This window comes from Lentzea flava (genome assembly GCF_014648475.1).
Classification (GTDB): Bacteria; Actinomycetota; Actinomycetes; order Mycobacteriales; family Pseudonocardiaceae; genus Lentzea; species Lentzea flava.
The window spans coordinates 455436-503784 of record NZ_BMRE01000002.1 but is presented as its reverse complement, the minus strand read 5'-3'; the positions used below and the strand labels follow the sequence as shown (position 1 = coordinate 503784).

General features: G+C 68.6%; 48 protein-coding genes, 4 tRNA genes and 1 pseudogene (1 of these 53 running past the window's edge). 20 read left to right on the top strand and 33 right to left on the bottom strand.

From position 1 onward, the window contains the following. The 3 genes from IEZ09_RS06660 to IEZ09_RS06650 all read right to left on the bottom strand — a co-directional run bounded on the left by IEZ09_RS06660 (window position 1) and on the right by IEZ09_RS06650 (window position 1049). A tRNA-Ser gene (locus IEZ09_RS06660) sits at window positions 1-85 on the bottom strand. Between the two features lie 32 nt (window positions 86-117). After that, a complete protein-coding gene (locus tag IEZ09_RS06655; RefSeq protein WP_189252644.1) occupies window positions 118-564 on the bottom strand; it encodes a nucleoside deaminase in 447 nt (148 codons plus the stop codon). Next, on the bottom strand, window positions 561-1049 hold the full coding sequence (locus IEZ09_RS06650) for a tRNA adenosine deaminase-associated protein (protein ID WP_189252643.1): 489 nt from the start codon (window positions 1047-1049) through the stop codon (window positions 561-563). The genes IEZ09_RS06655 and IEZ09_RS06650 overlap by 4 nt, the downstream gene beginning before the upstream one ends. Window positions 1050-1109: 60 nt before the next feature. On the opposite strand from IEZ09_RS06650, the gene IEZ09_RS06645 reads away from it, so the two are divergent. The 5 genes from IEZ09_RS06645 to IEZ09_RS06625 are packed head-to-tail and all read left to right on the top strand — an operon-like array spanning window position 1110 to window position 7791. Continuing rightward, window positions 1110-2315 carry a M20 metallopeptidase family protein gene (locus tag IEZ09_RS06645; RefSeq protein ID WP_189252642.1) on the top strand — a complete coding sequence of 402 codons (1206 nt, stop codon included), beginning with the start codon at window positions 1110-1112 and terminating at the stop codon, window positions 2313-2315. A gap of 25 nt (window positions 2316-2340) precedes the next feature. Next, entirely contained in the window at window positions 2341-3288 is a 948-nt protein-coding gene (locus IEZ09_RS06640; RefSeq protein ID WP_189252702.1) for a prephenate dehydrogenase, read from the top strand. A 9-nt stretch (window positions 3289-3297) separates the two neighbouring features. Beyond that, the gene (locus IEZ09_RS06635; RefSeq protein ID WP_189252641.1) at window positions 3298-4857 is read left to right on the top strand and encodes a fibronectin type III domain-containing protein; all 1560 of its coding nucleotides are present in this window, start codon (window positions 3298-3300) and stop codon (window positions 4855-4857) included. Between the two features lie 9 nt (window positions 4858-4866). Continuing rightward, a complete protein-coding gene (locus tag IEZ09_RS06630; protein WP_189252640.1) occupies window positions 4867-6588 on the top strand; it encodes a hypothetical protein in 1722 nt (573 codons plus the stop codon). 18 nt (window positions 6589-6606) lie between these two features. After that, window positions 6607-7791 carry a thiolase family protein gene (locus IEZ09_RS06625; RefSeq protein ID WP_189252639.1) on the top strand — a complete coding sequence of 395 codons (1185 nt, stop codon included), beginning with the start codon at window positions 6607-6609 and terminating at the stop codon, window positions 7789-7791. 61 nt (window positions 7792-7852) lie between these two features. Here the strand turns inward: IEZ09_RS06625 and IEZ09_RS06620 are convergent, their stop codons facing one another. Beyond that, a complete protein-coding gene (locus IEZ09_RS06620) occupies window positions 7853-8389 on the bottom strand; it encodes a DUF3558 family protein (protein WP_189252638.1) in 537 nt (178 codons plus the stop codon). Between the two features lie 153 nt (window positions 8390-8542). Further along, window positions 8543-9253 (bottom strand): GbsR/MarR family transcriptional regulator, encoded by a 711-nt coding sequence (locus tag IEZ09_RS06615; protein WP_189252637.1) that lies wholly within the window; start codon window positions 9251-9253, stop codon window positions 8543-8545. A 197-nt stretch (window positions 9254-9450) separates the two neighbouring features. Here IEZ09_RS06615 and IEZ09_RS06610 point away from each other — a divergent pair, with 197 nt between their 5' ends. Further along, window positions 9451-10056 carry a DUF4097 family beta strand repeat-containing protein gene (locus IEZ09_RS06610; protein WP_189252636.1) on the top strand — a complete coding sequence of 202 codons (606 nt, stop codon included), beginning with the start codon at window positions 9451-9453 and terminating at the stop codon, window positions 10054-10056. A gap of 26 nt (window positions 10057-10082) precedes the next feature. Next, window positions 10083-12197 (top strand): S9 family peptidase, encoded by a 2115-nt coding sequence (locus tag IEZ09_RS06605; protein WP_189252635.1) that lies wholly within the window; start codon window positions 10083-10085, stop codon window positions 12195-12197. A 71-nt stretch (window positions 12198-12268) separates the two neighbouring features. Here the strand turns inward: IEZ09_RS06605 and IEZ09_RS06600 are convergent, their stop codons facing one another. Next, window positions 12269-12829, bottom strand: a complete 561-nt coding sequence (locus IEZ09_RS06600; RefSeq protein ID WP_229812286.1) for a putative glycolipid-binding domain-containing protein — start codon at window positions 12827-12829, stop codon at window positions 12269-12271. Window positions 12830-12906: 77 nt separating this feature from the next. Further along, window positions 12907-13080 (bottom strand): antitoxin, encoded by a 174-nt coding sequence (locus IEZ09_RS06595; protein ID WP_189252633.1) that lies wholly within the window; start codon window positions 13078-13080, stop codon window positions 12907-12909. Window positions 13081-13269: 189 nt separating this feature from the next. Between IEZ09_RS06595 and IEZ09_RS06590 the strand changes: the two genes are divergently transcribed. Further along, a complete protein-coding gene (locus IEZ09_RS06590; protein ID WP_229812285.1) occupies window positions 13270-14583 on the top strand; it encodes a BNR-4 repeat-containing protein in 1314 nt (437 codons plus the stop codon). 67 nt (window positions 14584-14650) lie between these two features. Here the strand turns inward: IEZ09_RS06590 and IEZ09_RS06585 are convergent, their stop codons facing one another. Both IEZ09_RS06585 and IEZ09_RS06580 read right to left on the bottom strand, forming a co-directional pair. Further along, a complete protein-coding gene (locus tag IEZ09_RS06585; RefSeq protein ID WP_189252632.1) occupies window positions 14651-15859 on the bottom strand; it encodes a thioester domain-containing protein in 1209 nt (402 codons plus the stop codon). 310 nt (window positions 15860-16169) lie between these two features. Continuing rightward, a complete protein-coding gene (locus IEZ09_RS06580; RefSeq protein ID WP_229812284.1) occupies window positions 16170-17375 on the bottom strand; it encodes a DNA cytosine methyltransferase in 1206 nt (401 codons plus the stop codon). A 62-nt stretch (window positions 17376-17437) separates the two neighbouring features. Here IEZ09_RS06580 and IEZ09_RS06575 point away from each other — a divergent pair, with 62 nt between their 5' ends. Continuing rightward, on the top strand, window positions 17438-18202 hold the full coding sequence (locus IEZ09_RS06575) for a hypothetical protein (protein ID WP_189252631.1): 765 nt from the start codon (window positions 17438-17440) through the stop codon (window positions 18200-18202). A gap of 7 nt (window positions 18203-18209) precedes the next feature. Here IEZ09_RS06575 and IEZ09_RS06570 read toward each other — a convergent pair whose 3' ends face one another. Then, window positions 18210-19505, bottom strand: a complete 1296-nt coding sequence (locus tag IEZ09_RS06570) for an ATP-grasp domain-containing protein (protein WP_229812283.1) — start codon at window positions 19503-19505, stop codon at window positions 18210-18212. A 318-nt stretch (window positions 19506-19823) separates the two neighbouring features. After that, window positions 19824-20030: a hypothetical protein gene (locus tag IEZ09_RS06565; RefSeq protein ID WP_189252629.1), complete on the bottom strand. Its 207-nt coding sequence runs from the start codon at window positions 20028-20030 to the stop codon at window positions 19824-19826. 66 nt (window positions 20031-20096) lie between these two features. Here IEZ09_RS06565 and IEZ09_RS06560 point away from each other — a divergent pair, with 66 nt between their 5' ends. Then, entirely contained in the window at window positions 20097-20954 is an 858-nt protein-coding gene (locus tag IEZ09_RS06560) for an NAD-dependent epimerase/dehydratase family protein (RefSeq protein WP_189252628.1), read from the top strand. On the opposite strand, the gene IEZ09_RS06555 is transcribed toward IEZ09_RS06560, so the two are convergent. After that, window positions 20899-21810 (bottom strand): ribonuclease Z, encoded by a 912-nt coding sequence (locus tag IEZ09_RS06555; RefSeq protein ID WP_189252627.1) that lies wholly within the window; start codon window positions 21808-21810, stop codon window positions 20899-20901. The two genes, IEZ09_RS06560 and IEZ09_RS06555, sit on opposite strands and share 56 nt — an antisense overlap. Before the next feature lie 23 nt (window positions 21811-21833). On the opposite strand from IEZ09_RS06555, the gene IEZ09_RS06550 reads away from it, so the two are divergent. Next, a complete protein-coding gene (locus tag IEZ09_RS06550; protein WP_189252626.1) occupies window positions 21834-22655 on the top strand; it encodes a serine hydrolase domain-containing protein in 822 nt (273 codons plus the stop codon). Here IEZ09_RS06550 and IEZ09_RS06545 read toward each other — a convergent pair. From IEZ09_RS06545 to IEZ09_RS06485, 13 genes are all read right to left on the bottom strand, one after another. Continuing rightward, window positions 22639-22965, bottom strand: coding sequence for a hypothetical protein (locus IEZ09_RS06545; protein ID WP_189252625.1), 327 nt, complete (start codon window positions 22963-22965; stop codon window positions 22639-22641). The two genes, IEZ09_RS06550 and IEZ09_RS06545, sit on opposite strands and share 17 nt — an antisense overlap. A 22-nt stretch (window positions 22966-22987) precedes the next feature. Next, on the bottom strand, window positions 22988-23815 hold the full coding sequence (locus tag IEZ09_RS06540) for an SDR family NAD(P)-dependent oxidoreductase (protein WP_189252624.1): 828 nt from the start codon (window positions 23813-23815) through the stop codon (window positions 22988-22990). A 432-nt stretch (window positions 23816-24247) separates the two neighbouring features. After that, window positions 24248-25453, bottom strand: a complete 1206-nt coding sequence (locus IEZ09_RS06535; protein WP_189252623.1) for a hypothetical protein — start codon at window positions 25451-25453, stop codon at window positions 24248-24250. Next, a complete protein-coding gene (locus IEZ09_RS06530) occupies window positions 25450-26730 on the bottom strand; it encodes a hypothetical protein (RefSeq protein ID WP_189252622.1) in 1281 nt (426 codons plus the stop codon). Before IEZ09_RS06530 ends, IEZ09_RS06535 begins: the two co-directional genes overlap by 4 nt. Further along, the gene (locus IEZ09_RS06525) at window positions 26727-27056 is read right to left on the bottom strand and encodes a hypothetical protein (protein WP_189252621.1); all 330 of its coding nucleotides are present in this window, start codon (window positions 27054-27056) and stop codon (window positions 26727-26729) included. Before IEZ09_RS06525 ends, IEZ09_RS06530 begins: the two co-directional genes overlap by 4 nt. Further along, complete coding sequence (locus IEZ09_RS06520; RefSeq protein WP_189252620.1) at window positions 27056-27580, bottom strand: YbaB/EbfC family nucleoid-associated protein; 525 nt, start codon at window positions 27578-27580, stop codon at window positions 27056-27058. Before IEZ09_RS06520 ends, IEZ09_RS06525 begins: the two co-directional genes overlap by 1 nt. Before the next feature lie 558 nt (window positions 27581-28138). Further along, window positions 28139-28214 (bottom strand) — tRNA-Arg (locus tag IEZ09_RS06515). A gap of 41 nt (window positions 28215-28255) precedes the next feature. Next, a tRNA-Ser gene (locus IEZ09_RS06510) sits at window positions 28256-28345 on the bottom strand. A 155-nt stretch (window positions 28346-28500) separates the two neighbouring features. After that, the gene (locus IEZ09_RS06505; protein WP_189252619.1) at window positions 28501-30447 is read right to left on the bottom strand and encodes an acetoacetate--CoA ligase; all 1947 of its coding nucleotides are present in this window, start codon (window positions 30445-30447) and stop codon (window positions 28501-28503) included. Window positions 30448-30522: 75 nt separating this feature from the next. Then, window positions 30523-31278 (bottom strand): ESX secretion-associated protein EspG, encoded by a 756-nt coding sequence (locus tag IEZ09_RS06500; protein WP_189252618.1) that lies wholly within the window; start codon window positions 31276-31278, stop codon window positions 30523-30525. Next, entirely contained in the window at window positions 31275-32552 is a 1278-nt protein-coding gene (locus IEZ09_RS47395; RefSeq protein WP_189252617.1) for a PPE domain-containing protein, read from the bottom strand. The genes IEZ09_RS06500 and IEZ09_RS47395 overlap by 4 nt, the downstream gene beginning before the upstream one ends. After that, the gene (locus tag IEZ09_RS06490; protein WP_189252616.1) at window positions 32549-33049 is read right to left on the bottom strand and encodes a hypothetical protein; all 501 of its coding nucleotides are present in this window, start codon (window positions 33047-33049) and stop codon (window positions 32549-32551) included. The genes IEZ09_RS47395 and IEZ09_RS06490 overlap by 4 nt, the downstream gene beginning before the upstream one ends. Window positions 33050-33183: 134 nt before the next feature. Next, window positions 33184-33825, bottom strand: coding sequence for a dienelactone hydrolase family protein (locus IEZ09_RS06485; protein ID WP_189252615.1), 642 nt, complete (start codon window positions 33823-33825; stop codon window positions 33184-33186). Window positions 33826-33901: 76 nt separating this feature from the next. Between IEZ09_RS06485 and hisC the strand changes: the two genes are divergently transcribed. After that, window positions 33902-34969, top strand: a complete 1068-nt coding sequence (gene hisC, locus IEZ09_RS06480; RefSeq protein ID WP_189252614.1) for a histidinol-phosphate transaminase — start codon at window positions 33902-33904, stop codon at window positions 34967-34969. Here hisC and IEZ09_RS06475 read toward each other — a convergent pair. The 4 genes from IEZ09_RS06475 to IEZ09_RS06460 all read right to left on the bottom strand — a co-directional run bounded on the left by IEZ09_RS06475 (window position 34959) and on the right by IEZ09_RS06460 (window position 39087). Then, the gene (locus IEZ09_RS06475; RefSeq protein WP_189252613.1) at window positions 34959-35708 is read right to left on the bottom strand and encodes a sulfite exporter TauE/SafE family protein; all 750 of its coding nucleotides are present in this window, start codon (window positions 35706-35708) and stop codon (window positions 34959-34961) included. The two genes, hisC and IEZ09_RS06475, sit on opposite strands and share 11 nt — an antisense overlap. A gap of 120 nt (window positions 35709-35828) precedes the next feature. Then, the gene (locus tag IEZ09_RS06470; protein WP_189252612.1) at window positions 35829-37964 is read right to left on the bottom strand and encodes an SdrD B-like domain-containing protein; all 2136 of its coding nucleotides are present in this window, start codon (window positions 37962-37964) and stop codon (window positions 35829-35831) included. Window positions 37965-38215: 251 nt separating this feature from the next. Next, entirely contained in the window at window positions 38216-38590 is a 375-nt protein-coding gene (locus tag IEZ09_RS06465) for a hypothetical protein (protein WP_189252611.1), read from the bottom strand. Further along, window positions 38584-39087: a hypothetical protein gene (locus tag IEZ09_RS06460; protein WP_189252610.1), complete on the bottom strand. Its 504-nt coding sequence runs from the start codon at window positions 39085-39087 to the stop codon at window positions 38584-38586. Before IEZ09_RS06460 ends, IEZ09_RS06465 begins: the two co-directional genes overlap by 7 nt. A 254-nt stretch (window positions 39088-39341) precedes the next feature. Between IEZ09_RS06460 and IEZ09_RS06455 the strand changes: the two genes are divergently transcribed. The 3 genes and pseudogenes from IEZ09_RS06455 (at window position 39342) to IEZ09_RS06445 (ending at window position 40606) form a co-directional block, all read left to right on the top strand. Then, complete coding sequence (locus tag IEZ09_RS06455) at window positions 39342-39554, top strand: hypothetical protein (protein WP_189252609.1); 213 nt, start codon at window positions 39342-39344, stop codon at window positions 39552-39554. A 206-nt stretch (window positions 39555-39760) separates the two neighbouring features. Continuing rightward, window positions 39761-40181, top strand: a pseudogene (locus IEZ09_RS06450) (helix-turn-helix domain-containing protein). Next, the gene (locus tag IEZ09_RS06445) at window positions 40115-40606 is read left to right on the top strand and encodes a VOC family protein (RefSeq protein ID WP_308202371.1); all 492 of its coding nucleotides are present in this window, start codon (window positions 40115-40117) and stop codon (window positions 40604-40606) included. The pseudogene IEZ09_RS06450 and the gene IEZ09_RS06445 overlap by 67 nt, the downstream one beginning before the upstream one ends. A 444-nt stretch (window positions 40607-41050) precedes the next feature. Here IEZ09_RS06445 and IEZ09_RS06440 read toward each other — a convergent pair. Continuing rightward, window positions 41051-41135 (bottom strand) — tRNA-Ser (locus IEZ09_RS06440). 28 nt (window positions 41136-41163) lie between these two features. Beyond that, window positions 41164-41595, bottom strand: a complete 432-nt coding sequence (locus tag IEZ09_RS06435; protein ID WP_239566770.1) for a MarR family winged helix-turn-helix transcriptional regulator — start codon at window positions 41593-41595, stop codon at window positions 41164-41166. A 169-nt stretch (window positions 41596-41764) separates the two neighbouring features. On the opposite strand from IEZ09_RS06435, the gene IEZ09_RS06430 reads away from it, so the two are divergent. The 5 genes from IEZ09_RS06430 to IEZ09_RS06410 all read left to right on the top strand — a co-directional run bounded on the left by IEZ09_RS06430 (window position 41765) and on the right by IEZ09_RS06410 (window position 47172). Continuing rightward, the gene (locus IEZ09_RS06430; RefSeq protein WP_189252607.1) at window positions 41765-43486 is read left to right on the top strand and encodes a bifunctional metallophosphatase/5'-nucleotidase; all 1722 of its coding nucleotides are present in this window, start codon (window positions 41765-41767) and stop codon (window positions 43484-43486) included. 96 nt (window positions 43487-43582) lie between these two features. Next, complete coding sequence (locus IEZ09_RS06425; protein WP_189252606.1) at window positions 43583-44149, top strand: hypothetical protein; 567 nt, start codon at window positions 43583-43585, stop codon at window positions 44147-44149. A gap of 63 nt (window positions 44150-44212) precedes the next feature. Beyond that, window positions 44213-44995 (top strand): hypothetical protein, encoded by a 783-nt coding sequence (locus IEZ09_RS06420; protein ID WP_189252605.1) that lies wholly within the window; start codon window positions 44213-44215, stop codon window positions 44993-44995. Window positions 44996-45559: 564 nt separating this feature from the next. Then, window positions 45560-46456 (top strand): KPN_02809 family neutral zinc metallopeptidase, encoded by an 897-nt coding sequence (ypfJ, locus tag IEZ09_RS06415; RefSeq protein WP_189252604.1) that lies wholly within the window; start codon window positions 45560-45562, stop codon window positions 46454-46456. 80 nt (window positions 46457-46536) lie between these two features. Continuing rightward, window positions 46537-47172, top strand: coding sequence for a hypothetical protein (locus IEZ09_RS06410; protein ID WP_189252603.1), 636 nt, complete (start codon window positions 46537-46539; stop codon window positions 47170-47172). Window positions 47173-47174: 2 nt separating this feature from the next. Here the strand turns inward: IEZ09_RS06410 and IEZ09_RS06405 are convergent, their stop codons facing one another. Continuing rightward, on the bottom strand, window positions 47175-47978 hold the full coding sequence (locus IEZ09_RS06405; protein WP_189252602.1) for a hypothetical protein: 804 nt from the start codon (window positions 47976-47978) through the stop codon (window positions 47175-47177). Next, window positions 47975-48349, bottom strand: partial view of an ATP-binding cassette domain-containing protein gene (locus IEZ09_RS06400; RefSeq protein WP_189252601.1) — the final stretch only. 507 nt of this gene lie beyond the right edge of the window; 375 of the gene's 882 nt are visible here — the last part of the coding sequence; its start codon lies off the right edge, out of view; the stop codon is at window positions 47975-47977. The genes IEZ09_RS06405 and IEZ09_RS06400 overlap by 4 nt, the downstream gene beginning before the upstream one ends.

The following is a 48349-nucleotide window of genomic DNA, read 5'->3' as shown; positions in this document are numbered from 1 at the left end:
CGGTGGCGGTGGGATTTGAACCCACGGAGGCTTTCACCTCACACGCTTTCGAGGCGTGCTCCTTCGGCCGCTCGGACACGCCACCGGTAAGAACAATACACAGTCGGATCCAGCGGGTTAACGCTGGGTCCGGAAGAAGCGTTCCAGCAGGTCAGCGCACTCTTCCTCGAGCACACCGCCGTGCACCTCCGGCCGGTGGTTGAGCCGGCGGTCCCGAACGACGTCCCACAACGACCCCACAGCGCCCGTTTTGGGCTCCCAGGCGCCGAAGACGAGACGAGAAACACGTGCGAGCACCAGGGCTCCGGCGCACATCGTGCAGGGTTCGAGGGTGACCGCGAGGGTGCAGCCGTCGAGCCGCCAGCCGTCGCCGTACTTGGTCGCCGCCTCGCGCAGGGCCAGGATCTCGGCGTGCGCGGTCGGGTCGCCGAGTGCCTCGCGGGCGTTGCAGGCCGACGCGAGCACCTCACCGGAGGGCGCGAACACGACCGCGCCGATCGGGACGTCGGGGCCCGAGCCGGCGGCGGCGTTCAGGGCCGCGCGGACGAGGTCGGAGTCGTTCACGCCTGGATCGTGTCGAGCAGCTTCGTGAACTCGTCGATGAAGCCGATGCGCTGGGCGATCATCTGGAGCTGCTCGTCCGGGTAGAGGTCGACCTGGTCGACGATGATCTGGAGCTCGTGCGAGGGCATGCCGAGATCGGCCAGCACACCCAGGTCACCCTCCGGCCAGAGCTCGGTGTCCTCCTCGTCCGGCGGTTCGACGCGCAGGAGGTCGAGGACGTCGGCCGCGATGTCGTAGTCGAGGGCGGCGGCCGCGTCGGAGAGCAGCAGCGACACGCCGCCGGGCACCGGTCGCAGGATGATGAAGAACTCGTCGTCGACGGCCAGCAGGCCGAACACGGCGCCGGTCGACCTGAGCTGACGCAGCTGTGTGATCGCCGCGTCCAGCTCCGACAGCGCGGAGCTGTCCATCCTGCTGCACCGCCAGCGGCCGTCCTCCCGGACGACCGCGACCGCGAAGCCGTTGACCGGCTCCTGCTGTGTCATGTGCACACCGTAGGGCCCAGACGACCTTCCCGGTAGCCGAGGTGGTGGCACCATCGGTAGATGAGCACAAACACGCCGGACCCCCGTCTCGCCGGACTGCTCGAAGGGGCGCGCTCGCTGCAGCCCCGCACGGTGGCGTTGCGCAGGCAGATCCACCGCCACCCCGAACAGGGGCTTCAGCTCCCCAAGACCCAGGCGGCGATCCTGCACGCGCTGGACGGGCTGCCGCTCAAGGTCACGAAGGGCGTGTCGACCACCTCGGTGGTGGCGGTGCTCGAGGGTGATCGGCCGGGGCCCACGGTGCTGCTGCGCGGCGACATGGACGGCCTGCCGCTGCAGGAGGACACCGGGCTGCCCTTCGCGTCCGAAGTGGACGGCAACATGCACGCGTGCGGGCACGACACGCACGTGGCGATGCTGGCGTCGTCCGCCCGGCTGCTCGCCGACCGGCGGGACGCGTTGCGGGGCAAGGTGCTGTTCATGTTCCAGCCCGGTGAGGAGGGCTACCACGGCGCCCGGTACATGATCGAGGAAGGCCTGCTCGACGACGGTGTGGAGAAGGCGTTCGCCCTGCACATCACGTCCAAGATGAAGTCGGGCGTGGTGACGTGCCGGCCCGGCCCGATCATGGCGTCCGCGGACACGTTCCACATCCACGTGAAGGGCCGCGGCGGGCACGGCGCGATGCCGCACAACGCCCTCGACCCGGTGCCGGCCGCCGCGGCGATGGTCGGCGCGATCCAGACCATGCTCGGGCGCCGGATCAGCGTGCACGAGCCGGCCGTGGTGACGGTCGCGCAGATCAAGGCCGGCACGACGACGAACATCATCCCCGAGGTCGCGACCCTCGACGGGACGATCAGGACGTTGTCCGAGGCCACGCGCAAGCAGGTGCACAAGGAGCTCAAGCAGCTCGTGAAGCACACGGCCGCCGCGTACGGCTGCCACGCCGAGGTCAGCATCGTGCCGGGGTATCCGGTGACGGTGAACGACGACCAGGTCGGTCAGCACGTGGTGGACCTCGTCGCGCAGACGATGGGGCCGACGTGGAGCGAGCCGATGCAGGACCCGCTGATGGGTGCGGAGGACTTCTCCTACGTGCTGCAGCGGGTGCCGGGCGCGCTGGCGTTCCTCGGGGCCTGCCCGCGCGGGATCGACGTCGACGAGGCGCCGCCCAACCACTCGAACCGGGTGCTGTTCGACGAGGCCGCGATGGAGCACGGGGTGGCTGCCTACGCGGCGTTCGCGCTGGACGCCCTCCGGTAGTTCCGCGCACGTGTCGCACGGAATGATGGGCGCCGTGCGAGACGTGTGCGTGATCGGACTGGGACTGATCGGCGGCTCCGTGCTGCGGGCCGCCAAGGCTGCCGGGCGCACGGTGTGGGGTGCGACCGCGAGCAAGGACGACGCGGACAAGGCACGCGCTGAGGGCTTCGACATCACGAGCGTGGACGAGGCCCTCAGCCGCGACCCGGAGGCACTGGTCGTGCTCGCCGTGCCGTTGCCCGCCCTCCCGGATCTCCTCCGCAAGATCCCCGCCGGCACCCGCCTCACGGACGTCACCAGCGTCAAAGGCCCCGTTCACGACGCCGTGCACCGGTACGCACCCCAGGTCCGCTTCGTCGGCGGCCACCCGATGGCCGGTACCAGCAGGAGCGGCTGGGACGCGGGCAGCGCGACGCTCTTCCAGGGCGCGGCCTGGGTCGTCACGCCGGAGGAGGCGGACGACCACCTCAACGACGTCATGCAGTTCGCGCTCGACCTCGGCGCCCACGTCGTGCCGACCACGCCCGAGGAGCACGACGAGGCCGTCGCGCGGATCAGCCACCTCCCCCACGTCATGGCGGCGATCCTGGCCGCGGTGGGCGCGGACGGCGGACCGCTCGCGATGGCGCTCGCGGCGGGCAGCTTCGGCGACGGCACGCGGGTCGCGGGCAGCAGGCCGGAGCTGGTGCGCGCGATGTGCGAGGGAAACCGGGACGCGCTGCTGATGGCCGTCGACGACGCGCTCGGCAGGCTCGGGGCGGCGCGCGGGTCGCTGGCGTCGACCGGTGGGCTCGCCAAGACCATCGAGGCGGGGCACGAGGGCCGGAAAGCGCTGGTCAACCAGCCGCAGCGGACCGCGATCACCATCGACCTGACGAAGCCGGGAGCGCTGGCCGCGCTCCGAAATCTCGGGTCGCGGGGCGGACGGGTGGTTGGGCTGAACGGCAGCACCGCCACAGCGGAAACGTCGTAGGGTCGCCGGGTGGATCGACGGACGCTCGCCGGTGGGCTCGGTGGCCTCGCGCTCGTCGTCGCTGCCGTCGTGGCGCTCCGCGCGGGCGACGGACCGGACACGTTGAAGCGTGAGATCGACGACGGCGTCGAGGTCGTGCAGCAGCAGGAGCCAGCGAAACCCGCCAACCCGAGAGCTCAGGCGCTGGACGCCGACGCGCTGCAGATCGCGTGGAACGGCTCGGCGTCGGCCTACGAGGTCCGCTGGAACGGCACCGAGCAGCTCGTTCCGGGGCCAGAGGTCGAGATCGGCGGGCTGAGTCCCGAGGAGCGGGTCGAGGTCGAGATCCGGGCGGTGAGCGCGACCGGCAAGCGGTCGGAGCCGCTCAGGATCTCCGCGACGCCCAAGGACCTCTACAACGACAGGTGGGACGACCAGCTCGTCGGCCAGGTGGACAGGTTCGACGGGCCGGAGGCGCTGGATCCGCGGAAGTGGCGGGTCGAGGCAGAGCCGGAGTGTCTGGGGCTCAGGCCGTTCGGGCCCGGCAAGCGCATCGACGTCGACTGCCCGATGGCCGCGTTCCAGTCGAACACGCCCATCAGGTTCGGAGTGCCGGCGAGCGACGGCGCGATCGGCAGGGCGATCATCAGCGTCGGCGGAGCCGTCGAGTCGAGTCACGTGCGGCTCACGCTGCTGCCCGACCCGTGGCAGTACCTCCGGGAGACCGACAGCCAGCCGCGCGGGGCGGTCAGCCTCGACGTCACGACGCAGGGCACGCGGATCATCGCGGACCCGGACCTGCCTCGCACCGGCAAGGAGGTCCAGCTCGGCGACGCGCCGCTGACCGGGCTCGTGGCGGGCGTGCGGCACCGGTGGGAGATGCGGGTGCTGCCCGACGCCGTCGTCGCGCTGCGCGACGGGGTTGTGGTCGCCTACGAGCCGGTGGCCATCAAGGAACCGCTGGTCCACCCGCGGATCCGCATCGACGGCGGCGGGTTCCTCGACACGTTCGGCGTCGGCGGCGTGCCGGAACGCGTCCTGCCCACCGAGGTCCTCTCGCTCGTGCAGGACGCCGAGGTCCCGCAGGACGCGGCCGCGGCCAAGATCGTCGCGCTCGAACCGGGCAACCAGGTCAGGATCACCGACGTTCCCGCAGGCGTCAGGAAGATCGCCGCCGCCGACCCCGCGCAGCTCGTGATCATCCGCAAGCCCGAGAGCCGCCCCGGCACCCTGCCGAAGCTCGCGGACCGGCCGGGCGGCATCAGGACCGGCGCGCCGCGGCTGCACGTCATGCACGAGGACGGCACCAAGCACCCGCAGCCGATCCCGCGACGCGGCCGCATCCTCGTCACTGCCGAGATCAACGCCATCGGGCACCGCGGCATCGAGCTCGAACTCGACGGCAGGCGGATCGTCGCCCTGCCCACCGACGAGCAGGGGCCCGGCGTCCCCGGCAGGCATGAGTTCTGGCTCGACGCGACGAAGCCGGCGCCGGGGTCGCACGCTCGGCTCAAGCTGAGCGTCCTTCCGGCGGACCATGCCGAACCCGTTACCACCGAAACCGTGTTCGAGCTGGGCACAACGCCTTAGCGTGACCGCATGAAGCGGGTCGCCTTCGCTGTCGCAGGGCTCGCGTTGGTGGTGGGCGTGATCTTGTTGCGCGACACCGACGGGGGCAACTCGACCTTGCCCACGGCTCCCCCGCCGCCGACGAAGCTCAAGCCGTACGAGGCGGAGCAGGTGCTCGTGCCGGCCCCACAAGGACGTCCCGGCACACCCACGAACGTCGTCGCGCGCGGCGGCCACCACAAGATCCAGCTGACCTGGTCCGGTGACGCTCCCGGCTACGAGGTGCGGTGGGGCGATCGGACCAAGCTCGTCACGAGGCCCGGCACCCAGCTGGACGGCCTGGAGAACGAGCGCGAGCAGCAGATCGAGATCCGCGCGGTCGACTCGTTCGGCCAGCGCTCCCAGCCGGCGACCACGAAGGCGACACCCCGCGCGGACAACGCCCCGTACACGTTCGTCGATCGCTTCGACCAGGCGGACGAGCCCGACCTGCAGCGCTGGCGCCTCACCAAGCGCACCGACTGCGCCCGCGCGACGTCAGGAGACGGAGAGGACCACGACCGGCTGATCATCAGCAGCAGCTGCGGCACCCGCGCGGTCACGCTGAGGTCCCGCACGCCGTTCGTCCGCACCGACGACGACAGCCGCCTGGTGGTCGAGACCGACGCCCCCGGCACCGGCGGCAAGCTGCTGCTGGACCTCGTGCCGGGCCCGGTCAGCGTCCAGGGCGACCCGGTCCTGCCGAACGCCATCCGCGCGACCGTCTCCACCGACGTCTCCGGCAACTCCGTCGTCGAGCTCGTCCCGAACGGCACGACGGCCAAGGCCATCCCGCCCGCGCTGCCGGGTGTGACCGTGCGCTGGGAGATCGTGCTGACCAGGAACGGCACGCACGTCACCCGTGACGGTGAAGTCGTCGCCACCAGCCCGTTCGTGCCGGAGTGGCGCGAGGCGACGGCATTGGTCGGCGTCGCTGCACTCGCGGGCGACCGGATCCGCGCCGGCGTCGACCTCATCGGCTACCGGACCGCCAAGGCCGACGCGCCGCCCGCCGTCCCCACGCCCCAGGTGCGCGTGGACGGTCCGGCGAGCAGCGCGTTGCCGATCCCTGACGTCACCTCGGGGCAGCTGCGCATCGCGTTGATCCCGTCGCGCGAAAGCGAGCCGGTGACGGCCGTGAAGATCAACGGCGTCGAGGTGCCGCTGAGGCCGGCCATCCCGGGAACGCCGTGGAAACCGGGCGCGGAGTACCCGGCCGTCGCCGACCTGCCCAAGGAAGCCTTCACCGACAACCTCAACGTCGCGCTCGTGACGCAGGAACGCGTCCAGGTCACGCACACCGACGTCGAGCTCACCGGCCCCAGGAGCGCTCCCCAGCGCCAGCCGGGAACACCGCTCGTCGACGCGAAACCGGTGCTCGCCGACCCCGTTCCCGAGGTCCTCGACGCGAGCGGCCAGCCCATCGAGAACGGCGCGGCGTTCACCAGGGGACGCGTGGTCATCGAGGTCCGCATCAACGCCCTCGACACGGCCGTCGCGGGCCTGGCCGGGTTCGAGGTGCGGCTCGACGGCAACCACGTCGCGACCGTCCCCACCACGACCGACGGACCGGGCGCCGCGGGCCGGTGGCGGATTTCACTGAACACGGCCTCGCTGGCGGAGGGCCCGCACGCGATCGAGGTCAAAGCCTTCAGCACCGATCCAGAAGTGCACCCCGAAACGGGTTACGTTCCCTTCTTGTTGAAGCCCTGATTGCCGCAAGATGGACGTATGGCCCGCGCACTGATCCTCGACGCAGCCCGCACGCCGTTCGGCAGGTACCGGGGAGGTCTCTCCGGCATCAGGGTGGACGACCTCGCGGCGCTGCCCATCGTCGACCTGCTGCGCCGCTATCCCGGCCTCGACCTCGCGCGCATCGACGACGTGCTGCTGGGCGACGCGAACGGCGCGGGCGAGGACAACCGCAACGTCGCCCGCATGGCCGCCCTGCTGGCGGGCCTGCCGGTGTCCGTGCCGGGCGTGACGCTGAACCGCCTCTGCGCGTCCGGTGGCGAGTCGATCATCCAGGGCGCGCGGGCGCTGGCAGCCGGTGACGCCGACCTGATCGTCGCGGGCGGCGTGGAGGGCATGTCGCGCGCTCCGTTCGTGACGGCACGCCCGGACAAGGCCTTCCCTGACCGCATGGAGACCGTGTCGACGGCCCTCGGCTGGCGGTTGGTCAACCCGCGGATGCCCAAGCACTACACGGTGCCGTTGGGGCTGGCTGCCGAGAACGTCGCCCACGAACTGGGCATCACGCGTTCCGAGATGGACAACTTCGCTCTGAGGTCACACCGCCGCGCCGCTGCTGCGTGGGACGCCGGTGTGCACGAGGGCTTCGCTTTCGCCGTGCAGCTGCCGGACGGCACCGCGGTGCGTCGCGACGAGAACGTCCGCGCGGACACGAGCATCGAGAAGCTCGCGAAGCTGAAGCCGGCGTTCTCGGAGAACGGCTCGGTGACCGCGGGCAACGCTTCTCCGTTGAACGACGGCGCTTTGGCCGCGTTGATGGGCACCGAGGCGATGGCGGCGGAGCTGGGTGTCGAGCCGCTAGCGGAGGTGCTGGGCAGCGCGACGACCGGCGAGGAGCCGCACCGCTTCACGATCGCGCCGGTGTCGGCGATCCGGAAGTTGTTGAAGCGGCTGCATCTCGACGCGCACCAGGTCGATCTGTGGGAGATCAACGAGGCCTTTGCGGCGATGGCGTTGTCGGTGCTGCATCACCTGCCGGAAATCGACCGGGAGAAGGTCAACGTTCACGGTGGGGCGATCGCGTACGGGCATCCGCTCGGGGCCTCGATGCCGCGCGTGATCATCGACGTGGCGCGGCATCTGCGTGCGCGTGGTGGTGGCGTTGGGATCGCGGCCGCGTGTGTGGGCGTCGGGCAGGGCGTGGCGGTCGCGGTTCGCGTCTAGCTGTACCTGGTCACGACGCGTTGCTGGCTGGACGGCGCGGTGCGATCTGCATTCGGAGTTGTTAAGGCAGCTTCTGTGCGATCAGGTCGGCAGCCTTCGTTGCACGCTCGCAGGCGCCGGCCCTGTCTCCGGATCCAGCCCTCATGTTGGCGGTGACCGCTACAGAAGACGTCTCACTGACGGCGATCAAGATGGAGCAGTTGTCCTTGGAGCCGTCCTGGCCCTCCACCTTCACCCCGGTGAACTTGCCGACCTTGACGTCGGATTCCTTGTCTCCGTTGATGTTGAGGTCCTTCACGCCCGTGTCGATGTTGATGCCTGCGTTGAGGCCTCCGTTGCCGGGGATGATCCAGTCGCAGGTGTTGAAACCGACGATCATTGACGCCTCGCCCGGCAGCTTGAGTCCGAAGCTGAAAGCCTCCGACTCAGTGAGCAGGTCGCACGGCCTGAGCGACTTCAACTCGGAGGCATCGTCCGAGTTGCTCGTTGGTGTGCTGCTGCCGGTGGTCGGCGTCGGGTTTGCATTGCCAGGCGTGCCTGTGCAACCCGCGGTCAACGCAGAGAGTCCGATCAAGGTGGAGATGACGATGCGCTTCATGACTTCCCGTCGTACTTCTTGAGCGGATCGGCGCCGACCCTTGCCGCCGTCACTGCTTCTTCGGACGCAGAAGCCCCCGATTGCGCTCTGCGGTCGCTCGTGAGCTTACAGTCGTGCACCCATTTGGAGGTGTGTTGAGAGCTGTGAGCGCGTCTAGTCCTTCGGGTGCAGAATGTCGCGGGCCTGCTCGGCGGCCCGCACGATGCTCTCCGACACGAAGTCGAGGAACCGCGCGATGTTCTCCAGTCGCGTGGCGGCCGGGGTGCCGGACCCGAGCACGCTGACGCCCCCGCGCGCGGCCTCGGCGAGCTTGCTGGTGCCGGCCGCGCTGGCGATCATCGACTGGTACCAGATGTCGCCCTCGTCGACGACGTAGCGCTCGCGGCGGCCCTCCTGCACCCTGCCGATCAGGCCCTGACTCTCCAGGTAGGCCATCGCCTTCGAGACGGACGCCGGGCTGACCTGCAGGTGGCCCACCAGTTCTGACGCGGTGAGGCTGCCGGAGTCGGTGGCGTAGAGGCTGGCGAGCGCCCTCGCCGTCATCTTCGGCAGGCCCTGTGCCATGAAGATGCCGGCGAACGTCTCCTCGAACTCGCGCACCGCCTCGGGATCGCGGCCGTCGGCGCGTTCGGGTACCCGGCGCCCTCTCGGTGCGGCCTGCTTGCGGCGCTGAGCCCTGCGTTCGGTGGCGAGGTGGGCGAGGTCGGCCTTGTAGCCGGCGGGGCCGCCGTTGCGCATCACCTCGCGCGTGATCGTCGAGGTGGGCCGGTTCAGGCCTCGCGCTATCTCTGCGTAGGCCAGGCCGTCGGCGAGGCCGATCGCGATCTGGCGGCGTTCCTGCTGGGTGAGTCGACCTCCTGGCATGCCGCGACCATAGCGTTCAGCCTCATTCCATTGCAACGCTCTTGGCTGACCGTTGCGTTAGATCCACACCCGATTGCAACACTTTTGACACTCTGAACTGCGGATATATTGATCGAACGCAACAAGGTTGTTGGTGACTTCCGTGAACGCAACGTAGCTTTTCGCTCATCAGAAACAACGAGCCACAGGAGCCAGAGATGCAGAAGTTCGCCACCCCCGCCCCGATCACCGCCGTTCTCGACATCCCCGCGGGCCTCGTCCAGTTCATCGCCGCCGACCGCTCCGACACCACCGTCGAGGTCCGTCCCTCGAACACCTCGAAAAGCCGCGACGTGAAGGCCGCCGAGCAGACCGAGGTCGAGTTCGCCGACGGTGTCCTGCGGATCAGGAGCAAGGCCGGGAACCAGATCCTCGGCCCGTCCGGCTCCGTCGAGGTCACCGTGCAGCTGCCCACCGGTTCCGGTGTCGAGGCCAAGGCGGCCGCCGCGGAGTTCCGCGGTGTCGGCAGGCTCGGTGACATCGCCTTCGAGGCGGCGCAGAGCGACATCAAGATCGACGAGGCCGAGGGCCTGCGGGTGAGCACGCAGGCCGGTGACGTGACCGTCGGCAGCCTCAGCGGTTCCGCGGAGATCAGCACGCAGAAGGGCGACATCACCATCGGCGTCGCCGCCGGTCTCTCCGCCTCGCTGGATGCGGGCACCTCCTACGGGCGCATCCAGAACTCGCTGAAGAACGACGGCACCACCGACCTGACGATCCGCGCCACCACCTCGTACGGCGACATCACCGCTCGCAGCCTCTGACCTTTCCGAACACTGGGGAGAAAACGTTGAGCACCACCGAGAACTACCAGGCAGCAGAGAAGCTCCTCCGCCGCTCGGCCACCCCGGGCGAGCTGGTCGTCGGCGACAAGGTCCGTCCACAGTGGATCGAGGGCGGCGCCCGCTTCTGGTACCAGGTCCGCGACGGCGCCGATCGCCGGTTCGTCCTGGTCGACCCGGCGGCGGGCACCCGTCAGCCGGGCTTCGACCCCACCCCGTTCCTGCCGGCGCCTGGCAACCCGCTGGAGGTGTCCTCCCCCGACGGCAAGGTCGCGGTGTCCCGGCGCGGGGAGGACCTGTGGGCGCGTTCCGGTGAGCGCGAGTGGGCGCTGACCACCGACGGCGCGGAGAACCACGGCTACGGCTACGGCCCGGACTCCGGCAGCTACGGCACGCTGATGCGCAAGTTCGGCCTGCCGCACATGCCGCCGGCGGTCGCCTGGTCGCCCGACTCCACGAAGGTGATGGCCCACCGGACCGACCAGCGCGACACCCGCGAGACCCACCTGATCGAGTCCCGACCGGCCGACGGCAGCGCACCGCGGGTGCACACGCAGCGGTACGCCTACCCCGGCGACGAGCACATGCCGTTGGCCGAGCTGGTCGTCTTCGACGTCGCGGAAGGCACGATGGTCCGCGCCCGGACGTCACCGCTGCTCATGCCGGAGTTTTCCCCGATCATGCTCGGCTGGGCGTGGTGGGCGCAGGACAGCTCGGCCGTGTACTTCATCAGCAGGCCGCGCGACCAGCACTCCCTGACCCTGCACCGGATGGACGCCCGCACCGGCGAGGTCAGGGTGGTGCTGAGCGAGACCGGGTCCAACCGCATGAGCCCCAACCAGTGGATGTACGGCGCCCCGATCGTGCGCGTGCTGGCCGGCGAGGTGCTGTGGTTCTCGCAGCGCGACGGCTGGGGCCACCTCTACCGCTACGACCTGCAGACCGGTGAACTGCTCAACCAGGTCACGTCCGGTCAGTGGCTGGTGCGCGAGATCCTGCACGTCGACGAGGCTTCCCGGGTCGTGTACTTCACCGCGTCGGGTCTGGTCCAGGAGGACCCGTACCGCCGCACGGTGTGCCGCGTTTCGTTGGACGGCAGCGGTTTCGCCCTGGTCACCGACGACAAGCTGGACCACGTCGTCACCGTGTCGGAGAACAAGGCGTACTTCGTCGACTCGGCGTCCACTGTGGACACACCGCCGGTGACGACGGTCCGCGACTGGACCGGCCGCGTGCTGGTCTCGTTGGAACGCGCCGACATCACCCGCCTCGTCGAGACCGGCTGGACCGCACCGGAACGCTTCTGCGTCAAGGCGGCGGACGGCGAGACCGACATCTACGGCGTGCTGTACAAGCCGCGCGGGTTCGACCCGTCCGGCAGCTATGCCGTGGTGGACAACGTTTATCCCGGTCCGCAGGTCACGCGCGTCGACCCGTGCTTCGACCCCGGCGGCATGGGGCTGGACGCGGAACCGTTGGCAGCACTGGGTTTCGTGGTGGTCGCCCTGGACGGCCGCGGCACTCCTGGCCGCAGCAAGGCTTTCCTCGACCACTCGTACGGCCGCCTTGCCGACGCGGGCAGCCTGGAGGACCACGTCGCGGCCCTGCACCAGCTGGCGGAGACGCGTCCGTGGATGGATCTCGACCGCGTGGGCGTGATGGGCCATTCGGGCGGTGGCTTCGCGGCGGGACGGGCGATGCTGGCCTTCCCCGAGACCTTCAAGGCCGGTGTGGCGCTGTCCGGTTCGCACGACGCCCGGTGCATCGGGCTGGGCTGGGCGGAGTCGTGCGACGGCGCGGGCAACCGCGAGGCGTGGGTGCGCGCGTCCAACACCGAGATCGCGGACCGGTTGGAGGGCAAGCTGCTGCTGGTGCACGGCGAGCTGGACGACACGGCGCACCCGGACCACACGCTGCGGCTGGCCGACGCGTTGATCGCCGCGGGCAAGGACTTCGAGCTGCTCATCGTGCCGGGGGCCGAGCACCTGTTCATCGACAGGCTGGCCTACGTGCGGACGCGCTGCTGGGACTTCCTGGTGCGCACGCTGATGGGCGTGGAGCCGCCGGCCTACCGGCCCGCGCCGATCGTGATCGACCCGGAGGTGCTGGGAGAGATGGTCTAGCGACCGGCCCTCACGTCAGGACCGCCGACCACGCCTTGGCCGAGATGGGCAGGTGCGTGGTCGGCGCCGTGCTAGATCCGCTTCGAGATCAACGGGTAGTCGACGACGAGGCCGTTCTGGTCGACCTTGATGTCCTGCTCGAACCCACCGCTGCGGAACCGCACGACCGACTCCTCGGCGCCCACCGAGATCGTCTTGTAGGTCTGCGTCACGACCTTCACCGACAGGTCGGGCAGCGAGACCCACACGACCGGGAGGTCGTACTCGCCTTCCTCGCGGTGCAGGTTGAGGCGCCTGATCGGGATGGTGTTGAACAGGACCGCGAACTGGACGTCGACGTCGAGGGCGTCGTTGAACGTCTCGCGCTTGGCGCCCTGGCCGTGGTCGACGAGCCAGGCGCCGTCCTCGGTCCTCGACAGGGAGCACTGGCGCTCCTCGAGCACCGTCGCCGTGCGCAGCAGCAGGCGGGTGACCTGGCCGCTCTCGCCGACGGAGACCTCGAAGGAGGCGTTGAACTGCTCGTCGGGGCCCGCGGCCACCATGCGGCCGGAGGCGCGCAGGCGCTGGTCGCTCGACAGCAGCAGCCGCACCTGCTCCAGGCGTGGCTCGTGCAGGCCCTGCCAGGTGATCATCTCCGGCCTGCGGGAAGAAGGAGAGCGGGTCTCCCCGTTCGGGGTCGCCCGCCCTGCGTCAGTGGCGTTGAAGGAGTTCACTCTCCACCCGGAAGGATGTCTTTGATCTTCTCGGCGACCGAGTCGACCTGCTCTTCGTGACCGAACTTGCCTGCGACGAAATCAGCCGCAGCGTCCACGCCCTTGTCGACCTGCTCGTGGTGCTGCTCGGCGAGGTCCATGGCCTTGTTCTTGATCTCGTCGAAGTTCATGTGGTGCTCCTCCGCTCCTGACGCAGGGTACCCGAGACGACCCCGCGTGGTGATAGCCGCGATCACGCTAACTCCGCCTGGACAAGTCGGCTCGGCGACAACGATGATGGCCCCGCCGCCGCCTGGTCGGCCGCCGTCGCGGCCAGAACCAGGAGGACAAGCCACATGACACGGCTCCTGCGTGGAGTTATGTCCGCTGTACTGCTGTTGCCGCTCGTCGCAGTCCCTTCGGCCCACGCCACGGCCGACGTGCAGGGGAAGGCGAAGTTCACGGTGACGACCACGGCCACGAACGTCGCGGCCCGCAGCGACCGGCGCCCGGTCGCGGGTGGGGTGTACGACCGCAAGGTAGGGAAGACCTTCATCTCGTGGGCCGGCCAGTACGAGGACAGCTACGTCCAGACGTACGACCACCGCAAGGCCACCTGGTCCGCGCCCAACCGGGTCGCGGACGGGGACAAGGACTCGCACAACTACCCGACCATGGTGCAGGCGAAGGACGGGCACCTGCTGATCTTCCGCGGCATGCACAACGTCGAGCTGCGCATGTCCCGTTCGCCCCAGCCCAACTCGGCGGACGGCGTCTGGGAAGAGACGCTGATCTCGAAGAACGCGGCCACGTACCCGATGCCGTTCGTGACACGTGACGGCACGATCTACGTCTTCTACCGCGAGACGACCCGCGACCTCGACCACACGACGCCCACGGACACGCGTCCGATGCTCTACGTGGTGTCCAAGGACAACGGCAGGACGTGGAAGACCTCCACGGAACTGACCGGTGACCGGTTCGCGATCGGCTCGACCTCCCGCGCCGACAACATGAACGAGATCTACATCGGTCAGCTGCGGCAGGAGGACAACGGCCGCGTGCGGATCGTCTACACGCTCGCGGGTGGTGGCCCGGAAGGACACCTGCACGACCGGTACCACCGCAACATCTACTACACGTGGTTCGACCCGCGGAACCTGCACTTCTACTCCGCCTCGGGCCGCGATCTGGGCACCCAGATCGACGACGCCGACCAGGAGCAGCACCTGAAGGTCGCGGAGACCCCGCTGACGCTGCCGAACAACGTGAAGTCGCCGGACTACATCCAGCTCGTCGGCACGACGCTGGGCAAGCCGTTCCTGCTGTGGTTCATGGGCGACCCCGCCAACGGGCCGCTGCGCAACTACCTGTCCACCTGGAACGGTCGCGCGTGGGAGACCAAGGAGGTCGCACGGGGCCTGCGCACCCGTGAGATGGAACCGGTCGACCCGTTCACCTGGCGGGTGTACGCCACCGAGGACGGAAAGCCGAACGTGAACACCTACCTGGTGCGGTTCGGCTGCACGTGGACGCCGGAGACCGTGATCCCGACGGCGAAGCCGGTGCAGCGCGTCGAGGTCGTGGAGAACTTCCGCGATCCCGCACGGGCGATCTTCTCCGGCGCGTCTTCACAACGAGACGTCGCGATCGCCGACGGCGACATCAGCGTGGCCGGCATCAGCCGCCGATGAGGCGCTGAACGGCAAACGCCCCCAGGGCCGGCGCGGACCCTGGGGGCGTTCGTCTTGGGGGTGCTGATTACTCAGCAGCACCGGCCTTCTTGCGGCGCACCACGAACAGCGCACCGACACCGGCGCCGACGAGCACGAGACCACCGACGAGCGGCCACAGGATCGACGCACCGGTCGAAGCCAGGTCGTCAGTGCTGCCACCCGGAGCCGGAGCGGCCGGGGTGGTCGTGGTGGTCGGAGTCGTGGTCTCCGTCGTGGTCGTGGTGGTCGTCGTCGTGGTCGTCGTGGTCGGCACGGCGCCGGCCTTCCAGCTGGCCTTGGCTTCCTTCTCTACCTCGGCCTTCTGCGGCTGCGCGACGACGAGCGACTGCGCGACGTCGTCCGACTTCTCGTTGTGCGCGACGAAGAGCCTGCCCACCGCGATGTCGGCATTGGCCGAGAGCTTGAAGGCGGCCTGGCCGTCCGGCGTGCCCTCCGGCACGTTCACGTAGAACTTGGAGATGTTCTCGACACCCTTGACCGAGAGCACGTCGGACTTCTGCTGCACCTCGAGCGGCTTGCCGTCCTCGCCGACGACGGTCACACCCTTGGGCAGGTTCCCGGTCAGCTTGACCTCGGTGGCAGTGGTCTTGACCTCGAACGGGCCGAGCTTCTGGCCCGGCTTGCCCTCGACTGACTCCGGACTGATCGTCAGCGTCGGCTTCGGCGCGGCCTCCGGCGTGGCCTTCTCGACGAACTTCTTGTAGAGCTCGATGACCTGGGGGTCGTTCTTCTCGTTGCCGACGTCGAGGCCGAAGTTGTCCGAGAAGTGCCAGAGCGCGGCCTGCGTGGCGGCGATGACGTCTTCCTTGTCCAGGTCGTTGATCTTGAACTCTTCCTTGACGTCCTTCACCGACTTGTTCGGGTAGGACCGGTTCAGGATCCAGAGCACCTTGCCAGGGTTGTCACCCTTGAACTTGGTGTCCTTGCCGGGGTGCTTGTCCCAGTCCACTTCCTTGAGAACATCTTTGTCCTCAAGCGGGGTCGGCAGCTCAACGCAGTAGGCGAGGACGTTGGAGCGGTCCTTGTCGTCCTCGATGCGGAGCTTGATCACCGAGGTGGTCTCCTGCTTGAACTTCGGCTTTGGGTCGGCAGACTTCAGCCACACGTCGTGGCCACGCTCCTGACCACCGCGGTCCGGCGTGATCTTGACGTCGGCGTAGGCCGGGAGGGCCGAGAACGACAGGGCGGCAGAGGCGCCGAGCAGCGCCGCGCCGATCCTCAACCGGGAAGCCATGGGTCTCCTTGCTCGCTGAAGTTAGCCCGAACGCGGTGGGAAGACAGTTCGCCCGTCGGGACGGTCGGCACGTCGAGATCGACACTGAACCGACAGGAAGCGAGCGGACACTATCCGATCGAGTTACACCCGATGGAGTGAGGTATGGGGGCTACTACAAACCTTGTGTGACCAGCGAAAATCTACTCAGGGTGTCCACAGTGGATAGGTCCACGATGGATTCGATTTGTCAGGTGACGATAGATTCGTTGCCGAACAGTTATCAATTGCCGCGTCCCGCTACGGATGGCGGGCACGCGCGGTTCATCGATCACGCCACCATTTCGGTAACTTCCACCGGTCGAATGTCGCCGGGACGCAGAGAAGTGCCGCGCAGGCACATCTCGAGGGCTTCGGGGCGCCGACCTGTGAGGATCCACCGCGTCAGCCCTGCCAGCTGGTACGCGATCAGCGGCGGCACGGCGTCGCCGACGTGCCGGTAGGCGTTGCCCAGAATGGACACGTCGAACCTGAACTGCCGCGGAAAGCCCTGCAGCAGCGCCATCTCGCGGACCGTGCAGAGGCGGTGCTGCTCGGGGTGGGCATAACGGCCGTTGCCGACGTGGCCGCATTCGCGTTTGATCGTCCGCGCGGGTTCGTCCCACCACATCCGGCCGTACACGTCCGGGTGAGAACCCCAGTTCTGTTGTTCGACGATCTTGCGTTGTGCCGGATTCAACAACTCCGCGGTCTCCGGAGACCGCAGCAGATCCGCCCAGGAACCGCCGTTCGCAGGAATTGCCCGCATTCTTTCCAGGCTGCGGTCCTGAGAAAACGTCGGCGAGACGTGAATGGGGTCCTCCGGGTGCGCCTGGCCGGCCTCGACCGGGGGCAGCTTGCCGATCGCGCGGCGGACCGTGATGGCGGACGGGCGGACGACCCTGCCCTCCCAGAGGTCGTCCATCGTGAGCAACGGCAGGCCCGCGTCGACGGCCACCATCAGCGTTCGTTCCCGCAGCTGCGGCAGGCCGAACTTGGACAGCATGTGCGTGCCGCCCGCGACCGAGTAACCGATTCGGGTGAGTTCCTGCGCCAGGCTGTCGAAGTGGTGACGCTGCTTGCCCTTGACGAGCTCGCGGGCGTTCTCGACGAGCACGACCTTCGGCCGCAGCTCCTCCGCGTAGACCGCGATCCGGCCGACCAGCGAGTTCCGCGGGTCGTCGCGCACGTGGTTCTGCGCGGTGATGCGGCTGAAGCCCGAGCACGGCGGGCACGCCAGCAGCACGTCGAGCTGACCTCTGCGGAGCCCCCACACCTCCCGCAACGCCGCCGGGGACACCTTCGAGAGGTCGACCTCCAGCGGGTCGACGCCGATGTTCGCGCGGTACGTGTCGTTGCAGCGCAACGAACCCAGGCGCGAGGACGGCTTGCCGATCTGCGCGTCGGCGGCACCCACGACCCGGAAGTCGCGGTGGGCGTGGAAGCCGTAGCTCATGCCACCCGCACCCGAGAAGATGTCGGCCACCGAGAAGGACACCACGAGATCGTACGGGCGAGGCTCCGAGGAGCCTTCCCTGACATCCCGTACCTTTCCGCCCTATGGAGCTGCCGCGTGCCTGGCAACGGCCTGACCCGTTGCGCGGACTCGACAGGATTTCCTGGACCGAGGTCTACGACGGCCGGGGTGGCGCCGGTCGCGTGCCCCGTCTCCTGCGCTCCCTGATGGACCCCAGCGCGGACGTCCGCCTCGACGCTCTCTCCTCTTTGGCCGATCGACTGCTGACCGACGACACGGTCTCCGAGGCCTCGTTCTGCGCCGTGCCGTACCTGGTGGAGCTGGGGGCCTCGTACAAGGTCGCCGCCGATGTACGCGATCGGGTGATCTTCCTGCTCGCCGCCATGGCGTTGGCGGGCAAGGGCTTCACCGAGGACGGCCGGCGCACGCACCGCCGGTGGAACGCTCTCGGCCGGGAACTCCCCCGCACCGCGCCGGACTGGCTGACCCAGACCCGGCACGCCGTCTCCCAGGGCGCGCCGAAGATCTTCGAGGCGCTCGCGTCCGAACGGGTGGCGTGCCTCGTGGCCCTGGCGTGCGCGGTGCCGGAGAAGCTGCCCGCGTTCGTCGTGGGCCTGATGCAGGACATGATCGAGCTGCCGGGCGAGGAGATGCTCGCCGACGCCGCCGAGATCGCCGTGGCGCTGCTGAAGCGGTCGCCCGAGTTGATCGGGATGGACCTGCCCCGGCCGAAGGTGCTCGGCGAGGGGCTGGTGCGTCCTGCGCACCAGCCACGTGAGGTCGCCGCCGCCCTGATGGGCTACCGGTTCGCCCTCATCTCCGCGTACGGCGACGAGGGCGCCTGGTAATGCACCTCTAGGCGATCACGGCCTCTTCGATGAACTCCTGCTCGACCTGGGTCTCGTCCTCGACGGCGATCGCGGGCTCCAGGGCACCGAGGCCCGTCCCCCACTCCTGGTCCGCCAGCGCGAACGCCGCGACCGTCAGCGCTGCCACGGGCGCACCGACGGGCATGTTCTCGCGGTGCAGGTCGAGGTCCAGGCGGCCGCCGATCGGCGACGGGCTCAGGCGCAGCGTCGCGTGCGCGGGCTCGTCCGGGTGCGCCAGGCGGCACGCCCAGCCGGTGAAGATCACGCGACGCTCGTCGACCTGGGTCGGCTGCACGGCGCGCACGTTGGCGCCCACCGCGCCGGAGCGGATGTTGTCCGCTGCCTGCAGGACGAGCTCCTCGAACTGCATCGAGGAGATGCCGAGGTCCCAGCCGGCGACCAGGGCGACCTGGACGAGAGCGAGCGGCAGGGTCGGGACGGCGTCCTCGAAGCACACCATCGCACCGCCGTAGCGGGTGTTGATCTCGGTCGGCAGGAAGCCGTCCTCGGTCGCGATGCCGTCCAGCGTGAACGTGCCGCGGTAGCCGACGGTCTCGCGCAGGTGCTCGCCGACGCGGCGGGCCAGGTTGCGCATCTCGTCGCGGATCCACACGGGCGGGTCGTAGTAGGACGCGCAGCCCGCGTAGAGGAACTTGGCCTGGCCCTGGCGGCGCGGCACGACCATCTCGATCGGGCGCAGCACCGCGGTGCCGTCGGGGAACACGATGCCGTGCACGCTCACCGGAATGCCTTCCAGGAACGGCATCACGCGCACCTGCTCGCACTTGGGCGCGAGCACCTCGAAGGCCTCCTTTGCCTCCTCGTACGACCGCACGCGGCGCACGAAGTTGGCACCACCGTTGATCGCGGGGCCGTCACCCGACCAGACGACGCCGGCGCCGCGGTCCAGGATCTCCGAGGCGCCCCAGAGACGTTCGAAGTCGAGGTCGAACACCATCGCGGGCGCGCGGCGAGCGGACAGCTCGTCCCAGAGCGCGTCGATGGTGGTCTTGTTCTCGAGCTCGACCCACTTGCGCTGGCGCGCGTTGAGCACGGGACGGCCCTGGAACGTGTCGATCTCGTTGTACGGGGTGCTGATCACGAGGGCTTCGGCCTTCGGGTCGAAGTCCTTGAGGATCGCGCGCACCTCGGCGCTCGGCTTGGTCAGCAGCTTGCCGAGGCGGCGCTGCTCGACCGCGACGAACCCGCCCTTGATGCCCAGAGACACCCAGCGGGCGATCTCCGAATCATGCAGCGGGGCATGGTCGTCGGTATCGAGCACGAGCGTATGGCGAGCACCGAGCGCATGAAGCTCATGCGCACGCTTCGCCAAACGCGTGCCACCGGCCAGCACGACCAACCGGTCACCGAACAACCCGCCCAAGCGCTCGTTGAGCGCTGCGAAGACATGATCCATCGCCGAGAACCCGCTTTGAGAAGAAGCAGAAGGATGCGACCGGCGATCGCCGGGTGACGCGTAGCGTAGAGCCACCCGGTATGTGTGTCGAAGCACGGTCCGGCAACAGCCGGATGAATCTTGCGACGGGCCCGCTTTCGCGGGCCTCACGGCAAGTGGATCAGTCGTTGATCTGCGTGCGCCCTAGGCGCGCGCCGCGTCCCGGAGGACCTGGTCAACGCGGTTGAGGAAGCTGCGCTTGGGGTTGATCGCGGGAAGCGGAGCGGTGAGCTCGGCTGACTGAGGCGCGGGTGCGACTCCCACGATCTCAGCCACGTTGCGCAGGAACTCCTGCCGCTTGAACTCGTGCACGGCGACGTCGTGCAGGAGTCCGGCGATGCTTGTGTGCACAGCGCGATGGGGGTAACTCACTCGTGTGTTATCGGCGCAACCCCGGTCGACCTTTAGGGTCAACTTGTGCGAGTTCTGGTGACCGGTGCGACGGGGTACGTGGGCCGTGCCGTGGTGCGTGAGCTGCAGGTTCACGGGCATGAACCCGTTTCGTCGCGTCAACGGCTCTCCGAGCCGTTCGGGTCGATCGACGCCGACGCCGTCATCCACCTGGCCGGTCTCGGCCGCGTGCGGGAGTCTTTCGAAGATCCGCTCTCGTACTACGCGGTGAACGTCGGCGGCACGCTCAACCTGCTGCAGGCGTTGGAGGGTCAGCGATTCCTGCTCGCGTCGACTGCGGGCGTGTACCGGCCCTCGGATCTTCCGCTGACCGAGGAATCTCCTCGGGAACCGTCGTCCCCCTACGCCGCTTCCAAGGCCGCCGCCGAGGACCTGGTGGCGTGGGCGGCGCGGTCAGGACGGATCGGGGCGACCACTCTGCGTCTGTTCAACGTCGCTGGAGGTGGTGACACCGACACCACTCGGGTGATCACGCGTGCCGTGGCCGCGGCCGCCGGTGCCGTGCCGGGGATGGAGGTCTACGGCGACGGGACGGCCGTGCGCGACTTCGTGAACGTGCGGGACGTCGCGTCCGCGTTCGTCGTGGCGCTGGAGGCCTGCGCGGTCGGCGAGTCGGCGGTCTACAACGTCGGGGCCACGCCGGCGTCCGTCCGGGACGTCCTCGGTGCCGTGGAGGAGGTCTCCGGGCGGTCCGTGGACGTGACGTGGCGACCGGCGCATCCCGGTGAGGTGCGGTTCCAGCGGGCCGACGTGTCACGGCTGCAGGCGCTGGGGTGGAAGCCCTGCCACTCGTCGCTGCACGAGATCGTCAGCGACCAGTGGCTCGCTTCGGCACCGGCACCCGATCGAGGTCCCTCGCGATGACGATCTCGCCGTCGAACTCCACCGCCGCCTCGGCGTGGAACTCGGCCGGGTTCTCGTAGCGCTGGGAGAAGTGGGTGAGGACGAGCTTGCGGACCCTGCAGTCCCGCGCGACGCGGGCGGCCTGCTGCGCGGTGAGGTGGCCGTGGTCGCCCGCGAGCTTCGTGTCGCGGGCCAGGTAGGTCGACTCGATGACGAGCAGGTCGGCCTGGTCCGCGAGCTCGTAGACGTTGTCGCAGAGCCTGGTGTCCATGACGAAGGCGAACCTCTGGCCCTTGCGCGGCTCGCTGACGTCTTCGAGCCTGACGCCGTTGAACACGCCGTCCTGCTGGAGCGCGCGGACCTGCGGGCCGTGGATGCCGTGCTCCTTGAGCTTGTCGGGGAGCATGCGGTGGCCGTCGGGTTCGACCAGGCGGTAGCCGAAGCTGTCGATGCCGTGGTCGAGCCGGTACGCCTCCAGCCTGCCGAACTTGCCCTCGGCGACGAGGCCGTCCTCCGCCACGGGCTCTTCCTTGACGTCCGCGGCGTCGTAGAAGGCGCTGGCGTAGCGGAGGCGTTCGAAGAAGTGGGCGCCGGACCGCGGGAAGTGGGCGTGGACGGTGTGCGGCACCCGGTCGAGGCTGAGCCGCTGCACGATGCCCGGCACGCCCAGGCAGTGGTCGCCGTGGAAGTGGGTGATGCAGATCCGCGTGATGTCGCTCGCAGCCGCGCCCGACCGCAGCAGCTGCCGCTGCGACCCGTCGCCGGGGTCGAAGAGGAAGCCCTCGCCGTCCCACCTCAGCAGATAGCCGTTGTGGTTGCGCTGGCGCGTGGGAACCTGGCTGGCCGTTCCCAGGACGATCAGTTCCCGGACTGTCACCCCCTGACGTTAACGTCTGTCCCATGCAGAGCGTGGAAGTGGCGGCGTCGTGGCCCGCCTCGAACGTCGCGGTGGCCGTGGTCTCGTCGGGCGCTGTGGTGGGCTCGTTGGGCGATCAGCAGCGCGTGTTCCCGCTCGCGTCGGTGACGAAGCTGCTGACGTCCTACGCGGTCCTGGTGGCCGTCGAGGAGGGCGCGGTCGAGTGGGACCAGCCGGCCGGGCCTCCCGGTGCCACCGTGCGGCACCTGATCGCGCACACCGCCGGGTACGCGTTCGACAAGCCGGAGGTGCAGGCCGCGCCGGGGACTCGCCGGATCTACTCGAACGCGGGCTTCGACGTGCTGGCCTCGTTCGTGGGCGACGCCTGCGAGATGCCGTTCGCCACGTATTTGCACGAGGCCGTTTTCGCGCCGCTGGGAATGAATTCCTCGGCATTGGTCGGCTCGGCGGGCGCCGGTGCCGAATCCTGCGCCGCCGACCTGGCGTTGTTCGCCGCCGAGTTGTTGTCGCCGAAACTGGTTTCCGCGGAGCTGGTGCGCGAGGCGACTTCGGTGGTGTTTCCCGGCCTGAACGGCGTTCTGCCCGGTTACGGCATGCAGAAGCCGAACGACTGGGGTCTCGGTTTCGAAATCCGTGATGGCAAGTCACCGCACTGGACTGGACTTTCCTTCTCGCCCAGGACGTTCGGCCACTTCGGGCAGTCCGGCACGTTCCTGTGGGTCGACCCGGACATTTCCGCGGCCTGCGTCGCGTTGACGGATCTGCGTTTCGGACCGTGGGCGGTCGAGGCGTGGACGCCGTTCTCCGACGGCGTCCGCGCCGAACTGGTCAGTCGGCGAGCCTGAGGGCCAGCTGCCGGAGGATCTCCTTCACGTCGGCGTCCTCGCAGTCGTTCTCGTACGCCTGCGCGACACCGCGGAAGGCGTAGAGCAGCCCCGCGGTGAACCACCCGAACTGCGACAACACCTGGTCCATCGCCTGCTTGAGCGCCTGCGCGCCGGCCTCGTTCAGGTCGCCGTCGACCTTGACCTCGTAGCTGAACACGCCCTCCTGCAACGTCTTGAGGGCAGTGCGCAGGTAGTCGTTGGACTCGTCGGCGTCGTAGGTGAGCGTCAGGACGCCGAGCGCCCGCTGCATGATCTCCCGCTGCTCCACGCGGCCACTCTGCCCGGTCGCGTCACCGCGCGACACCCCAACGCACCCACGCGGGGTCCTCGGGCTCCAGCTGCCGTTCGAAAGCCTCGGCGATGCTGTCGACGTCCCACTCGTCGTTTTCCAGGACAGGTCCCTTCGGGCTCGTCTGCCCCATGACGTGCAACGCCCCGTTGGCAAACCGGATGAGCTGCCCGGTGATCTTCGCCGCGTGGTCGCTGAGCAGGTACGTGACGAGCGGCGCGATCGTCTCCGGCGGCCCACTCGGTACGGCCTTGGTGTCGGCGACCGACATCCGCGTCGACGCGATCGGGCACACGGCGTTGACCCGGATCCCCTTCTCCTGCAGCTCGGCGGCCGCACCAGCCGTGATGCTCGCGATCGCCCCCTTGGACGCGCTGTAGGCCACGGCCGCCGGCTGCCCGACCATCGCGACCGACCCGAGGTTGACGATCGACCCGCGCCGCATGCTCTGCACGGCCGCGTTGGTGCAGTAGAGCGTGCCGAGGACGTTGATCTCGATGAGCTCGCGCATCCTCGCGGGGTCGTCCTGCCCGAGCTCGGCCTGGTAGCGGATGCCGGCGTTGTTGACGAGCCCGTCGATCCGCCCGAACGCCGCCGTGCAGGTGTCGACCGCGGCCTGCGCCTGCTCGGGATCCTGCACCGGCCCAGGGCTGACGACGGCCTTGCCACCCTGGAGGGTGATGAGATCGGCAACCTGCTTGGCGAGCCGCTCGTCGACGTCGTTGATCACCACTGCAGCCCCGTTGTGGGCTGCGTGGGTGGCGAACGCCCGACCCAAACCCTGCCCGGCACCGGTGACCACCACGGCCTTACCCGCCAGAATCGCCATCCTTCGAGTGTGGCGATTCAGACCGTGTGAGCGGTCCGTCGCGTCGGCGAATGGCCTCTGTCCGCGCCGAACGGCGTACGTGGTGCGACGACCGGTCATGCAGATTTCTTCATATGTTTCCGCAGATCAACCACTGTGGAATCGTTTGCCGCCCGCCTCCGTCAGCAGTAGAAAACGGTGGCTTGCTCACATTGCCCCTCTAACAACCGGCCACCCGCGTCACCCGACCGAGTGGTCTCGATCAGCCTGCCTCAGTGACCAGGCGGCCAGAGCATGGCGTCCGCATCATCAAGTGCTACTCGGACGAGTACGTCGAAGGTTTTGATCCGGTCTCTGCCGCAGACCTGACCGAAATCAACCACTGGCTGGCTGAGCGCCAAGCTCACTAGCGCCGCGTACCTCGTTCCTCGAAGTAGTCACGACGGCCATGGCTCATCGTCGTCGCTTCTTCTTGCGGCTGCCGGAGCCGGGCACAGTCTCAGTCTTCGACCTAGCGGGAGGTTCGGGGTATGCCTCGATGTAGTACTGCCCTTCCATGAACCTCAAGAAGCTCTTGACCACCGAGCGATACAGGAAATACAGGAACCCGATGGAGGCCACAGCGAGAATCACGACGTTCCAGGGGTTCACGACGCCGTCCACGACGTAGAACTGTTTCTGCAGCTTCTTCGATCCGCTGATCAGGGACATCACCATCCCGGTCAGCATGAAGGACGGCATGAGCAGGAAGGCCGCCACCGGGATCATGCCGTAGGGCCGGTAGTCGGTGCGGTAGTGGACGCCGGTGCGGCGTTGAGTGCGGGAGAGTGCGTTGGTCCTCCGGGCACTGCTTTTCCTGCGCCACTCGTCCTCGGCGAGTTCGTTCTCGTCGACTTGTGCGCCAGCTGATCGAACTTCGACCGCACGGAGCACGGTGCGTGCGACCCGATCGGTGACCGGCACGAGCAGTTCGCGCGCGGTGCCGACGATGTGCAACGCGGGCCCGGGAGTCACGTCGAACTCGCGTGCGTTCGCCTGCGGCGTGCCGGAGTACACCAGCACCTGGCAGACCGTCTCCCGTTCGACGTTGACCAGCTCGATCGACCGAAGCGCCTGCCACGGCACCGCGATCACGTCACGTGACCGCTTCCGGCGGGACGTCAGGCTGTCCAGTACCAGCCGATCTTCCCGGACACACAGACGTGCCTTGAGACCTCGGGTTGGGAACGGGATTTCCAGCCGCGACGCGAGCAAGCCAGCGGTGACGGGCCTGGTGGTGACGAGCACGACCGCTTCGCCCAGCGTCCAGCACACCACGCCCAGCCCGGCCGCGACGACCAACGCGATCGGCCTGCCTCGATCAACCGTGATCTGCAGGCCCTCGAACACGGCGCTGAACAGACCTGGGAACGTGGCCCAGCGACTCCAGATCCGCCACATCGGCATGCGACGGCGATGCCACCACAGCCCGGTGACCGTGACCGCCCAGAACGCGATGCCCCCGGTTGCCATGTCGCGAACTCCGAGCGGCTGCACCGAACTCCGAGCGGCGAGGACGTTCTCCCATTCCGCGAGTCGTGCTGCCACCACCAGCGTGAGAACGGCGCCGAACACGATCAGCAGCAGCCCGGCCGTCCTGCGAACGAACGGTTCGATCACAGGTCGCCTTCCAGGCGTTTGAACGGGCCCGTTTTGCCGACGTTGCCGCGTTGCTCCTCCCAGTAGCGGCGCCAGGCTTCGTCTTTCTCCTCCTGCTTGACCTGACCGTCCGCCTCGCGATGCGTCTGGTCGCTCCACTCCTGAACCACCGCGTTACCGAGAATCTTGGGATACTTCGGAACACCCGTGGGCCCAACTTCGCGTTCGAGCATGTCGTTTGCGTTGTCCAGGCGAGGATCGTCTGTGCCCATGCGTTCGCGCAGGTTGCCAGTGCGGGTGCCGACCAGCGAGTCGATCGCTTCCTTCCTGTCACCTTTGAGCTTCTCGCCCTGCTCGCCGAGTTCTCTCAACAGCCTGGCGTCGTCGGCGTCGAGCTTGCCGGCCTGCGCCTTCTTCGCTGCGTTCAACGCCTTGTTCGCGTGTTTCACCGCGTCTCGGTTGTAGTTGGTGACGGTCTTCTCGAGGTTCTTCGTCGTGCCCTTGAGCAAGTTGCGCGAGTTCTTGGCCTCGTCGGCAACCTTGTCAAGCTGCTTGACGACCTTGCTGATCTTCTTCGCGTTCTTGCCCGCGGTGATCGCGCCCTGGGCGACCGTGTCAGCGATGAACGCCGCCTCCGAAGCACCGAACGTGACGGGTGCGAGCGCGGTGGCGGCAGCGAACTTGATGATCGTGTTGGAGATGAAGGTCGCGATGGCGTCCCGGATCGCGCCACGAACCACACCCACTGCGGACGCGGCCACAGTCATCGCCTGTGCGGCGGAAGTGGCATGGCTGGCGCCCCCTGCCACGACGTTCGAGAAGTCCTGCACAGCCTTGCGATAGCCGTCGATCGCCGTGCCCTGTGCGCCGGACAGCGCACCGAGCGTGTTCATGTACTTGTCCGCGGTCTCCTGCATGCGCTTGGCGATGTTGTTCCACGTCGTGGCGATCGCGTTGACGGCGTCCGGGTCACCCGCCACGAAGTCGAGCGCCTCCTTGATGAACGCGATGTGCTCGATGAGCCAGCCGATGCCCGCGGACAAAAGGCTGCCGAGCGGATTGGTCACGAACCCGAGCAGATCCATACCGAAGCCGGCAAGGTCGCCAAGGGCGGCGGTCCAGTCGCCCTTGGCCGTGTCGTAGATCAGGTTCGCGGAGCTGCTGAAGATGCCGGCCGCATCCCAGGCCTGGGTGGGACTGTCGAAGTTGGAGAACCCGGCCAGGTCTTCTGCTTTGAACTCCTCGGTCGCCTTGAGCGGGTTCAGCTCGCCGATGTTCTGGGGCTTGTCGTCACTCACGGCTTCGCTCCGTCAAGGTCCTCCCGCAGTTTCTGAAACATCTGCGCCATGGCTTCTTCCTGATCGGCGTAGGTCTTGCGCATGTCGCCGAACCGCTCGATCAGTGCGTCGCCCGCCTTCTTGACCGCGTCGACGTATTCGCTCGCTTCCTCGGTCCAGTTGTTCATCAGAAGGGCGAAGAGCTGACCCGCCAGACCCCAGGCTTCGAGGTTCCCCACAGTGTTCGCCCCTGCCGCCTTGGCGTCCGGAAGTCCCGCGATGAGCGCCTTGAGCTCACGTTCGTGAACCACGAGGGCTTGAAGATCCACCTGGTAGCCGTCGGACATCACCAACCACTGTCCTTCTTGAGGATGCCGCGCTGGTCGAAGTCGGTGTCGTCGTCCTCAACCGGCCGACGCGCGGGCCGGGGCGGAGGAGCGGGCTGCGTTGCCGCCGCGTCCTGCTGTTCGTCGTTGAGGACGAACTGACGCTGCGGCGCAGGCTCGATGGCCTCGTCCTCGGGCACGTCGATCGTTGGGATCTGTTCCTGGACGAAACGCATCGCGTCGCTGTTGTCGCCGATGACCGGTGCCATGATCGTGGCAATCTGTCCGACGGCCTGCGCCTGGGCGCGCTTCGCCGTGGACATCACCACAGCGGCCAAACGATCCTTCGGCAGATCGTCGGCCTTCGCACCGAACGACAGGCTCAACAACGCGCCGCCCGCACTGACGCTCACGGTCACCGCACCGTCGGAGCTGGTCGCGGTGCCGGTCAGGCTCGCGATCTGCGCCTTGGCTTCCTCTGCGCGTTCCAGTAGCGCGGCCGTGCGCTGCTCGTAGTCGTCGAGTAGCTGGTGTGGATCGGTCATCGAGCCCCTCACAACGAGATCAATGTGTCAGCGGCGTGCCGCAGCCAACCGGTGACCCACCGGTGCTCGCCGCACAGCGAACTGCGTCTGCGTCATTGGTTCCAGAGTGTGCCCGCGACATCAGCGGCCGTCTTGCTGATCGTCTCGGCAACGAAGCTGATGCTCTTGCCAACGCCCGTGGACGTACCCTCGCCCGCGTCTTCAGCCATGACTTTCCGCGCTCCTTCGTCCCTCACCCCGTAGGCGATGATGCAGAGCAGCGGTTCCACTGTCAGGCGAAGTCGTCACTCTGAGAGGCGGGCGGTTTCACTCAGTAGTCGAGGGCCGGTATGGAGCGGCCAAGCTCGCGCTGTTGGGCCACAGCTCGATCACCGTGATGAGCGACACATACTCGACGGAGCTGCCGAAAGTCGCGAGAAGCGCGACCGAGGCGATTGCGGGACCTCGTCAGCAGGAGGACCGGGGGCCGATGGGCACACAACGGCTCGTGCTCACGTCGGCAACGACCGAATAAACCCGAGAAACAAAACAAACCCGCTGCTAGCAACGGGTTTGATCTGGCGCGCTCGACAGGATTCGAACCTGTAACCTTCTGATCCGTAGTCAGATGCTCTATCCGTTGAGCTACGAGCGCAGGTCTTCAATTATAACCGATCCCCTAGAGGCTCGGCCTTGCGGAGGCTCCGGGATTTGAACCCGGGATGGGGGGTTACCCCAAACCGCATTAGCAGTGCGGCGCCATAGACCAGACTAGGCGAAGCCTCCCGGGACCATCCTTGGCCACGACGCATAGGTTACACAGGTCCCCAACCGAGTTGCAAAACGCCCCCCTCTAAGCACCGAACGCGCTGGTCAGGGCACGTGCGGAGGCCTTGAGAGGGGCGTTAAACGCCTGTTCACCGCGGCGGGAGTGACCTAGATCATCCCGAGGCGAGTTCCAGGAACGGTTGGAGGGACTCGGGATTGCGGAGGGCGCCTCGGCTGACGGCCTTCTCCGGGTCGACGCCGGCGAGGATCTTCTTCACCGGGACCTCGCACTTCTTGCCGTTCAGGGTCCTCGGGATCTCGGCCACCGCCACGAAGCGGTTCGGGACGTGGCGCGGGGACAACGACGAGCGCAATTCCTGGCGCAGCAACGGTTCCACGTCGGACAGCGAAACGCCGTCGAGGACGACGAAGCAGAGCAGTTCGCCCTCGGTGACGCCGGACGTGTCGATCACCAGGGAGTCGACGACGCCCGGGATCGACTCGACGACGCGGTAGAACTCCGAGGTGCCCATGCGGACGCCGCCTCGGTTCAGGGTCGAGTCGGAGCGGCCGTAGATCACCGCCGAGCCGCGCGGGGTGATGCGGATCCAGTCGCCGTGGCGCCAGATTCCCGGGTACGTGTCGAAGTACGCGTCGCGCAGGCGGGAGCCGTCCTCGTCGCCCCAGAAGAAGACCGGCATGGACGGCATGGGCTTGGTGATCACCAGTTCGCCCACCTCGTCCTCCAGCGGGGTGCCGGCCTCGTCGAACGCGTAGACGGCGGCGCCGAGGGCTCGGCAGGAGAGTTCGCCCAGCCACACCGGGCGGTCCGGGGAGGCCGCCACGAAGGCCGTGCAGAGGTCGGTGCCGCCGGAGACCGAGGCGATCTGGACGTCCTTGCCGACGGCGGAGGCGATCCAGCGGAAGCCCTCTGGCGTCAGGGGGGCGCCGGTCGAGCCGACCACGCGCAGGGCCGTCAGGTCGTAGCGGGAGGACGGGTCGAGGCCCTCCTTCAGGCACGACTGGACGTACGGGGCGGAGGTGCCGAAGTAGGTCACGCGGTGTTGTTCGGCCAAGTGCCACAACGTGTTCAGCGACGGGTAGGCCGGGCTGCCGTCGAACAGGACGATCGTCGTGCCCACCAGCAAGCCGCCGACCAGGTAGTTCCACATCATCCAGCCGGTGGTGGTGAACCAGAAGAAGCGGTCGCCGGGGCCGAGGTCGCTGTGCAGGGCCAGCATCTTCAGGTGCTCGACCACGATGCCGCCGTGGCCCTGGACGATGCCCTTGGGCAGGCCCGTGGTGCCGGACGAGTAGAGCACCCACAGCGGGTGGTCGAACGGCACCGGCGTGAACTCCAGCGGCGCGCCCTCGTTCGCGGAGACCAGGTCCGAGAACGACAGGGTGTCCGGCAAGGTCGCGCCGTTGTCCAGGTAGTCGATCAGGACGGTGGCGCGCAGCGACGGGATCTGGGAGCGGATCTCCTCGACGACCGGGCGGCAGTCGAAGGACCGTCCGTTGTAGACGTAGCCCGACACGGCGACGAACACCACGGGCGAGATCTGGGTGAAGCGGTCGGCCACGGCTCGCGCGCCGAAGTCCGGGGAGCAGGACGACCACGTGGCGCCCAGCGAGGCGGCCGCCAGGAAGGCGATCAAGGCCTCGGGGGCGTTCGGGACGAGGGCCACCACCCGGTCGCCCTGCGAGACGCCCAGAGAGACCAGGGCGGCCCGGAAAGCGGCCACTCGGGAACGCAGGGCGCCGAAGGACAGCGACGTGGCGAAGCCGTCCTCGCGGTGGAAGATCACGGCGAGGTCGTCGTCGGCGCCGCGGCGCAGGGCGTGCTCGGCGTAGTTCAGCGTGGAGCCAGGGAACCACCGGGCGCCCGGCATGTCCGTGGAACCCAGCACGCGCTCAGGGGCGGTGTGGAACCGGACGTCGAAGTACGAAGCTATGGCGCCCCAGAACCCCTCGAGGTCGGAGACGGACCACTCCCACAGCGACTCGTAGTCGGGGAAGTCGTGGCCCCGCTCGGAGCGCAGCCACGAGCGAAAGGCGGTCATCCCGTTGTCCCTCGTGGGGTCGGGGCGCCACAGCAGTTCGACGTCGGTGTCGGTCATGCCCCATGTCTAGTTGAGGCGCAACCGAACGTCCATGTGTGATTGGCGGACAGGCCGTCCACCAACAGTGTGGAACTACCCCGCCGCCAGCAGCTCGTCGACCGCGCTGGTCAACCGAGACGCGTCGGCGGGGGCCAGGACGAGCCAGCCGTCGGACTTGCGCAGCAGGTAACGGCCCTCGCGGGTGTCCAGCCAGGACACCGAACGACCGGTCGGGCGCGGCACGCCGTCGCGGTTGCGGGCGGTGAGGCCGAGTTCGCCGCCGCCGATCCGGGACGTCACGATGCGCAGCAGCGTGTGCGCCTCCGGTTCACGGATGCCCACGTCGCGCAGCACGTCCAGGAACGACTGCTTGCCCTCCTGCTCGCCCGCCTTGCCCGCGCGCACGTAGTCGTCCCACCGCACGTTCACGGAACGACCCGTGCCTGGTGCGAGGCCTGGCAACGATGACACCGTGGCCGAAGCCAGCGCGTTGGGGCGGAACGCGTACAGGTGCACGTCGTTGTTCACGCGCGCGGCGAACGCCCCGCTCCAGCCCGCGCACGCGATGCCGCGAGCCAGTTCGGTTCCCTTGAAGTACGCGATCTCCAGCGCCCGGTCGAACTCGCCGAGGCCGCTGACCAGCGCGCGCAGGTCCGGGTCCGGACGGTGCACGGTGCCGAGACCGCGGGCGTAGAGCGTCTGGGAGCTCTCCTCGACGAGGCGCTGCCGCGCCGCTCGGGTGGCGCCCACGTGGGGCGTGCCGAGCGGCACGACGCGGTCCTCGCCGTGCACGGCCTGCCACAACAGGAAGAACTCCTGCGAGCTCACCGTGAACTGGCGTTCGCTCACTGACCGATCACCGGCGGGGCCGCCTTGCGGTCCAGGCCGAAGACGTTGTCGTCCTCTTCCAGATAACTCGCGCTCTTGTGCTCGCGCTCGTCGTCACGCCCCTGGGCCGCCGCGGGAGCACCGGCCATCGGCGCGCCGCCCATCGCGAGCGGGTTCTGGAACGCCCTGGTCTGGCCACCGGTCGCCGACGACGCCGCTGCCGCCGCGGCACCCGCGCCGGCCCGCTCGTTGACACCGGCCGAGAGGCCGCCGCCACCGCTGCCGCCGCCACCGCTGCCGCCGGCACCACCGCCACCGCCGGGCCCGCCCTGGCCGGAGTTCGAGTTGAAGCGGCCGGGCATCATGCCGCCGGTGAAGCCACCGCCACCACCACCACCGCCGCGGACGCCGGCACCACCGCCGTAGCTGCGCGAAGAGGTGTTCGTGGTGCCACGGTTCGTGCTGCCGGTCGTGGTCGTGACCGGACCGCCGGCGCCACCTCCGGCACCGGTGTCCGGCGTGGGGGTGCGGCCGCCGGTGTCACCACCGCCGAGCGTCGGCGGGTTCGGGTTGACCGGGTTCACCGGAGGCGTGAACTGCGCGGGCACCGTCTGGTCGACGGCGGCCGAGTTGCGCTGGAACGCCGCCATCACGTCCGCCGCGAGGCGGTGCTGGGCGTCGTTGGCCGCGAGGGTGTCGACCGTGCTGGTACCGAGGTTCTCGAAGCCCTGGAAGTCGGTGGACGTGGAGGTCCGGCGCAGCGTGGCGGCGTGGTCCGTCTCGATGCCGAAGAGGCTCGCGGCCGAGTCCATCGTGTTCAGCCGGTCGCGCAGGAGCGGTCGCGGCATCTCCGGGTCCACCACCACCGGCACCGGCGGTTCCGGCGCCTTCGGAGGCGGCGGCATCGCGGCGCGGGCGGCCTCGACGTTGTTGGTCTCGGTCGTGATCGCCGCGGCGACCTTGTGCGCGTAGTTCGCGGTGTCGTCGGCCCAGTTGGTGACCTCGGTCAGACCGTCACGGGCGAGCCTCGCCGACTCGCTGTCCCAGCCGACGGTGGAGTCCTCGACCGCCTTGAGCAGGCTCGCCCGCACACCGGCGATGTCCTCGCCGATCTTCTGCCAGTTCGTCGCGGCGGCCTGGGCACCGGCGAGGTTCACGCCGGTGTGCACCATCTCGTAGAGCTTCTCGTGCGAGTAGGTCATCCAGTCGACCGGCTCGTGCAGGGCGCTGCGGTCGTACCCGTTGTTGCCGTTGCCGTTCCCGTTGCCCTTGTTGTCGTGCGATCCCTGACTCACCAGGACCCCCCGGCGTTCTTCATGGCCTTCTCGGCCTCTTCGTCGGTGGCGCGGATGGAGTCGCGGTTCTTGCTCAGCGCGATGCTGATGTCGTCGAGGACCTTGAACAGGTCCAGCAACGCCTTCGCCGCGCCGGAGTCCTCACCGACGGCGAGGTCCGCGAACCGCGCGCTGATCGCCTTGGCGACCGGGTTCTCGCCCAGCTGCAACGGAGTGGCGAGCTGGTTGCTCGCGCGCTTCCACAGGTCCAGGACCTGGTCGCGTGCGGCGTTGACCGCCTTGATCAACGCGTCCGCGGCGTCGACGTCGAGCGTCAGCTTCCCGCTGTCCGCCGCCTGGTCGAGCTTCGCCGCGGCGTGGCTCGCCGTCGCCTTGTCCGCCAGCATCTGCTGCTGGAGAGCAGGTTTCACCGCCGCCAGCTGTTCCGCGGTGATCGGCGTCGTCGTCGCCGTCGAAACCGCGGGTGTCTCAGTGCCTGTCCCAGTGCCTTCAGCCATCCCTCAAACCCCCTGCACTGCTTACTCGTCACCGCAGCACCGAGTGTTACTCACAGCTACACCCAGTCAGCCGTCCGAAGCATCCCTTAGATGTACCTGGAGTACGGTTCGGTTCCAATCCGCCGTAAAGACCCTTACCTCATGTGTGCGTCGAACCAGTTCAGCGCACGAGCCCAGGCTTCGTCACTGGAAACGTCGAAACGGACCACATCCGACGCGGTTTCCGAGCTGATCACCGCATCCCGGAGCTTGCTCACCTCTTCGGAATCGTCGTCGCGGAAGATGCCCAGCCACGGACAGGTGAGGTCGCCGGCCACGTCCACCAGCGCGGGCAGACCGTCCGACAGCGGCTCCAGGATTCCCGGTGCCTGGACGGTGACCGCTGCCCCGATCGTGCGACTCGCCGCCACCACCATCGCGACCGTGCCGCCGATGTCGAACCCGACGACGCCCATGCGGTCAGGACTCACGCCCTGCTGCCCCAGCCACACGAACGCGACGTCGGTGTCCTCCAGCAGACGATCTCCCGACAGCTTGCTGACCTGGTCCCTGATGTCGTCGCCGTGCACGCGGTCGAAGTCGTAGAGGTGCGGCGCGATGATGAGCCAGCCCTCCGCGGCCAGACTGCTGACGAGCGTCCGCACCCCCGCGGTCATGCCGCGGGCCTCGTGCAGCACCACCAGCCCGCCGCGGACGGCGGACTCTGGTTCGCCGATCGTCACCCGCAGCTCACGGCCGTCGGTGAGGGAAAGCGTCTCGGTGCGGGTAATGGTCATGTTTTCCACCCTTGCACGCCGGGGTGAACTCCAGTCAACGTGACCAATCGGACGGAGCAATGCGAGGATCGGCGGTATGACCGTGCGAACCCGTGCTGACCTGGCGTCCCTGCCGTCCTACGTGCCCGGCAGGACCATCCCCGGCGCCATCAAGCTCGCGAGCAACGAGGTGTCCGCCGGACCGCTCCCCAGCGTCGTCAAAGCGATCGCCGAGGCGGCCACCGGCATCAACAGGTACCCGGACTCTGGCTGCACCGAACTCACCGGCCGGCTCGCCGACAAGCTCGGCGTTCCCGCCGACCACCTGGCGCTCGGCTGCGGCTCGGTGACCCTGTGCCAGCAGCTCGTCCAGGCGACCTGCACCGAGAACGACGAGGTGCTGTTCGCGTGGCGGTCGTTCGAGGCCTACCCGATCGTGACGCACGTCGCGGGCGCCAAGCAGATCCGCGTGCCGCTCACCGAGGGCCACGTGCACGACCTGGACGCGATGGCCGCGGCGATCACGCCGAACACGCGCATGGTGTTCGTCTGCAACCCGAACAACCCGACGGGCACCGCACTGCGCACCGAGGAGATCGAGGCGTTCATCGCGAAGGTGCCGAACGACGTCCTCGTGGTGATCGACGAGGCCTACAAGGAGTTCGTCGACGACGCGCACATCCCGGACGGCGTCGAGCTGGCCAAGCAGCAGTGGGCCGCCGGTCGCGACAACGTGGCGGTGCTGCGGACGTTCTCCAAGGCGTACGGCCTCGCGGGCCTGCGGATCGGGTACGCCGTCGCGCAGCCGCACGTCGCCGAGGCGCTGCGGAAGGTCTACGTGCCGTTCTCCGTCAACGCCCTCGCACAGGTCGCCGCGATGGCCTCGCTGGACGCAGAGGACGAGCTGATGGTCCGCTGCCGCGCGATCGTCGCCGAGCGCACGCGGGTCCGCGGCGAGCTCCTCGCGATGGGCTACGAGGTGCCGGAGACGCAGGCGAACTTCGTGTGGCTGCCGCTGGGCGAGCGCACCGCCGCGTTCAACGAGCACTGCCTGGCGCACAAGGTCGTCGTGCGCGCGTTCGTGGGCGAGGGCGCCCGCGTGACGATCGGCGAGCCGGAGGAGAACGACGCCTTCCTGGCCGCCGCCCGCGCGTTCACTTCATGAGCAGCTGAACGATCGCCGCGACTCCCACCACCACGATGACGCCGCGCAACACGGCGGGTGGGAGTTTGCGGCCGATCTTGGCCCCGATCTGTCCGCCGACGACGGACCCGACGGCCAGCAGCACCACGGCGAGCCACGCCACGTCGGCGATGAAGATGAACATGACGCCCGCGACGAGGTTCACGAACGCGGTCAGCAGGTTCTTCAGCGCGTTCATCCGCTGCAGGTGCTCGTTGACGAGCACGCCCATGATCCCCATGACCAGCACGCCCTGCGCGGCCCCGAAGTAGCCGCCGTAGATGCCCGCGGCGAACACCCCGATCCACAACAGCACGCCACCGTCGTTGTGCCCTCTGCGGTGGGAGAGCTTGCGGTTGAGCCACGGCTGGATCACCACGAGGACCAGCGCGATCACGATCAGCACCGGCACGATCGCCGTGAACGCCTTGGCGGGCAGCGTCACCAGCAGGACCGCGCCGACGATCCCACCCAGGATCGACGCGGGCAGCAGCCGTGCGATCCGGCTCCTCTGCCCCTTCAGCTCCTCGCGGTAACCCCACGCGCCGGACAGCGAGCCGGGCACGAGGCCCAGGCTGTTGGAGACGTTCGCGACCACGGGCGGATAACCGACGGCGAGCAACACGGGGAACGTCACGAGCGTGCCGCTGCCGACGACGGTGTTGATGCCGCCTGCGAACACACCCGCGATCACCACCGCGATTGCTTCCCAGACCGTCATGTCCACCCCCGTACCCGATGGTTAGCGACGCTAACACTCCACTGGGGACAGCGAGATGTGGCGCTCATGACAACAGGGCGGCACTCAGCGTGAGTGCCGCCCTGTTGGGTGGAATTTCAGTTAGACGGTCTGGCGACGGCGGCCGACCACGCTGGCGCCGAGGCCGAAGGCCACGAGCAGCGCGCCGACGACACCGAGGCCGAGCACGGACGCACCGGTCTTGGCCAGCGCGTCAGCGGTACCGCCACCACCGGCGCCACTGGCGCCACCAGCAGCTGCCGGAGCGGGCGGCGGGGTGTTGGCGCCACCACCGGTCACGGGCTGCACATCCGGCACGACGATGAAGTCGGTGCCCCAGTCGCTGCCGGCGTAGACGCGAACCCAGCCGCCGTACTCGCCCTCGAACTTCCACGGCCCGTCGATCTTGGCCACCCAGTCGCCGGCGGGAACGCGGTCGAAGCGGTAGTGGCCCTTGTCGTCCGAGACCGTCTCGGCCACCTCGGCGCCCGTCTCGCGGTCGCGCAGCACGATCCGGGTGTTGCCGATGGCCTCACCCTCGTCGACCGTCCAGTTGGTGTTGCGGTCGTAGTAGAGGTCGCCGTTCAGCGAACCGAACCCACCGGGAACGCTCGCGGTGTCGTGAGCCTCGGCGGCATCGGTGTTCCAGCCGGCGTACGGCGCGAAGCCGCAGGACGCGATGACCCTGCCGTAGACGAAAGCAGCCTGCGGCACAGCCTCGGTGGCGATGAACGTCTTGGTCTCACCGGCACCGATGGTGACGCCCTTGCCGGGCGGGATCAGGTCGCCCCAGCCGGAGAGGTCGGCACCACCGGGACGGCCGCCCAGCTGGTTCTCGTCGCCGATCCGGTTGCACCACGCGTAGATGTTGCTCAGCGCCTGGTCGCCGGAGTTGGTCAGCGTGATCGTCATCACGGCCTTGTCACCGACCTGGTAGACGTCCTTGTCGAGCGTCAGCGTCGCGCTCAGCGACTCGTTGTACGGACGCTCCGCGCGTGCGACCAGCTCGACCGCCGCGCCCGGCTGGACGCGGGGCTTGGAGCCCGAGTTGTCGACGTGCACGACCCAGCCGTCGGCGAGGGTGTAGCCGACGTAGTAGTCGCCGGACGGGATGTCCTTGAACGAGAAGCGGCCGTCAGCGTCCGCGGTGGTCTTGAAGTAGCCGTACGGCGCGCCGCCGTTGGCCTCGACCACGGCACCCGCGGCGGCCTCGCCCGCGTCCTGCTGCCCGTTGCGGTTCTTGTCGGTGTAGACGACGCCGTTGATGCTGCCCTTGGTCTGCACCACGGCGACCTCGCCGCGGTAGCCGCTCTGGTGCACGTCAGGCCGGCCGTCGTAGTCGATGGAGCCCCAGAGAACCAGCTTGCCGTCGCGGTACTCGCGGATCGTGCCCGTGGCCTCGAACGTGCGGGACTCACCGGGAGCGAGCCGGATGCCGGCGCCGCGGTAGGCGAAGTCGCCCCACGCGTCTTCCGGCGTGTTCACGTCGAGGATCGGGAAGCCCAGCTTCACGTGCTCCGCCGACGCGCCGCCGACGTTGGTGACGGTCAGCCAGAAGCGCACGGTCTCGTGCGACTCGTAGCTCGACTTCTCGAACCACAGGGTGCCGCGCGGGCTCGGCTTGGCGTCGCCCGGCTTGAGGAAGAGCGTGAACTGCGAGCCGGACTCGGTGACCCACGCCTCGAAGCCCGCGGTGCCGTCGGACAGGAGCCAGGCGGGGTCGATCGTGACCCAGTACTTGCCGACGGCGAGGCCGGTGAACTCCGCCCAGCCGCCGGCGTCAGTCGTGCGCTCGGCGATGACGGCGCCGGTCTGCTTGTCCTTGAAGGCGACCTTGAGACCGGCGATCTCGTCGCCGGGGTCGACGGACCAGTTGCCGTTCTTGTCGTGCGCGGCCCTGATCTTGTAGTTGCCGACACCCGCGGTCTCACCGGGCTTCTCCGGCTTCGGCTGCTCGGACGTGGTGGGCGGTGGCGTGCTCTGCGACGTCGAGGAAGGCGCGGACGACTCGGTGCTGCTGGGCGGCGAGTCGGTGGTCGACGTCGGCGTCGAGTCCGAAGTGGACGGTGGCGTGCTCGGCTCGCTCGTCGGCGTCTGCTCGACGCTCGTCGTCGACGTCGGCGCTTCCGGGTCCTCCTGCGCGAGCGCACCCGTGGTGGCTCCGCCGAACGCCAGAACGGCAGCGGTGGTCAGGGCCCCGATTCTCAGCAGGGCGCGGGCGATCGATCTCTCTGGCAAGGAATCCCCCAGATCTCAAGGATGTGGCCAAATCCGGTTGTCACGCAGTCTTGCGACGGCCGATCACAGGGCAGGGCTCATCGCTCTCTCGGACGTTGAAGTCCCCCAAGAACCCACCAGGTGTCGGCCCGCAGACGTCAAGCCCCCGCACGCGTCCGCTGATCGAGGGCAAGCTACCGCAGCGAATCGCGTTCTGAAAAGGCGTTTCCAACATCAACATTCCACTGTGGACCGCGGGTGTGAAGTTGGACTCAAGGTGTAACGCGCGGAGTGGTCTCCTTGTTGCGACCGGCCGCGCGAGCACCGAGGTCGAACGCGATGAGCAGCACGGCGAGCCCGGCGAGTCCGAGCACGCTGGCACCCGTCTTGGCGAGCGCACCTCTGGTGCCGCCACTGCTGACGTCACCGCCGGGCGAACTCAGCTCCGGCACCACGAAGGAGAAGCACCGTGCCGGACGGCCCGCGCTGGCGTCGACGTAGTTGCCGTCCTCGTACGGGAACTTCCACGGCCCCTCGACGAACGCCCAGTGGTCACCGGGCGGGATCTGGTCAAGGTGCACGAAGCCCTCGGCATCCGAGATCATCTCGGCGATCATGGCGCCGTTCTCGCGGTGGGTTTTCAGCACAACTCTGGTGTTGGGGATGCCCTCGCCGGGGTCGACCTGGAGGTTGCTGTTCCGGTCGTGTGCGAGCGGGCTGCCTGCCTCACCGGGAACGCTGGCCCAGTCGTACGCCGGCGCCACGTCGCCGTGACGTGCGGCGCCCGGTGCGAAGGACAGCTCGCGATGCCCCTGTTCTTCCACCTCGCCGCCTCGGGCACCTTCTCGGTGACGACGAGCGTCTTCGTCTCACGGGCGTTGAGCGTCACGCCCGCGCTGTACGGGCGCAGATCAGCCCAGCTGTCCACCATCGGCTCCTGGCCGAAGTGGTCGCCGCCGGCCGCTTCGCACGTGGCGATGATGCCCTTGAGCGCATAGTCGGCCCTGTTCGTCAGGCTGATGGCGATCTTGGCTTCCTCGCCGACCGCGTAGACCGTCTTGTCGAGCACCATCGTGGCCTTGAGAGCTTCGGCGTACGGGTGCTCCGCACGCGCGGTGACCTCTGCCGGCCTTCCCGGTTCCACGCGAACGAACTGGAGCGGAGCCGCCTGGTGGACGATCCACCCGTCGGCCAGCTGGTAGTGGAGCCACCAGGGATGTTCTTGAACGTGAACCGGCCGTTGGCGTCCGTCGTCGTCTTGACGTACCCGTAGGGCACGCCACCGTTCGCCTCCACCACGGTGTCCGCGGCTTCCTCGCCGGGATCTTGCTGCTCGTTGTGGTTGCGATCGACGTAGACGACGCCGTTGAGGTCGCCGTAGGTCTGCACGATCTCGGCTTGGGCGTAGAAGCCGGCTCCACGGCCACCGAGGCGCTGCACCGGCCCCGACACACCGCGGTCCAGATCCAGGTCCACGCCCTGCCCGCCGCGGGTGTTGCGACCTGCGCGCCGCTGTTCAGGTTCAGCAGCACGACTTCGACGCCGCTCGCGACCTCGCTCCCATCGATGCGCTGGTCGGAGTTCCGGTCCTCGCCGAGCACCATCGTGTAACCGCCGCCGGTGCCGCCCTTCACCACCGCCACGACGTCAACGCCCCCGCACGCGCCGTTCAGACGCCCGGAAAGTACCGCAGGGGAACGGCGTTCACGGAACCGCCGAAAGGGCCCGAAAAGCGTTCAAGATTTTCTTCTTTTCGAGGCAACCCGCACCCCGCGAAAAGCGTGAGCACAGCGGGGACGAGTGTGTCCGTTGGTGGCATGCTGGGCCCTGTGACGCCTGAGGACCTCGCCCACCTGCGCCGGGCGCGCGACCTGATGGACCGCGAGTATGCCAAGCCGCTCGATGTGCCGGCGATGGCCCGCGCCGCCCTGATGTCGCCGTCGCACTTCGCCCGCCAGTTCCGCGCGGCCTACGGCGAGACCCCGTACGGCTACCTGATGACCAGGCGGATCGAGCGCGCGAAGGCGTTGCTGCGCCTGGGCACCCTGTCCGTCACCGAGGTGTGCGTGGAGGTCGGCTGCACGTCGCTCGGCTCGCTTCACCGAACTGGTGGGCGAGACCCCCTCCGCCTACCGCGCAAGGGCGCACGACTCGCTGGCCGCGGTACCGGGATGCCACCTCAAGGGCCTCACGAGACCGAGCAGGTTTCGAGAAGCGTCGCGGTCCCGCCCTACCTAGGGTCTCGTCCCATGAAGCTCTCGCACACCTTCCTCTTCGTCCACGACCAGGACGCGGCGCTGAAGTTCTACCGCGACGTCATCGGCCTGGAGGTCCGCACCGACGAGACCGTGGAGAACGACTACCGCTGGCTCACCGTGGGCCCGGCCGACCAGCCGGACATCGAGATCGGCCTGTCCCGCATCGGCCCACCCATCCCGCCGACCGACTACGAGGCGCTGAACGCGTTGCTGGCCAAGGGATCCCTGCAGGGCATCATCTTCACCGTCGACGACGTGGACGCGAAGTTCGACCAGGTCCGCGCGGCAGGCGCCGAGGTGCTGCAGGAACCGATCGACCAGTTCTACGGCGTCCGCGACTGCGCGTTCCGCGACCCGTCAGGCAACATGATCCGCTTCTCGTCCGCGCGTTCCGCACAGCGCTAAGAGCAAACCTCGCCGCCGAGCTGACATAACCGCAAGCCACGCGGAGTCCGGGGGCGCACCCCGGCTGGGGTCCAGGGCGAGCCCCCCGCCAGGACCGAGGCGGAGCCCCCGGCTGAGGTCCGGGGCAAAGCCCCCGGCTGAGGTCCGGGGCAAAGCCTCCGGCTGGAGTCCGGGGCGAAGTCCCCGGCTGAGGTCCGGGGCAAAGCCCCCGGCTGAGGTCCGGGGCAAAGCCTCCGGCTGGAGTCCGGGGCGAAGTCCCCGGCTGAGGTCCGGGGCAAAGCCTCCGGCTGTGGTCGGGGGCGAAGCCTCCGACCAGGCCTGGAGGCGGAGCCTCCGGCCGGGGTCCGGGGCGGAGCCCCGGCTGGGGTCTGGGGGCTCGGCCCCCAGAAGACACCTGGAGCGAGGCATAGGTCGACGCTCTCCGTCGACACACCTCTCCCCTCGCGGAAGCGGAGGGATTTGAACCCCCGGACGGTTGCCCGTCTCCCGCTTTCAAGGCGGGTGCATTCGGCCGCTCTGCCACGCTTCCCCGACGCCGGTGGCGTCAGCCGAGAAGCCTAGCCGTTCGACTCCCGCAGGTGTGTCATGACCCGGTCGAACACCTTCGCCAGGACCTCGCCCTCCTCGGGCGACAGCAGGTCGACGATGTGGGCGCGGACGCCGCGGAGGTGGGTTGGGGCCGCCTCCACCAGCTGGGCCATGCCCTTTGGCGTCAGTTCGGCCAGGACGCCTCTGCCGTCTTCGGTGCACTCGCGCCTCAGGACCAGGCCGGCCTTTTCCATGCGGGCTACCTGGTGGGAGACGCGGGACTTCGAGGAGGCCACGTCTTCGGCCAGCTGGGTCATGCGCATGCGGTGGTTGGGCTGTTCGGACAGGCGCACGAGGATCTCGTAGTCGGCCAGTGACACGCCATGGGTGTCTTGCAGCTCTCGGTGCAGGCGGTCCATGAGCATGGAGGAACCGTTCACGTAGGTGCGCCACGCTCGCATCTCGCCCTCGTCGAGCCAGCGCGGCTCCTGCTCACTAGGTGTCACGAGAACAAGGCTAAACCCGCGCATGACGATCGAGTCATTCCTCTGGCAAACGGCGCGTGCGGGAGGCAGACTGCTGCGCCGTACACGCGCGTTAACCACGCCTTTGCTGGAGAGGCTCTCACCCATGAGTTCGTTCAGACGGCTGTCCGTTCTGGCGATCACCGCTGCCGCGGCCACTGTCATCACCGCCACCGGGCCCGCCCAGGCCGACTCCCAGGCGCTGCGGGGCCGGGGCGCGGTCGACGTGCGCCTGATCGGGATCAACGACCTGCACGGCAACCTCGAGCCGCCGACCGGGTCGTCCGGGCGGGTGGTGCTGGCCGACGGGACGACCGTCGACGCCGGTGGTGCCGCTTACAACGCGACGCACATCAAGAACCTCCGGAACGAGGTCAAGAACTCGGTCGTCGTCGGGCAGGGTGACCTGATCGGTGCGTCGCCGCTCACGTCGGCGTTGTTCCACGACGAGCCGACGATCGAGGTGCTCAACAACGTCGGCATGGAGACGACCGCGGCGGGCAACCACGAGTTCGACGAGGGCTACCAGGAGCTGCTGCGCATGCAGCGCGGTGGCTGCCACCCGAAGGACGGTTGCCAGTTCCGGGACAGCTACCCCGGCGCGAAGTTCCCGATCCTCGGGGCCAACGTCACGAAGACCAAGACCGGGCTGCCGGCGTTGCCGCCGTTCTGGGTGGAGATCCGCGACGGGATGCCGATCGGGTTCATCGGCATGCCGCTCAAGGACGTGCCGATCCTGGTCGACCCGAACGGCATCAAGGAGATCCAGTTCGGCGACGAGGTCAAGGCCGCCAACAAGTACGCCAACTTCCTCGACGCCATCGGCGTGAAGGCGATCGTCCTGCTCGTGCACCAGGGCGACCAGGTCACCTCGCCCGGTGGCGGGCCCAACGCGTGCAACGTGGCCGCGCAGAACCCCGGCAGCTACATCGCGACGAACGTCAGCCCGAAGATCGACGCGGTCTTCTCCGGCCACAGCCACCAGCACTACAACTGCGTGGTCAAGGACCCGGCGGGCAACCCGCGGCCGTTCATCGAGGGTCTGGCGTTCGGGCGTGAGCTCAGCGTCGTCGACCTGAAGATCGACCGGCGGACGCGCGACGTCATCCGCAGCGAGACCAAGGCCGACAACAAGATCGTCACCCGGACGGTCGCGCCGGACCCGGACGTCCAGGCCGTCATCGACCTGGCCAAGCAGAAGTCGGCGCCGCTCGCGAACAAGCCGGTCGGCGTGATCAGCACGAACATCCCGCGGCAGGCGGTTCCCTCCGGCGAGTCGCCGCTGGGCAACCTGATCGCCGACTCGCAGCTCGCGGCCACCAAGGACGGGACCAACGGCGCGGTGCTCGCGCTGATGAACCCCGGTGGCGTGCGCGCGGATCTCACCTACGCCAGTTCACCCGCGGGTGAGGGCGACGGCGTGGTCACCTACGGCGAGGCGTTCACGGTGCAGCCCTTCGGCAACACCCTGGCGACGGTCACGCTGACCGGTGCGCAGCTCAAGAACGTGCTGGAGCAGCAGTTCACCGCGGCCAGGACGTTCGTGCTGCAGCCGTCGGCAGGCCTGAAGTACACCTGGTCGTTGTCCGCGCCGTTCGGTTCGAAGGTCTCCGGCATCACGCTCAACGGAGTTCCTCTCGACCCCGCCGCGAGCTACCGCGTGACGATCAACAGCTTCCTCCAGGGCGGTGGTGACGGCTTCAGCGAGTTCACCAAGGGCACGAACGTCGTCGGTGGTGGCATCGACCTGGACGCGTTCACCGCCTACCTCGACGCGAACAAGGGCGTCGGCGCCCCGGCGACCGATCGCATCACACAGGTGTCGTAACCGCAGACCGCACGTGAGGGCCATCTCGGCGACAAAGTCGTCGAGATGGCCTTTTTCGTGTGTCGAACTGCTCCATTTGATCTAGGGTGAGGGTCGATGTCCTGGTTGCGTCGGCTCCTGCTGCTCGCCGGTCTGGTGACCGGCGCCTGGCTGCTGGGCAGCGCAGGTGAGGCGCACGCCGACGTCAAAATCGAGATCGACCAGCTGAAGATCGAGGTCGGGCTGCCCGTCGCCGACGTCGGGCTCAAGATCGAGACCGGGCTCGTCCCGCAGCAGCCGCAAGCACCCGCGCCGCCGACACCGAACCCGCGCACCGAGGCGCCGGCACCGCAGCCTGTGGTGCCGCAGACGCCGCCTCAGCCGGTCGTGGAAGCGCCCGTGCAGGCCGAGGCGCCCCAGCAGCAGGCCACGCCACCGCCGTCGGCCACGCGGCCAGCGAACCCCGTTCCCGCCCAGCCGCAGCCGCAGCCGCAGGCCGAGCAGCCGATCACCGGCACGCTCCCGCAGAGCGGCGCCGGGCAGGCGAACGGCAACCAGATCCCGGCGGGCACGCTGACGTACGCGCTGCGCCCGCCCGCCACCACGACGTCTCTCGTCAGCACCGAACAGCAGGACGTGCCGCGCATCGTGCGCGCGGAGGAACCGACGTTCTCCCCTGATTGATCCCGTGCCACGCCTCCACGGCCATGCACAGGGATCAGTCATTCCACTCCAGGGAGAACAGTCATGCGCAAGAACCTCAACCGGACCATGTCCGCTGCCCTCCTGACGGGCGGCATCATGGTCGCGACCGCCGGGTTCGCCCAGGCCATTCCGCTGCCGATCAACGTCGACGACGAGGTGCGCGTCGGCAACCTGGTGAGCGTCCCGGTCAAGATCTGCGGCAACGCCGTCAACGTCCTCGGCCAGAGCGACGCCACCTGCGACAGCGCCCCGAAGGCCGCCGACCAGCGCACGATGGCCGACAAGGCGCTCGTCTCCGCGCCGGTCACGGTCTGCGGCAACTCCGTCGGCGTCGCCGGCGGCGGCAACGGCAGCTGCGGTGAGACCAAGCCCGAGCCGCCCAACGGCACCGTCGAGGCGCCGGTGACGGTCTGCGGCACCAGCGCGGCCGTGCTCGGCACCGCGAGCGGCGACTGCGGCAAGTCCGAGGGCCCCGGCGAGGAGCCTCCTGGTGAGGAGCCGCCGGGCGAGCAGCCCCCCGGCCAGAACCCGCCCGGCCAGAACCCGCCCGGCACCACGCCGCCCGGACAGACCCCGCCCGACAACGGCGGCAACCCCGGCGGTGGCAACAACGGCGGCGACAACAACTCCGGTGGCGGCCACACCGGCGACGACTCGGGTGCCGGCGTCCCGCAGACGGGCAACAAGGCGTCGAACCAGGCGTCGCCGATCCCGAACCTGTCGAGGACCGGTGCGGATCCGCTCGAGTTCCTGCTCGTGGGTCTCGGCCTGATGACCGCGGGCGTCATGGCCCGTCGTGGCGCGCGCCGCGTCACCAAGGCCTGATCTCCGCCTTCCCCACCAATCGCCCGGCGAGCTCGTTCTCGCCGGGCGATTGCTGTCTGCACAGTCGATCTCCGCAGGTCACCCGTCTGACTTCACCAATTCAGGTTGCGGGTGAGGTGTTGAGATATGGGGTGATCAAGCGCATGCTCGGTAACGAGCTGGCAACCGGAAGGTGACTCGACTAGACCACCGGATGCCACGCCCAGAAGGGGTAGGTGGTGCCGTGCAGGTAACTCCTCGCTGTGGCGAAACGCGGTCTGTTGCATCCCCGCGAGTGGATCGGACGTGACCGGTCCGGTCGCGACTGCGTAGCAACCTCGAACGGGGTATCGGGTGCCCAGGCGCCATCGGCGTCGCTCGGCGCACTTCGACGCTGTTGAGCTCGACATCGGTTTCGTCTCATGGCGTCACCGGTCGGGCGCCACGCCAACCACCGTTGGCCGTAGTCGCTACAACCAAATGGGAAAGCCTCGGTGCGGTGCCCCGACGTCGGGCTCCGCACCGAGGCGTGTTTGGTGCTTTATCGTTTGCGGCACCCATGGGATCCTTGGCAGGAGGATTGCGGTGCAGTTCAACGAAGGCGCGGAACTCGACCTTTCTCAGGTTTCGGACCAGCGGGGCGTGGGCGGCCGCGTCGCCGGTGTCGGCGGCGGCCTCGGCGTGGTCGGTCTCATCATCTACTTCCTGGTCCAGCAGTTCACCGGCATCCAGCTGCCCGCGGGCGGCCTGGAGGGCCTGGGTTCCAACACCCAGGTCGAGTCCGGCCAGCTGGCCGAGAAGTGCAAGACCGGCGCCGACGCGAACCGCGACAGCGACTGCCGGGTCGTCGCCACGATCAACTCGATCCAGGCCTTCTGGAGCGACCAGTTCGCCCGCTCCGGCCGCACCTACCAGGTCACCAAGACCAACTTCTTCCGCAACAGCGTGAACACCCGCTGCGGCAACGCCACCTCGGCCGTGGGCCCGTTCTACTGCCCCGCCGACTCCCAGGTGTACATCGACCTGGACTTCTTCAACGAGCTGCGCACCAAGTTCGGCGCGACCGGCGGCCCGTTCGTCGAGGCCTACGTGCTGGCCCACGAGTACGGCCACCACGTCCAGAACCTGCTCGGCACCTCCGACCGCGTCAGCTCCCGCACCGGCCCCACCTCCGACTCGGTGCGGCTCGAGCTGCAGGCCGACTGCTACGCGGGCGCGTGGGGCAAGGCCGCGACGACGACCCCGTCGGCCAACGGCAAGCCCCTCATCACGAACATCACCCAGGAGGACGTGAACGCCGCCCTGGACGCGGCGGCGCGCATCGGTGACGACTTCATCCAGCGCGAGCTCGGCGGCGGCCGCGTCGACACGACGAAGTTCAGCCACGGCAGCTCGGCGCAGCGGCAGAAGTGGTTCACGACGGGGCTGCAGACCGGCGACCCCGCCCGCTGCAACACGTTCGACACGAACAACCTGGGCTGAAAGGCGTCACCCGGACGCGGGTGACCTGCTCGGAACGGCCGCGCGGGCGGGCCGGATGTGCTGAACTGACGATCATGGGCATGGTCCGTCTGGTCGCACTTCTGGCCGCCACCGCGGCGCTCGGCGCCTGCACCGCGCCGCCGGAGCCGCCGAGGGGCTCACCGGGCCCGCGGCTCGACCCGCAGGCGATCGCCTACGACAACCTCGACTTCAACCTGTCGAGGCCGGAGGTCTTCGACAACACGTGCGAGACGCTGCCGCCGAACCTCCAGTCGCTGCTCGGGCTGCAGAAGAAGCCGACCACCGGTGTCGCCGGTGGCTGCAACGCGCAGGAGGAGTGGGGCAGCCTGTCCATCACGCTCTTCAGCCCCGGCGCCACGCGGAAGTCCAAGGCGCAGCACTTCGTCGACGTCTGGAACGGCGACCGCGGTGCCGGACACTACTTCCAGCGGTGGATCCTGCTGGACCGGTACTACGCGACCACGGTGATCAGCGGTGAGGTGAACGAGCGCTGCACGATCACCGTGGACACCGGCTCCGACCGTCCGTTCCAGGTCGACGCCTCGATGGACCTGAACGAGAGCATCGCGTTGCGGCAGCAGGACGTCGACCAGCCGATCGACAGGGCCATGCGGGACTTCTGCCCCAAGGCCAAGGAGGCCGCGGAGAAGGTGCTGCCGCTGATCGACGAGAACGGCGGCAGCAGGGCGAGCTGAGGTCAGCCTGCGTCGCGGCGCTGGAGGCGGAACAGGGACAACGCGAGCAGGCCCAGCCAGAGGACCGCCGAGGAAATGGTCTGCGGCAACCCCGCTCCGAGTCCCGCCAGGTGCCAGGCGGGTTCGAGCGGGTAGATCAGGCCGAAGACCTCCGGCAGGCTGAGCCGGGCGACGGCGAGCATCGGCACCACGATGAAGAACACCGTCAGCGCGCCGCCGGTGTTCGGCACGAGCAGCGAGACGATCAACGCGGTGAGCAGCACCAGCGCGGTGGCCAGCATGGTCACGCCGAGCACCCAGCCGGGCCGCATGCCGAGCAGGTAGTTGTGGTTGTTCCCGTCCGCGGCGATCTTGATCAGGATCGGGAACAGGATGAACGTGAAGAGCGTGCACACCAGCCACACGCCCGCGAGAACCGTGCCCTGCGCCAGGAAGTAGCGCATGCGGGAGGGCTGCACGAGCAACGTCGGCTGCACGCTCTTGTACTGCCACTCGCCCGCGACCAGCTTGATCACGGTCGCGAAGACCAGCAGCAGGCCCAGCTGCACCACGATCAGCAGCGGCCCGATCTGCTTGCCCGCGCTCGCCAGGTTCGTCTGCGGCAACGTGAACAGCACCATCAGGCCGACCAGGAAGATCGGCGAGAAGGCCAGCACGAGCTTGTCCGACCGGGTGCCGACGAGCTTGCGCGCCTCGACCGCCACCAGCCGCCAGAACGGTGAGCGCTGGGCCGCACAGGCCGCCCATGCGCCGTGCGCCACCACGGGAGGCGGAACGGTCTGCTGCGGCGGATAGCCGTGGATCATGCCGGTCGTCCTCCCCCGGTCAGGCGGAAGAACAGGTCTTCCAGGTTCATCTGCTCCTCGCGCAGGCCCAGCAACGGAATGCCGGCGGCGAAGGTGACGTCCGAGACCCGCTCGACGGGCGCGTGCGCGGCGATGAACCCGTCCGGCGCCGGCTGGATCGCGATGCCACCCCGCTGGAGGGCCTCGGCCAGGCGGTTCATGTCCTTGGCGCGCACCAGGGACCGGGAGGACGTGGTCAGGCTCGCCAGCGGACCGTCGGCGACGATGCGGCCGTTGCCGATCACCAGCACGCGGTCGGCCGTCTGGTCCACTTCGGACAGGACGTGGCTCGACAGCAACACGGTGCCGCCACGGGCGGCGTGCCCGCGCAG

Excerpts from the sequence above, each read along its gene's own strand:
- IEZ09_RS06650 (WP_189252643.1), bottom strand. The coding sequence starts at position 1,049 with ATGACACAGCAGGAGCCGGTCAACGGCTTCGCGGTCGCGGTCGTCCGG.
- IEZ09_RS06405 (WP_189252602.1), bottom strand. The coding sequence starts at position 47,978 with ATGATCCACGGCTATCCGCCGCAGCAGACCGTTCCGCCTCCCGTGGTG.
- IEZ09_RS06610 (WP_189252636.1), top strand. The coding sequence starts at position 9,451 with ATGCAGAAGTTCGCCACCCCCGCCCCGATCACCGCCGTTCTCGACATC.
- IEZ09_RS06505 (WP_189252619.1), bottom strand. The coding sequence starts at position 30,447 with ATGACCGACACCGACGTCGAACTGCTGTGGCGCCCCGACCCCACGAGG.
- IEZ09_RS06520 (WP_189252620.1), bottom strand. The coding sequence starts at position 27,580 with ATGACCGATCCACACCAGCTACTCGACGACTACGAGCAGCGCACGGCC.
- IEZ09_RS06485 (WP_189252615.1), bottom strand. The coding sequence starts at position 33,825 with ATGACCATTACCCGCACCGAGACGCTTTCCCTCACCGACGGCCGTGAG.
- IEZ09_RS06420 (WP_189252605.1), top strand. The coding sequence starts at position 44,213 with ATGCGCAAGAACCTCAACCGGACCATGTCCGCTGCCCTCCTGACGGGC.
- IEZ09_RS06410 (WP_189252603.1), top strand. The coding sequence starts at position 46,537 with ATGGTCCGTCTGGTCGCACTTCTGGCCGCCACCGCGGCGCTCGGCGCC.
- IEZ09_RS06525 (WP_189252621.1), bottom strand. The coding sequence starts at position 27,056 with ATGTCCGACGGCTACCAGGTGGATCTTCAAGCCCTCGTGGTTCACGAA.
- IEZ09_RS06435 (WP_239566770.1), bottom strand. The coding sequence starts at position 41,595 with ATGCGAGCGTGGCGCACCTACGTGAACGGTTCCTCCATGCTCATGGAC.
- IEZ09_RS06625 (WP_189252639.1), top strand. The coding sequence starts at position 6,607 with ATGGCCCGCGCACTGATCCTCGACGCAGCCCGCACGCCGTTCGGCAGG.
- IEZ09_RS06475 (WP_189252613.1), bottom strand. The coding sequence starts at position 35,708 with ATGACGGTCTGGGAAGCAATCGCGGTGGTGATCGCGGGTGTGTTCGCA.
- IEZ09_RS06620 (WP_189252638.1), bottom strand. The coding sequence starts at position 8,389 with ATGAAGCGCATCGTCATCTCCACCTTGATCGGACTCTCTGCGTTGACC.
- IEZ09_RS06600 (WP_229812286.1), bottom strand. The coding sequence starts at position 12,829 with ATGATCACCTGGCAGGGCCTGCACGAGCCACGCCTGGAGCAGGTGCGG.
- IEZ09_RS06490 (WP_189252616.1), bottom strand. The coding sequence starts at position 33,049 with ATGGCTGAAGGCACTGGGACAGGCACTGAGACACCCGCGGTTTCGACG.
- IEZ09_RS06540 (WP_189252624.1), bottom strand. The coding sequence starts at position 23,815 with ATGGCGATTCTGGCGGGTAAGGCCGTGGTGGTCACCGGTGCCGGGCAG.
- IEZ09_RS06590 (WP_229812285.1), top strand. The coding sequence starts at position 13,270 with ATGTCCGCTGTACTGCTGTTGCCGCTCGTCGCAGTCCCTTCGGCCCAC.
- IEZ09_RS06630 (WP_189252640.1), top strand. The coding sequence starts at position 4,867 with ATGAAGCGGGTCGCCTTCGCTGTCGCAGGGCTCGCGTTGGTGGTGGGC.
- IEZ09_RS06575 (WP_189252631.1), top strand. The coding sequence starts at position 17,438 with ATGGAGCTGCCGCGTGCCTGGCAACGGCCTGACCCGTTGCGCGGACTC.
- IEZ09_RS06640 (WP_189252702.1), top strand. The coding sequence starts at position 2,341 with ATGGGCGCCGTGCGAGACGTGTGCGTGATCGGACTGGGACTGATCGGC.
- IEZ09_RS06595 (WP_189252633.1), bottom strand. The coding sequence starts at position 13,080 with ATGAACTTCGACGAGATCAAGAACAAGGCCATGGACCTCGCCGAGCAG.
- IEZ09_RS06615 (WP_189252637.1), bottom strand. The coding sequence starts at position 9,253 with ATGCCAGGAGGTCGACTCACCCAGCAGGAACGCCGCCAGATCGCGATC.
- IEZ09_RS06445 (WP_308202371.1), top strand. The coding sequence starts at position 40,115 with ATGCCACCTCAAGGGCCTCACGAGACCGAGCAGGTTTCGAGAAGCGTC.
- IEZ09_RS06585 (WP_189252632.1), bottom strand. The coding sequence starts at position 15,859 with ATGGCTTCCCGGTTGAGGATCGGCGCGGCGCTGCTCGGCGCCTCTGCC.
- IEZ09_RS06425 (WP_189252606.1), top strand. The coding sequence starts at position 43,583 with ATGTCCTGGTTGCGTCGGCTCCTGCTGCTCGCCGGTCTGGTGACCGGC.
- IEZ09_RS06550 (WP_189252626.1), top strand. The coding sequence starts at position 21,834 with ATGCAGAGCGTGGAAGTGGCGGCGTCGTGGCCCGCCTCGAACGTCGCG.
- hisC (WP_189252614.1), top strand. The coding sequence starts at position 33,902 with ATGACCGTGCGAACCCGTGCTGACCTGGCGTCCCTGCCGTCCTACGTG.
- IEZ09_RS06430 (WP_189252607.1), top strand. The coding sequence starts at position 41,765 with ATGAGTTCGTTCAGACGGCTGTCCGTTCTGGCGATCACCGCTGCCGCG.
- IEZ09_RS06645 (WP_189252642.1), top strand. The coding sequence starts at position 1,110 with ATGAGCACAAACACGCCGGACCCCCGTCTCGCCGGACTGCTCGAAGGG.